Below are 57,671 nucleotides of genomic sequence, written 5' to 3' on the forward strand. Positions count from 1 at the left end.
CACCACGAAACCACCCTTCGCGCCGACCGGCACGATCACCGCGTTCTTCACCGCCTGCGCCTTCACCAGACCCAGAATCTCGGTCCGGAAATCCTCCAACCGATCCGACCACCGCAAACCACCACGCGCCACCGCGCCGAACCGCAGATGCACACCCTCCACCCGCGGCGAATACACGAAGATCTCGTACTTCGGCCGCGGCTGCGGCAGTTCGGCGATCGCCTGCGGTTCCACCTTCACCGAGATGAAATCCCGGGGAGCGCCGTCGGCATCGGTGACGTAGTAGTTGGTGCGCAGGGTGGCGCGGATCAGTCCGAGGATGGCCCGCAGGATACGGTCCGCGTCCAGGCTCACGACCTGATCGATCCGCTCGTGCAGGCGCTCTTCGAGCTCGGCGGCCTGTTCGGTGGAGTGGCTGTCCGGATCGAACCGGGCGGTGAACAACTGCGCGAACAGTTTCGCCGCATCCGGATAGGTGTGCAGAACCCGGGCGATATTGACCTGGCTGTACGGGAAACCGGCCTGCTGCAGGTACTTGGCGTAGGTCCGCAGCACAGCGACCGCCCGCCAGGACAGTCCGGCCCGCAGTACCAGCTCGTTCAGGCCGTCGGCTTCGGCCCGGCCGTACCAGAGCGCGTCGAAGGCGGCGGTGAACCGGTCGCGCACCCGGTCGGCGGCGCCCTTACCTTTGGGCGCCACGAGCGTATCGGGGGCCACCTCCAGCAATTCGGCGTCGAGATCCTGGTCGAGGGCGCCGTGCAGCAGTTCATGGCTCGCCAGCAGGCCGAAATCGTAGATCCAGCGTTCCTCGGCGTCATGGCCGTCGCGTTCCCGCCTGATCCGGTACGGGCGTTCGTCGAGCACCTCGACCCCGAGGCTCTGCAAGACGGGAAGTACCTGGCTCAGCGAGATGCCGGAGCCGCCGATGTACAGGGTGAAACGCCAGGACCCCGCCGGCGCGCCGGCCACCCGGTACAGGTGCTGATCGATACTTCCCGGCCGCAACCGCTCCAGGCGATCGATGTCGGCCAGCGCGCGCCGGGCGCTGAAATCCTGTTTGTACCCTTCGGGGAACGCCTCGCAGTAGCGGCGCACGATCCGCGGATCGAGCACCGTCGACGCGTTCACGGCGTCGTTGAGATGGTCGTCCCAGGTGCGGCTGGCTTCGGCGAGCAGGTTCTGGATCCGCCGCCGTTCGTCCTCGGCGATCTCCTCGGCCGCTCCCACCGGTTCGGTGGTGTCGGCACCCGGCATCCGGATGGTGAAGTAGACGCTGGCGAGTTCGCTTTCGCTCACCCGGGCGGAGTAGTCGATCGACGCGCCGCCGAGCTCCCGGACCAGGATGTCCTGCATTTCCAGGCGGACAGCGGTGGTGTAGCGGTCACGGGGCAGATACACCATGGCGGCGACGAACCGGCCGTAGGGATCGACCCGCAGGAACAAGCGCACCTGCCGCCGCAGACCGACATTGAGTACCGCGGTGGTCGTCCGGCGCAGGGTCGCGGCGTCGGAGGAGAACAGCTCGGTGCGCGGAAAGCCCTGCATCACTTCGAGCATGGCCTGACCGGAGAAAGAGTCGAGGTCGAATCCGCTGTCGGTGATGGCGGTGCGGACCCGTCGGCCCACCACCGGTATGTCCAAAACGTTCTCGTGTAGCGCGGTGACCGTGAAGACACCGACGAACAGGTGCTCGCCCCGGACCCGGCCCTCGCTGTCCAGATCGGCGACGCCGATGTAGTACGGGTACACCGCGCGCTGCATGGTGACCGGGATGAGACCCTGGGTCATCCGCAGCAGCGGCCGGGCACCCGCGGTAATGGGTACCTGGAAACCGGTCGCGGTACCCGGGTGCAGTACGCCCAGTTCGGAATCGGCCACCGGGATCGGCAGTTCCGCGCCCGGCTCGAGCCGGTAGCGCGCGTATCCCAGCATGGTGAAATTGTCGTCGGCCAGCCACCGCAGCAGGCGTGCGCAGTCGGCCGGTTCGATATCGGCCTCGGCCGCGGCCGCGGAATCGCCGGCCTGTTCCAGCCGGGACGCCAATTCGCCGACGATGGCGTGGATCGCCTCGGTATCGTTGCTCACCTGGCGCACGTCCTTGATGACGTCCGGTACGGCGGCGGCGATCTCGTCGAGCAGCTGCGCGCTCGTCGCCGGGTGCAGTTGCAGGTGGATCCAGGATTCACGACCGTCTCCGGTGCCGTTGCGCCGCAGATCGGCCTCGTGCAGGCGAGCCGCGGTGAGGGTGCCTCCGGTATCCCGTTCCACCGTGAAGATGGGATGGATGACCTCGCTGATCGTGGCGCCCATCCGGCCGAAGAGTGCGGTCACCGAATCGACCAGCATGGGCATATCGTCGGTCACGATCTGCACCGCGGCGCCCAGCCCGGACCCGTCGTCGGGGTGGTGGACCCGGACCAGGCCCTGACCCGGTTGCCGGGTCAGGGCCAGTGTCAGATGGGCACGGAAGGTCAGGGTGGGTGCGGTGATCTCACAATCGGCGTCATCGGTCTCGACATGCCGGAAATAGCCGGCCTCCAAGGCACCGAGACCGGCGCGTAGCGTGTCCGGCAGCTCGGCAGCCCATGCCTCACTGGACAATTCGGACGAGACCGTCATTTCCCACTCCCTTGAATCCGGTTTTTCTCGGACACACCGACACCGACCCCGAGGGTAGACCCGAAGCCGGGCAGCGGGAAAAGTCTCGCGGCGTTACCCGCGGGTCAGCTTGCGATGTGTTACTCGATGCGGCCGTGCGGCTTCCGGGCCGAGGCGCTCGATCTTGTTGGCCTCGTAGGCTTCGAAGTTGCCCTCGAACCAGAACCATGCGGCCTCGTTGTCGGCGTCACCTTCCCAAGCGAGGATATGCGTACAGGTGCGGTCCAGGAACCACCTGTCGTGGGAAATGACCACGGCACAGCCCGGGAACTGCTCCAATGCGTTCTCCAGCGACCCGAGCGTTTCGACGTCGAGGTCGTTGGTGGGCTCATCGAGCAGGATCAGGTTTCCGCCCTGCTTCAGGGTGAGCGCCAGGTTCAACCGGTTGCGTTCACCACCGGAGAGCACCCCGGCCGGCTTCTGCTGGTCCGGGCCTTTGAACCCGAAAGCACTCACATAGGCCCGCGACGGCATCTCCTGCTGGCCCACTTCGATGTAGTCGAGCCCGTCCGAAACCACCTGCCATACGGTCTTGCCGGGGTCGATACCGGCGCGGGACTGGTCGACATAGCTGAGCTTGACGGTCTCGCCGACCTTCACCGTGCCGCTGTCCGGCTGCTCGAGGCCCACAATGGTCTTGAACAGCGTGGTCTTACCGACACCGTTGGGCCCGATGACGCCCACGATGCCGTTGCGCGGCAGAGTGAACGACAGGTCCTTGATCAGCTGGCGGTCACCGAAGCCCTTGTCCAGGTGTTCGACCTCGACCACCACGCTGCCCAGGCGCGGGCCGGCCGGAATCTGGATCTCCTCGAAGTCCAGCTTCCGCATCTTCTCCGCCTCGGCGGCCATCTCCTCGTAGCGGCCCAGTCGCGCCTTGTTCTTCGCCTGACGTGCCTTGGCGCCCGAGCGGACCCAGGCGAGTTCGTCCTTGAGCCGCTTCTGCAGCTTCTGATCCTTCTTGCCCTGTACCGCGAGCCGCTCGGCCTTCTTCTCCAGATAGGTGGAGTAGTTGCCCTCGTAGCCGATGGCCCGGCCCCGGTCGAGTTCGAGAATCCAGCCGGCGACGTTGTCGAGGAAATACCGGTCGTGGGTGACCGCCAGGACGGCGCCCGGGTACTGCGCGAGGAACTGTTCGAGCCAGAGCACGCTCTCGGCGTCGAGATGGTTGGTAGGCTCGTCGAGCAGCAGCAGGTCGGGTTTGCTGAGCAGCAGTTTGCACAGAGCCACCCGGCGGCGTTCACCACCGGAGAGGTTGGTCACCGGCTCGTCCGGCGGCGGGCAGCGCAGCGCGTCCATCGCCTGCTCCAGCTGGGAGTCCAGATCCCAGGCGTCGGCGTGGTCGAGCTCCTCCTGCAATTTGCCCATTTCGTCCATGAGCTCGTCGGAATAATCGGTGGCCATGAGTTCGGCGATCTCGTTGAACCGGTCGAGCTTGACCTTTATCTCGCCGAGACCCTCCTCGACATTGCCGCGGACGGTCTTCTCCTCGTTCAGCGGCGGCTCCTGCTGCAGGATCCCGACCGTGGCGCCCGGCGCGAGAAAGGCCTCGCCGTTATTCGGCTGGTCCAATCCGGCCATGATCTTCAGGACGCTGGATTTACCGGCGCCGTTCGGACCGACAACGCCGATCTTGGCGCCGGGAAGGAAGTTCAAGGTGACATCGTCGAGCACGACCTTGTCGCCGTGCGCCTTACGAACCTTCTTCATTTGGTAGATGAACTCAGCCATAGCGATCACCCTATCCGTCAAACATCGGTGCGGTTTCACACGTCGGCGTTCACGGGCTCCTCGTCGCGCGCCGACTGCTCCACCATCGGATCGTTCTTCTCCCCCACCACCCCCGTCCGGGCAGTCGCAGCGCCGGAACCGGCGGATATATTCCCGGTCGTCGCCGGGTGCCCGGTCCGTCGGCGCTCCACCCGGGCGGTGCAGCGGGTGAGGTCCGGCCCCAGGGTATGCGCTCGCATCTCCAGATCGCGTCGCTGGGCACCCTCCCGGGTCTGGTACTCGTTCGACCGCAGTTGCCCGTGCACGATCACCGGATCGCCCCGGTGGATCGACGTGTCCACCCCGGCCACCAGCCGCCGCCAGCAGCTCACCGTGAGAAAGAGTGTCCCGTTGTCCACCCATTCACCGGTTTCACGATCGAACCGCCGCGCGGTGCTGGCCAGCCGGAAGCTCAGCATGTGCTCCCCGCCTGGCAGCTCTCTTTTCACCGGCTCGGTCACCACCGTACCGACCACGGTCGCCACTGCTTCGTACATTTCCACCCCTCCGTTCGCCCGGTGACTCCGGGGACGTACTCATCGTCGACGGTGCGGCGGGAGGTTGGTGAGCGCGAATCGAATCTGTGGACAATTCGCGCGCAACCCGGCGTTTGTGGAAAGAGCAGCAGCCGGATTCAGCGGCCGGCGGCCGCCATGGCGGCGGCGATATCCCGCCGCGAGCGCACGCCGAGTTTGGCCAGAATGCTGGACACATGTGATTGGACGGTCCGTCGCGACAGGAACATGTGCGCCGCGATATCAGCGTTCGAGCAACCACCGGCCACCTGGACCGCAACGGATCGTTCGGTATCGGTCAGCGACGCCCAGCCCGTTTTCGGGCGATTACGCGGGCCTCGCACGCCGCGGCGGATCCCGTAACGCCGGATCCTGGCCACTGCGCGAGCGGTATCCCACGTAGCACCCAGCCGGGTGTACAGCTGGACGGCGGATTCGAGCGCGTCCCGCGCGTCGGCGCCGCGACCGCCCGCGGCCAGCACGATCGCGGCGTTTTCGTAGGCCTGGGCTTCGTAGAGCGGCCAATCACAACCCGCGAACTCCCGCGCGGCGGCAAAAAGCGCGTCGGGGTCTCGGTCGGCCAGCCCACGGCACAACTGCGCGATACCCGAGCGGGACGAGGTCCGCTGCCTGGCCACCAGCTCGTCGGCCGCCGTTCGCGCGCCGTGCAGCGCCGCCGCCTCGCCTGTGTCGAAGGCCAGGCGGGCGATATCGGGCAGGATGTAATGCAGCGTCGAGGCGCTCATACCTGCGTCGAGCTTCGCGTGGGTGTCGACGAGCAGCCGCAGCGCCGGTTCCGGGTGGCCCCTGGCCTCATGGGCCAAAGCCGTGACCCATGGTTGCATGTACCCGTATCCGGCGGTGCCCAAGCGGTCGTCCGGGACGAGCGCGTCGCCGGGCGGGGGCGCGCCCCGGTGCATCCCGATCAAGGCCATCACGCTGTGGGCGACGGGGCTGTAACCGAGCACATCGGCGGCCTCCAGGCATGCCCGGCACTCCGCGATCGCCTCGTCCCAACGGCCATTGAGCAGGAACAGGCGCGCTTTGGCCAGGAGGTTGGGGGCCAGATAGACCCCGTGCATCCGGCGGTTGTGGCCGATGGCGGCCTGCAGGGCCTCCACGGCCGCGGCCGGGCGGTCGAGCTCGATCAGGCAGTGCGCGTACAGCACATACGGATCGATCTGGTCCGAGCCGGCACCGTCCTGCAATACCGTGAGCGACTCGGTACTGATCTCCAGCGCCTCGTCGAGATACCCCTGGGTGTAGCGCACGGCACCGAGCGCCATCAGCCCGTACCCGGCGGCCAGGGAATTGCCCGACTGCCGCCCCAGAGCGATTGCGCGCCGACCGGCCTGTTCGGCATCGGCGAACCGTTCCAGGAAGAAATTGTCCAGCGCGCACAGGCCCAGGAAACGCGCCGCGTCGGAATCGTCGAGGTCCAGAGTGTTCAGCGCGTTCTCGGCTACTCCGACGGCCTCGGCCAATCGTCCCTGGGCATGGCACACCTGGGCGAGCAACCAGCGCAGCCCCGGGTCGTCGGCGTGCTCAGGCCGGTGCCGCAACGCCACTCGCAGTGTCGCCTCGGCCTGCTCGGTCCGGCCGTTCCACAACAGCGCGCGAGTCCGCATCCGGATCAGGGCGGCACGAGTCGCCGTATCGAGCCCGACTGTATCGACTATGCGGGTCAGCAGGCGCATTGCCAGTTCCGGGGCGCGCACGATCAGCGCGTCGGATACCGAGAGCAGCCACTGCAGACTCCCCGGGTCGAGTTCCCGGCCCCCGATCGAGAGGTAATAGGCCACCCGTTCTATCGGTGCGCCCGTGGTCTGCAGCACCCGCCCGGCCCGGCGCAACAGGTCCGAGCGCAGGGAGGCGGGTAGTCGCTCCGCGAGCACATGCCTGATCAGATCATGGCGGAAGGCGAGCTCGGAATCGACCATGGTGAGAAGTCCGGCGTCCGTCGCCTCGGTCACCGCGCTCCACACTTCCATGATGTGGCCGTCGAGCACTGCGGCGAGTTCCACGACATCGACCTTCGGGCCCAATGCCGCGGCCATGGGCAACAGATCGCGAGTCGGCCGCGACAGCGACTCGACCCGGTGCCAGATCGCCTCGGCCAGAGAGCCCTGCTGCGGCGCGGAACCGGTCGCGGGTTTCCCGCCCCCGGCGTCCAGCAAAGACGCGGCCACCAGTTCCGTGATGTGCAGCGGATGCCCGTACGCTCCGGCGACCTGGCGTAACAGCGCCGGCGGCGGCGCCGCGCCGATCATTTCCCGGACCATGGTCGCCGTCGCGACATCGGGTAGCGCGCCCAGCCGGATCGTGGCAGCGGCGCAGGCGGTCAGCGTGGCGGTCAGCACCGCGAAGGCCGGATCGGAGGGGAGGGGGCGAGTCGCCAACACCAGCGCCAGCGGCAGCCGATCGGCGAGCGTGCACAAGCGGTGCAACACGGCAAGACTGGAACGGTCCGCCCAGTGGACGTCGTCGAGCAACAATGCGACAGGTTGCTCGGCGCACCAGGCGCGGATCTGTTCGAGCAGGAGTTCGGCGAGGGCGAACTCGTGGGTGGCCGCGGCGTCTCCGGCCTGTTCCGCGCCGTCGAGCAGGGTCCGGATCGGATCGGAATCGGCGGATGGGTCCCCGGTGCCGAGCCAGGTGTCCAATGCGGCGAACGGGACATCCTGCTGGTGTTCGCTCGCGCGACTCGTCCGCACCTGCAGTCCCAGTTCGGCGAACTGCCGGGCGGCGGCACCGAGCAGCGTGGTCTTGCCGATGCCGGCTTCGCCCTCCACCAGAACGACAGCCCCGCGCCCCGATACCGCGGTACGTCCACACGAAACCAGAGCCGCGACCTCGGTGTCGCGACCGACGAACACTGTCGCGAGAGATTGCTGCACTTGCGTCAGTTTAAGCATTCGGACCGGGGCATGCTTGAACGCACCACAGGTGAGCCCTGTGATCTCCCTCCACCCACCGGTGCGAAACGCCGCTCAGCGTGTCAGAGCACCGGTAGTTCGGTATTCGCGCCGCACAGGACCACCACCGGCCGCTCCCCCTCACGCGGTACATAGGCACCGCTGAGAATCGCTGCCAGGGCCACCGCACCGGACAGTTCGACGACGATCCTGAACTCCCGCCACAGAAAGTCCCGCGCGTCGGTGATCGCGTCATCGGACACCAGCGCCGACCGTATGCCGTAGCGCCGGGTCACATCGAGAGCGATCTCGCCGATCCGCGAGGCACCCAGAGCGTCAGCGGTGATACTGGACACCTCCACATCGACCGGCTTCCCGGCGGCCAGCGCGGAGTTCAGCGTCGGAATCCCCTCGGGCTCCACGCCCACTATCTCCCGGCGGCGCCCGCCGGCGGCGGCGATCCCGCCGATCAACCCCCCGCCGCCGACCGCGACGAGGATCGGCGGCCGGCCACGGACCTGCTCCTCGATCTCCAGTTCGATCACCCCGGCCCCCGCCACCACCGCGGGCAGATCGTAGGCGTGCAGCTGCAATGCCCCACGTTCGGCGGTGATCTCACAGGCATGCTCGTAGGCCTCGGCATAGGTGGTTCCGTGCCAGCGCACCTCGGCGCCGTGCGACCACATGGCGGCGACCTTGGTGTGCGGCGCCGATTCGGGGACCACCACCGTGCAGGTCTTGCCCAGCCCGGCCGCTGCCAGCGCCGCCGCGATCCCCGCATTGCCGCCCGAGGCGATGACCACATGTTCGGGACACACCCGTTCCGACAGCAGCGCGTTGTAGCTGCCGCGCACCTTGAAGGTCCCCCCGTGCTGGAGATACTCGAGCTTCAGGGTGACCGGGACGGGCCCGCCCGGCCCGGGTACGGCGGTGTGGAAGACGGGGGTCTTGCGAATACGTCCGGTCAGTCGCCGACGCGCCGCCCGCACATCCGACCGGTAGATACGTCGGAGCGGCGGCACGGCTGTCAGCGGGATTTTCTGCTCGGTCATCTACCTACTTGCCCGATCTCGCTTGGCCAATTCGGCGAACATGGCATTGTGCGCGGCCAATTCCGCGTCGTCGTCGCGTTCGGCGGCGCGGTCGGTGCGCCGGGCCAGCCGCGCATCGCTGCGCGACCACTGGATCAGCAGCGCCAGCATCACCACGACCAGCGGTACCTCACCGGTTGCCCACGCCAGACTGCCGCCCGTGCGCTGATCGCCCAGCAGATCGATATGCCAGCCCAGGTCCAGACTGCGATAGAACCAGCCGGCCAGCACCGTGCTCATGCCCATCAACACGACCCCGAAGAAGGCGTGGAAGGGCAGCGAGCCGAACACCATGGCCAGCCTGGTCAGCGGCTCCACCCGCCGCGGCTTGGGGTCGATCCCGATCACCACCCAGTAGAAGAGGTAGCCACTGAGCAGGAAGTGCAGGTTCATCAGCAGATGCGCGGTATGGGAATCGGCGAAGGTGTCGAAGATCCCGCCCAGGTACAGCGCGTAGAAACCGGCCACGAACAGGACCGAGGCCACGATCGGCTGGGTGAGGAATCGGGAGACCGGGTTGTGCACGGCCGCCAGGATCCATTCCCGGGGGCCCGGGGCGCTGTCGCGACCGGCCGGCGGCAGCGCGCGCAACGCCAGCGTGACCACGCCACCGAGGGCCAGCAGGATCGGGGTCAGCATCGACAGCGCCATATGCGCGCCCATATGCACGCTGAACATGGCGGGCGCGTACCTGCCGACGCCCGAGGAGGTCGTGAACAGCAACACAGCACAGCCGAGCAGCCACGCGACGGTCCGGCCGGCCGGCCAGACGTCACCGCGCGCCCGCAACCGCCGCACGCCCAGCAGATAGAGCACTGCCAGCACGACGGCGAGCGTGCCGAAGATCAGGTCGAAACGCCAGTCGAAGAGCAGCCGCGCCACTGTGGGGGGCCCGTCCAGGTTGTAGCCGAGTTCGACCTCCATCGGGGTGGGCACGCTCGTCGGCGCGGGCGGCGGGGTCCGGCCCAGTCCCACCGCCAAGCCCATGGTCGCGGCGAAGACGAGCAGCTCGACACTCGCGAAACGGATGAGCGCGCGCCGGTCGCCGGGATCGGCGGCCAGCGCCGGGAGCGCCGCGCGCCGCTGGAACCAGCCGAAGACGCCGAGGATTACCAGGGCGGCGGCCTTGGCCAGCACCAGCCGGCCGTAGGTACTGGTGAACAGCTCGCCCCAGGGCACCCGCACCCACGAGTTGGCCACGCCGCTGACCGCCAGCACCACGAAGGACACCAGGGCCACCCCGGAAAAACGTCGTGCCGCCAGCGCCGTATGAGTGCCGTCGCTCAGCACATGGGCCAGCAGCGCGCCGAGTCCACCGACCCAGACCGCCGCGGCGACGAGGTGCAGGATCAGACTGTTGGTGGCCACATCGTGGGCGCCGCCGGATGCGGAATGCCCGGTCAGCGCCAGCGGCATCATCACCGCGACCGACGCGCCGAACAGCACCGGCGTCCAGCCCCAGCGCAGGGCCAGCCGGCAGGCGATCGCCAGCAGTAGAGCTCCGATCGCGGTCAGCCGCCAGGTACCGGCGAGTTCGATCTCGCCGGCCACCCCCCACAAATCCTGAGGGGCCAGGATCTCGGTGACCGGCCGGCCGGTGCTGTCGGAAACGGTCAGTGGTACCAGGAGCGCGGCGCATACCGCCCAGGCCACCGCCGAGCTCGATGCCCGCCGCACCGCACGGTAACCCCCCGTGTCGAGCAGACCCCCACGCTGCGGCGGCACGAGAAAAGCCGCCAAGAGCAGCGACCCCACCGTGAATGCCGCGAAGAGATCCGCCAGGGCCCGGACCGCGGGCAGACCGTAGGTGGTCAGCGGACCGGGATCGGGAATACCCAGCAAGCTCAGCGCCTGGGCGGCAGACAGGCCCACCACCAGCATCGATACCAATGCGGCGAGCGCCGCGGCGAACACGGTCAGCACCGCCGGGACGACCGCCGAGCCACTGGGCCGACCGGCCTTTGTAGCGGGTTCGGCGGCGGGAGCCTGGGCTGACGACATAGGTTCGAGAGTAGTTCGACGGGCACCGTTCGGCCCGCCGGGGCTGTTTCCGGGCAGCCCGAATAAGACGATCAGGGCGATCGCTACACTTTTCAGCTGGACAGCGCGGCCGTTGTCCGCCATGGTGGAACCACTGCCTCCGTAGCTCAGTTGGATAGAGCAAGGGCCTTCTAATCCCTAGGTCGCAGGTTCGATTCCTGCCGGGGGCGCTCCACCCACCCGACTGAGCTGTTCGGTCCAGTCGGAGTGGGTGTACCCCCTCCGGCGAGCGCCAAACACGTAATCCTGGTAGGCGAAACCTCCGCCTCCGCTCCGGCCGTGCGCGACCACATGCACACCCACCGCCCCCACCACCCACCATCACCCACCTCGGCGAAACCTGTGCATTCGCCCGGTCCCTGCGCGGGCTGCGGGCGGGCTACGCGCGGTAGCGCCATCTAGGGTGTCGGGAATGGGTTTGCCTTCGCCTACCGCCGAGAGCCGCGCCGTCGTGACCGGCGCTTCGTCCGGAATCGGAACCGCACTGGCCACCGAACTGGCCCGCCGGGGTCATTCGCTCATCCTGGTCGCGCGCCGCGGCGAGATTCTCGATGAGCTGGCCGCCCGCCTGACTCGCGATCACGGGATCACCGCGGAAGTCCGCGCCGTCGATCTCGCCGACCGGGCGCAGCGGGCTCCACTCACCGAGGAACTCGCCGGCCGCGATATCTCGATCCTCTGCAACAACGCGGGGATCGCGACCTTCGGACCCCTGTCCGCTCTCGATCCCGCCTACGAACGCGATCAGCTGGAGTTGAACGCCGTCGCCGTCCACGACCTGACCCTTGCCGTGCTGCCCGCGATGCTGGCACGACGGGCCGGCGGGATTCTGGTCAGCGGTTCGGCGGCCGGGAATATGCCCATTCCCAACAACGCCACCTACGCGGCGAGCAAAGCCTTCGCCAACACCTTCGCCGAATCGCTGCGGGGGGAGCTGAAGGGTTCCGGCGTACACATCACCCTGCTCGCCCCGGGCCCGGTGCGTACCGAAACCCCGGATCCCGCCGACGCCTCCCTGGTCGACCGTATGGTCCCCGATTTCCTCTGGGTGTCCTCGGAATACACGGCCCGGATCTCGATCGACGCGCTGGCCCGCAACAAGATGCGGGTGGTGCCCGGGCTGATCGGGAAGGGTATGAGCGCCGCCGGCAACTACGGGCCCAGGGCGGTCACCGCGCCGATCGCGGGCGCGTTCTACAAGAAGCTCGGCGGTTGACCGGGCCCCGTCCGGAGACTTCCCACACGGAGCGGGTGGCGATTGCGCTCGGCGGGTGGCGGCGCTGATTAGGGTGGTGCGGGTGTCGGACAAATTAGTGGTGTGGATGGATTGTGAGATGACCGGGCTCGACCTGGTCACCGACAAGCTGATCGAGGTGGCCGCCCTGGTGACCGACAGCGATCTGAACGTTCTCGGTGACGGGGTGGATATCGTCATCCACGCCGACGACGAGGCGCTCGCCGCGATGCCCGAGGTGGTTGCGGAGATGCACGCACGGTCCGGCCTCACCGAAGAAGTGCGGCGCTCCACGGTCACCCTCGCCGAGGCCGAACAGCAGGTACTCGACTATGTGAAGCAGTACGCACCCACTGCCCGGATGGTTCCCCTGGCCGGTAATTCCATCGCCACCGATCGCGGTTTCATCGCCCGGGACATGCCGGCGCTGGACGCGCACCTGCACTATCGGATGATCGATGTCAGCTCGATCAAGGAACTGTGCCGGCGCTGGTACCCGCGGATCTATTTCGGCCAGCCCGAGAAGGGTCTGGCCCATCGCGCGCTCGCCGATATTCAGGAATCCATCCGGGAACTCGAGTACTACCGGCGCACTGCCTTCGTCCCCGCACCGGGGCCCTCGACGGCAGAGATCTCCGCGATCGCCGCCGAGGTCAGCGCCGGTCCCGCGGGAGGAGCCGACGGCGGTACGCCCGGACCGGGATAAGGCCCGGTGACCGGCACACCGGTAACCGATTGGCTTGTGAAGGGGTAGACGCGCTACTATCTAGGCCGCCGGTGCAAAACCGGAAATGGTGAGTGTAGTTCAGTTGGTAGAGCACCAGGTTGTGATCCTGGCTGTCGCGGGTTCGAGTCCCGTCACTCACCCTGGAAAGCCCGAGGGCCCTATTGGGTCCTCGGGCTTTTTCGTTCGGCCGGTAGTGGTCTCAGGCCTCGGTTTTACCCGTATCGACCGCGGGCGGGGGCGCCACCTCGTCGCGGGCGCCCTGATCCAGGCGGAAGGGCGGGTATTCGTCGCGGAGCAGCGAGCCGTAGGCCTGCACCCGCAGGATCCACCGGTTGATTCCCATCACGAAATCGAACAACCCCTGCGAATAACGTGCCGCGAACAGCAGCCCGACGAGGGCGACGAAGGTCAGCACACCGATCAGCGGGATACCCGCGGCACTGGCCGTGGTGTCGGCGTCGTCGAAGTCGACCAGCCAGGCGGCACCGGTCATACCGCCGATGATCAGATAGTGCGGAATGGCCAGCAGCCACCATTTCACCAGCACCAGCCCGCGATGCAGCGTGGGCGGGTAGTCGATGTCCAGATCCGCCGCGTAGTCGTCGTCGCGGGACAGGGAGAACGGCGGATATCTGTCGGTGCCGGCCGGCGACCAGGCATAGAAGCCGACACGCCACGACCACCGCATGACCCCGACGCTGTAGTCGAACAGGGCCCGAGGGTATCTGCCGGTGAACAGGATCGCGAAGAACGCGATCACCGTCACCACGGCATAACCGATGTGCAGGAAGAACAGAACTATGTAGTGCGGAACGGCGAGAAGCCATTTCACGATCCACATCCAGCGCGACAGCGCGGGGTCCAGATCGCCGCGAACTCGGACCGGGTAACCGGCGGGAGCAGGCATTGTGATCAACGCTCCTTCGAGGGTGCTGGCCCGGCCGACCCAACCGGCTCGGCCGCCCCTCAATTGTGAGCTATCACACACATTTTCGTGCTCTTCCCGCCGTACCGACACGGCATCGAGATCAACCGGCCGCTCGGCCGGCCACCGACCCCGCCGGGCGCGGCTTACCTGACCGGCGACTTCTCGAACGTGTCCAGCGCGGCCACGCGCGGCAGCGCGCCCGGATACTGATCGTTCAGCCAGCTGATCAGTTCCTCGCGCACGGCGCAGCGCAGCGACCACACCGCATCCGAATCGCGTCCGGTCATCGACGCCCGGACCTCGATACCGGTGGGGGTGCTGTCGGTGACCAGGAGGTTCCAGCTGCGGCCGTCCCAGTCGGGATGCTCGCTCAGGTATTCGTAGAGATGTTCACGCAGCTCGGCCACGGGGGCGCTGTGGTCCAGGTAGAGGAATACGGTGCCGGTCATCTGCGGGCCGCCGCGCGACCAGTTCTCGTACGGCTTGCTGTTGAAGTACGAGACCGGCATGGTGAGCCGGCGATCGTCCCAGATCCGGACGGTGAGGAAGGACAGGGTGATCTCCTCGACGGTGCCCATCTCGCCCTCGACGACGACCGTATCGCCGATCTTCACCGAATCACCGAACGCGATCTGCAGGCCTGCCATGAGGTTGCTGAGCGTGGACTGGGCCGCCACACCGGCGATGATGCCGATGATTCCGGCGGAGGCGAGTAGCGAGGTGCCCAGCACGCGCAGCCCCGGGAACATGACCAGCATGGCGATCGCCGCCGTCGCGACCGCGAGCAACGCGGTCGTGATCCGGCGGATCAGCGTGAACTGGGTGTTGAGCTGGCGTACCCGGCGAGGGTCGCGGGCCCGGCGGGAGTAGCTGTTCAGCAGCCCGTCGGCCACCGCGTCGGCTATCCGGACCACCAGCCAGACCGCCGACATGGTGACCATGGAGGCAAGCACACTGAGGATCACCGTGTCCTGGCGCAGATTCAGATCGGCCAGCGGGTAGGTGATCCGGAGTGCGGCGAAGCCCAGGAACAACTGCAGCGGTAATTGGATGCGCCGCAGCAGACCGGGAATGGTGGTCTTGGGGTGCCGGGCCGACCAGTATCGAAGGCCGCGGTCGATCGCCCAGCCGAGGGCGACGGTCACGGCCAGCGTGCCCCCGAATACGATCAGCAGCCGTATCACGTTCTCCACTGCGCCCACTCCTTGCTACCCATCGCTCGTTCAGATCCCCCGAACAAGGCTACAGTTCGATAACGGCGGATCACCACCAGTCACGGGGATCTCACGGAGCGCTCTGTGGCTACTGCGGCGCACTCCCCTGCGAGTACAGCCGGATCTCGCCCGTGTCGCCGAGGAACGCGTTGACCAGCATCACCTGGTCTGCCCTCAGTTCGGCCGGGTCGGGCGCGGTGGTGGTGATGGAGATCTGCGGGATGGCCGCCCAGTTCACGACATAGCGCTCCGGCGGCCCGTCGTCGTCGGACAGCCGGGCCAGCCGGAAGATGGAGACGGTTTTGCGTTCCATCAGGTCGCGCACCATCTCCGCGATCCGCTCGGGATCCTCCAGCGCGAACAGGAAACCGAAGGTCAGCTCCGGCGAGGAGACATAGGCGGGCACGAGCCGAGGTTAGCCCATGGATAACCGCTCGGTGTGAGTTGTCCCACCGAGCGGTTTGGCGGATCGGATCAGTGACGTGTGCCGGAGGGACCGGGATCGACGGTCTCGGCGTCGACGATCTCGGCGGCCGGCACGACACCGCCCTCCTGGACCGGCGGGGTGCCCGCCGAGTCCCGCCCCGCCTCTCTTGCGCGGATATCGCCGTCGCCCTTATTCGCCTCGGCCCCGGCGTCACGCTCGGCGGCGTCGCGCTTGGCCGCGGCGGCGGCCTCGTTCATCTCGATGGCGTCGGTGATCCATTCGCCGATCTCCCGGGTCACCTCCGAGACCGTGCCGGTGATGATGCTCGCGATATTGCCGACCCGGCGCGCCCCCGACGTGGTGAGTTCCTGGATGAGATCCTTGTTGGCCTCGAATTTGCCGATCATCACACGCCCGCTTCGGTAGGACTCTGCTGACGCATCACGATAACACCGGGGGCGGGCTGTTTCCGCAGCACAGCGGGCAGGAAACGGGCGATCCGGGACTCCGTCAACCGCGGCGGCAGCGCCAGTTGGAAGATCTTGGCCCATACCGAACCGATCTGCTTGCCCAGCGGTCCGGTGTTGTAGGGGAGCCCGAACTTCTCGCACAGCGCGCGCACCTCCGGCGCGATCTCCGGATACCGGTTGGCCGGCAGATCCGGGAACAGGTGGTGCTCGATCTGGTGCGAAAGGTTGCCGGACATGATGTGGAACAGCGGGCTGCCGGAGATATTGGCCGAGCCGAGCATCTGCCGGACATACCATTCGCCGCGGGTCTCCTCGGCAGTCTCCTCTTCGGTGAACGTCTGCACACCGGACGGGAAGTGCCCGCAGAAGATGATGGAGTAGGCCCACAGGTTGCGCACCAGATTCGCCGTCGCGTTCCCGGCGAGAGTGGACAGGAACAGGGGGCCGGTCAGCAGCGGGAAGGCCACGTAGTCCTTGAGGACCTGGCGTCCCGATTTACGGAGCTGCCCCTTGATCAGCGGTTTGAGGTCGGACCAGCTGCGCTTGCCCTTGACGATGTTGTCCGCCTCGAGGTCGTGCAGCATCACGCCCCATTCGAAGAAGACCATCAGCAGGAAGGCGTAGAGCGGGTTGCCCAGGTAGTACGGGTGCCAGTCCTGTTCGTCGTCCATCCGTAGCACGCCGTAGCCGATATCCCGGTCGCGACCGTGGATGTTGGTGTAGGTGTGGTGCATGTAATTGTGCGAATGCTTCCACTGGTCCGCCGGGCAGACGGTATCCCATTCGAAGACCCGTGAGTTCAGGCCCGGTTCACGCATCCAATCGTACTGGCCGTGCATGACGTTGTGGCCGATCTCCATATTGTCGAGGATCTTCGACACGCTCAGCGCGGCCACGCCGGCCAGCCAGAACGGGGGCAGGAATCCCAGGTACATCAAACCGCGCCCGGCGATCTCGAATCCGCGCTGCGCCTTGATGATGTCGTAGATGTACTGGCGGTCGCGTTCGCCCAGATCGGCGACGATCCGGTCGCGCAGCGCGTCGAGGGTGCGGCCGATCTCCTCGACCTGATCGGGCGAGAGGACCAGCGGTCCGTCCTTGGTCTCGGTGAGGATGGTCATCTGTTTCTCCCCTTCGTCTCAGATGTCAGATTTCGATGTCCACGTCGCCGACCGCGGCCTGGACGCAGAGTTGGATCGGCTGGTCGGGGTCGGATTCCAGCTCCCCGGTGCGCAGATTGCGGGTGCACCCGCTGCGCCGCACCGAGGTGCAGGAGAAGCAGATGCCCATCCGGCAGCCGAATTCCGGGCTGAGGCCGGCGCCCTCGGCCTGCTCCAGTAGGGACGACCCGGTGTTCTCCGCGGTGACGCCGCTGGCGGAGAAGGTCGTGGTCCCCTCCACGTCCGCGCTGTCCACCGGCGCCGCGGTGGCGACGAACTCTTCGGTGTGCAGACGTTCACCGAGGTTCTCCTCCGCGTAGACCGCACGCACCGAATCCATCAGCGGCGGCGGACCGCACAGATAGGTCTGCGCGTCGGCGAACCACGGCGCCACCCGCGCGAGTTCGTCGTGATCGAAACCCCGGCCGTCCCGTTCCGGGTAGCGCAGCTCGACCGCCATATTCGGGTGGGCGCCGGCGATTTCGGCGAGTTCGGCGCGGTGGGGCACCAGTTCCGGCGAGCGTGCGTAGTGCAGGAAGACCACCTCGCCGGAGTACTGCTCGTCGACGAGGGTGCGCAGCATGGACAGCACCGGCGTGATCCCGCTGCCACCGCTGATCAGCAGCACCCGCTCGGGTCGCCGGTCCGGGAGATGGAAGACCCCGGAGGCCGGCTCGAGGTCCACGATCATGCCGGGGCGCGCGTGTTCGTGCAGGTACCGCGACACCAGCCCGTGCGGATGCACCCGCAGGGTCAGGTCGAGGCGGCGGCGGCGATCGTGCTGGGAGTTCACCGGCGAATAGCAGCGCAGGTGGCGCACGCCGTCGATCACCACGCCCAGCTGCAGGAACTGTCCCGCGCGCAGCCCGTCCCACTGCCGGGTCGGGCGCAGACCCAGCGAGAGCGTTCCCGGAACCGAACGGTCCACGTCGACGATGCGGGCCCGCATATCGCGGACGGTCAGCATCGGCTGTACCAGTTCCAGGTACCGGTCCACCGGATGCGGAGTGGTCAGGGTCTGCACCAGATCGAGGAGGGCCACCATGGGAGTTCTCCGTCCCTATCTGTCGGTCATGTCACGAGGTGGAATCTATTTCGGTGTACGCCTGTACACTCAACTAGTGTGCCGGATACCCCGCCGGAACTGTCAACCAGTAATCGGTGTGACGCGGACGACAAGAGGGAGATGGGTGAATGGTGAACGGCTGTATGCTCACTGAAATGACCGATCAGGGAGCGAGCCGCGTCGAGCGCAAAGAGCGCACCCGGCAGGCCCTGCTCGCCGGCACGCTGGCCTTGGCCGCGGAACGCGGTTTCGGGGCGCTGAGCCTGCGCGAGATCGCCCGCTCGGCCGGTATCGTCCCCACCGCCTTCTATCGGCATTTCGACTCCCTGGACGACCTCGGCGCCACCCTGGTGGACGAGGGCGTCCAGGCACTACGACTGGCGCTGCGGCAGCTACGCCGCACTCCCGATGCCCGGCTCTCGGAAACGGTGCGGTTCGTCTTCGGTGAAGTCACCCAGAAGCGGGAGTTGTACGGGTTCCTGATCCGGGAACAGCGCGGCGGCAGCCCGGCACTGCGTTCGGCCATCGCGCTCGAACTACAACTGATCGTGCGCGAACTGGTAGCGGACCTGTCCCGCGTCCCGGCCCTGGACGACTGGTCGCCGGGTGATCTGGAAGTCGCCGCCGACCTGCTGGTGTCCACCGTGATCGAGGGGATCGCCGACTATGTGGGCGCCACCGCGCGCGCGGAACAACCGGTGATCGACCGCACGATCCAGCAGATCCGGCTCATCGCCCTCGGGATGGGCGCCTGGAAACCCTGAGCGCGCCGGACCCCGTCAGACGACAGGTGTCCGCGCCGGCTCTTTGCTGCTCGAAGCGTCCGGAGCCGGTACGAACAGCAGGGCGACGAGCCCTGCGCCCAGCACCACCAGCAGACCGCCGATACCGGCCCGGTCCGCCCCGAAACCCCAGACGAACAGACCGAACAGGGTGGGCGCGAGGAATGAGGCGGCGCGCCCGGTCGTGGTGTAGAGACCGAACAGCTGCCCCTCCCGCCCAGGTGGTGTCAGCCGGGTGAGGAAGGACCGCGCCGACGCCTGCGCCGGGCCGACGAACAGCGTCAGCGCCAGGCCGAAGATCCAGAACATCACGGCGCCCGACACCAGCAGCAGCACCGCACCGCACACCACCGCGGACAGCAGCGATACCGCGATCACCCGTTTCGGCCCGACCGTATCGTCGAACCGGCCGGCCACGACCGCCCCGACCGCCGCGACGACATTGGCCGCGATACCGAAGAGCAGCACATCGGATTCGCTGATCTCGTACACCTGTACTGCCAGCACCGCACCGAACGCGAAGACACCGGCCAGGCCGTCCCGGAAGATCGCGCTGGCCAGCAGGAACCAGATCACGGTGCGGTCGAGCGCCCACAGTTCTTTCAGGTCGCGCCACAACACCCGGTAGGAGCCGAGCAGTCCCGCGCTCGCCGCCCCGGGATCGGCCCGGGTGCGCGGCACCTCCGGCACCGCGAACAGCACCGGCAGCGCGAACACGCCGAACCAGACGGCGGCCAGCAGGACGACCAGCCGGATGTTCAGCCCGTCCTCGGTGCTCACCCCGAGCAGCCCGCGTTCCGGGCCGTCGCCGGCGATGAACCCGAAATAGCAGATCAGCAGCAGGAAGATACCGCCGAAGTAGCCCATGGCCCAGCCGAATCCGGACACCCGGCCCAGCGTCGCGGGGGTGGACACCTGACGCAGCATCGCGTTGTAGGGCACCGTCGAGAGCTCGAGGAACACCGACCCCAGCGCGAGCAGCACCAGCCCGAGCCACAGGTAGGAGTACTGGTCTCGGACGAAGAACATCGCCGCCGTCAGCACCACGACGACGGCGGTCATGATGGCGAGCGAACGTTTGCGATTCGCGGTCGCGTCGAACCGTTGACCGGTGACCGGCGCGGTCAGCGCGACGACCAGTCCGGCGAGTCCGAGGGCCCACCCCAGCCAGGCACTGGCGGAAATATCGCCCGGAAGATCCTCGCCGACGCTGTCGGTGAGGTACACCGCGAAGACGAACGTGGTGATCACGGCGTTGAACGCGGCCGACCCCCAGTCCCACAGCCCCCATGCGACCACCTGCCCGCGCCCCGCCCGCGCGTCCGCCTCGCTCATACCGCGCACCCTAATGGATTCACGACGCACCGGCCGGGCTACCGCCGACGAGCCGGTGACCGGGCCGCAGCCACGGTCGAAATACGGCGAGATAGCGGGTTGATCACGTCTGGGTCCGCAGAATGTACGGGCGCGGACCGCAACCCTATAGTCGGAGAATGTCTTTCGACTCGAAGTGCGCCATCAGGGACTCGAACCCCGAACCCGCTGATTAAGAGTCAGCTGCTCTGCCAATTGAGCTAATGGCGCGTGCTCCGCTGTGCGGTGCGGGACAGACATTAACAGGCTCGGGCCGCAGAAGTGAAATCGATATCCCGTCGGGCGGGTGTGAGCCGGCCGACACCGTAACGACCGGCGCCCGGAACCCTATGAGTAGGTTGCCGGTGGCGCCGGAAGTGATCGTGGCGGTTGGGATCACCTCGGTACGGCTGGCAGAATGATGAACGTGGTCTCGACCGATCCCGCTGCCGTGGGTCGAGGTGAGCAGGTGATCGGTCGGATCCGGAGCCGTCGGCGCGTAGCGGGTGCGCCGAGACTTGAAACGGGGTTGATATGCATATTGGTGATCGGCGCGGGCCGGTCCGCTGGCTGTTCGGACCGCTGGTGCTCGTCGTGCTGGTCGTACTGGCGCTGACCGGTTGTTCGAAGTCGGAGGCGTCGGACGGAACCGTCGCCATCGACCGCAATCCGCTCACCGAGCTCATCAAGCCCAAGCTCGTGGCCCCGGTCAAGGACGGCGATATCGGCGTCTCGCCGGCCGAGGGGATGAAGTTCGAGATCACCGACGGGCTGTTCACCGAGGTGGCGCTGCTCAACCCGGACGATCAGCCGGTGGCCGGGCAGCTCGCACCCGACGGCCGCAGCTGGTCCACCACCGAACCCCTCGGATACAGCAAGACCTATCGCCTGCAGGCCCGGGCCAACGGCCTGGGCGGCGCGTCGACCGCCGGTATGAGTTTCACCACAACCGCGCCCGGCAATGTCACCAAGCCGTATCTGGTGCCCGGCGAGGGCGAGGTGGTCGGCATCGGCCAGCCGGTGGCGGTCCAGTTCGACGAGAACATTCCCGACCGCAAGGCTGCGCAGGACGCCATCACCATCAAGACCGATCCGCCGGTGGAGGGTGCCTTCTACTGGGTGAACAATCGCGAGGTCCGGTGGCGGCCCGAGCATTTCTGGACGCCGGGCACCAAGGTGACGATCGATGTGAACGTCTACGGCAAGGACCTGGGCAACGGACTCTACGGCCAGGACGACATCAACTCGCACTTCGTTATCGGCGACGCGGTGGTCTTCAAGGCCGACGACAATACGAAGATGGTCACCGTCGAGAAGAACGGCCAGGTCATCCGCACCATGCCCACCTCGATGGGGAAGGACGACACACCCACCAACAACGGGGTGTACATCCTGGCGGACCGGCACGAACACATCGTCATGGACTCCTCCACCTACGGTGTCGCGGTGAACTCGCCCGACGGGTACCGCACCGACGTCGACTGGGCCACCCGGATGTCCTACAGCGGGATCTTCTTCCACTCGGCGCCGTGGTCGCTGGGCGCGCAAGGCAATACCAACACCAGCCACGGGTGCCTCAACCTCAGCCCCGAGGACGCCCAGTGGGTCTACAACAACGCCAAACGCGGTGATATCGCCATCGTGACGAACACCGTCGGCCCGGTCCTGCCCGGGACGGACGGGCTCGGCGACTGGAACATTCCGTGGTCGGAATGGAAAGCGGGCAACGCCGACATGTGACACCCGTCTCCATGGTGCCGGTGCCGGGTCCCCGCTGGGGCCCGGCACTTCGCTTTCAACGGGCGGTCTCGTAGAGCCGGCGCACGATGTCCTCGATATCTGGTTCCTCGATGGACAGATCGCGCACCTCGGCCCGCGCCGACACCTCGGTCAGCAGCCGCGCGGCGGTGGTCGCCTCGGGATCGAAGGCCAGCCGCTGCCGCATACCCTCGGCCTCCACGGAGATCAGTTCCGCCCCTGTGAGACCGTCGAGGCCCGGCGCGGGTGCGGTGAGGTCGACGACCAGCACCCGCTGCGCTCCCACCGTCGCTCCGAGGCCGGGCAGCGATCCGTCGTAGGCCAGTCGCCCGTGATCCACCACCAGCACCCGGTCACAGAGTCGCTCGATATCGCCCATATCGTGGGTGGTCAGCACGAGGGTGGTACCGCGTTCGGCGCGTTCGGCCCGCAGGAATTCGCGCAGGCGCTGTTTGGAGAGCACGTCCAACCCGATGGTGGGCTCATCGAGGATGATCAACTCCGGGCAGTGCAGCAGCGCCGCGGCCACCTCGGCGCGCATCCGCTGACCCAGCGACAACTGCCGGACCGGCGTATCGAGCGTATCGGCCATTTCCAGCTGTTCGACCAGTTCCGCGGTGCGTGCCCGCCCGGCTGCCGGTTCCAGCCTGTGGATCGCGGCCAGGATGGTGAACGATTCCCGCAGCGGCAGGTCCCACCACAGCTGGGAGCGCTGGCCGAATACGACGCCGATCCGGCTCGCCAACTCCCGGCGCCGCCGAATGGGTTCCAGGCCGCACGTGCGCACGGAGCCGGAGGTCGGCACCAGGATGCCGGTGAGCATTTTGATCGTGGTCGACTTCCCGGCGCCGTTGGCGCCGATATAGCCGACCGCCGCGCCCCGCTCGATCCGGAAGGTCATGGCGTCGACCGCGGTGACCACCTCGCGCCGCGAGCGCAGCCCCTTCCCGGTCCGGCGAGTGAAACATCTGGTCAGCCGGTCCACCTCAATAATCGTATTGCCCGTTGTACCGTCGTATCCCATCTCAGCCACCGCCGCTCTGATAGTGCCTCGTCCCGACCCGCCACATCGCCCACGCCAGAATCCACACCCACGCCGCCGCGAGCGGCGCCCACCAGGCGAGCCAGGACGGCAGGCCGGCGGGGCCGGGTAGCTCCAGTAGCGCCAGCGTCGGGAGGTAGGCGGTGAACGCCACCGGTATCGCGACACAGAAGAGCACCTTCAACGGTGTGGGAAAGACCGACGCGGGTTGCGTCGCCGCGAAGGATCCGCCGTAGGTGAAGCTGTTGGTCATCTCGGCCCCGTCGATGAGGAAGAACTGACAGCCCGCGGCCACCACGAACAAGCCCCCGAACAGGATGGTGCCGCTCACCACCGTCAATGCGATCAGTGCCACCGATCCGGCCGACCAATCGATCTCGTTGCGTACCAGCCCGACGCTCAGCACCACCAGCGCGACCGTGGCCCGGGCCAGACGGCGCAGGGAGAAATCGCTGGTGATCAATTGCAGCAGTACCGGCTGCGGGCGCAGATGGTAGACGTCGAGTTGGCCGAGGCGGATGAGATTCGGCAGTTTGTCCAGATGCCCGAATACCAGCTGGGCCAGGGCGAAGGCCAAGTTGCTCAGGCCGAACAGCAGCAGCGCGGCGTCCAGGTCCAGGCCGCCCAGCACCTTCGCCTGGTGGAAGATCACCCACACCTCGGCGAATTCGGCCAGCCCGACCAGGGTCGCTCCCACCAGATCGCCGGCGAAGGACAGCCGATAGGTACGCTGCGCCCGGATCCGGGACCGCAGTACCGCGGCATAGGGCGCGAATCGGTCACCGGCGAGAACACGCCGGCTCGCCGGCGGATGCACGGCGGTCTCAACCACCTTGCACCTCCAGCTTCCGCCGACCCGCAGCCAGTAGGACCCGGCCCACCGCCAGGACGGCCAGCAGCCAGCAGACCTGCGTGCCCACCAGCTGCGCCGCCTCCCAGCCCGTGACCCGGCCGGACAGCACATCCACCGGTACCTGCAGCATCGAAGGGAACGGCGTGCACTCGGCGAGACCGCGCAGCCAATCCGGGAAGACGTGCACCGGGACGAACAGTCCTGCCAGGAACGGCCCGCCGACCTGATAGAGCGTCCGCAACCCCCGGGTCTCCACAACCCAGAAACCCACGGTGGTGAGCACGAACAGGGACAGGAACGAGATGGCCGCGGCGAGAACGACGCTGAGGAGACCGAGCGGATAGGACTCGGGAGTGCTCGGGAACGCCAGTCCGAAGGTGAGCGCACCGACCAGCACGCTCGGTATCCCCCGGGGGATCAACGTGCACAGCGCCCGGCCGAGATCGGCGGCCAGATTACCCAGTTGCACATCGACCGGCCGCAGGAAATCGATGGCGATATCACCGTTGCGAACCCGTTCGGCCAGCTCCAGTTCCGCGCCCATGAATTGCAGCGCCCCGAGCATTCCCTGGGAGATCCAGACGTAGGCACCGATACTGCCGGCGTCGTATCCGCCGAACCCCCCGGTGGAACCGATCGCAGCGATCATCACCGACGCGCGGACGAATCCGAACACGCAGTTGGTGAACAGCCCGCCGAACATGGCCAGCTTGTAGCGCCACTGCCGACGGAACCCGGCGACCAGGAGCCGCCGGTAGACGCCGGCCGTGCCCCGGAGATCGACCGCAGTGGCCGGCACGGTCACCCCCCTGCTTCGCGCGGACACAAAGCCGCCAGCCTACCGTGCCACTCCGGGGCGGAGAAGCGATTATCGAGCGACCCCTACAATCGCGCGGCCAGCCGGGTGCCCTGCTCGATGGCCCGCTTCGCATCGAGTTCGGCGGCCAGTTCGGCACCACCGATCAAATGGGTCGGCACACCCGCGGCGGTGAGGTCCGATTCGAGTTCACGCACCGATTCCTGCCCGGCGCAGATGATCACATTGTCGACCGATATCACCCGGGGCCGCTCACGCTTGGGGCCGAAGCTGATGTGCAGCCCCTCGTCGTCGATCCGCTCGTAGTTCACCCCGCCGATCTGCTCGACCCCTCTGGTCTTCAGCGCCGCCCGGTGTACCCAGCCACTCGTTTTCCCGAGCCCTCTTCCAAAGGGTGTGTCCTTGCGCTGCAACAGCACGACCTCGCGGGCCGCGGGCGCCGGACGCGCGGCGCGTAATTGCCCGCGCAGTTGTTCGTCGTCGGTATCGACGCCCCACTCCGCGCGCCACTCGTCCGGTTTCAGCGTGGGATGTCCGTCCACGACGAGGTATTCGCTCACGTCGAAACCGATCCCGCCCGCACCGATCACCGCGACCCGCTCGCCCACCGGTCTGCCGTCCCGCACCAGTTCCGCGTACGAGAGCACCATCGGATGGTCGATACCCGGGATATCGGGGATACGCGGCCGGACCCCGGTGGCCAGTACGACCTCGTCGTAGCGCCGGTCGATCAGTTCGGCCGCGGTGACCCGGGTGTTCAGATGCACCTGCACACCGGTGAGATCCAGTTTGCGGGTGAAATAGCGGATGGACTCGTCGAACTCCTCTTTGCCCGGAATCCGGCGCGCGATATCGAACTGACCGCCGATCCGGTCGAGCGCCTCGAACAGGTCCACCCGGTGGCCGCGCTCGGCCAGGTTCACCGCCGCCGCGAGCCCGGCCGGACCGGCCCCGACCACGGCGATGGTCTTCGCGCGCCGGGTGGGCAGCAGGGTGAGCTCGGTTTCCCGGCCGGCCCGCGGGTTCAGCAGGCACGACACCGTACGGTGCTGGAAGGCGTGATCGAGGCATGCCTGGTTGCAGGCGATACAGGTATTGATCTCGTCGGTACGACCGGTCGCGGCCTTGTCGGCCCACTCCGGGTCGGCCAGCAGCGGTCTGGCGAGGGAGACGAGCTGGGCGTCGCCGCGGGTCAGGATCTCCTCGGCGATCTCGGGCATATTGATACGGTTCGACGCGCATACCGGGATCCCCACCGCCGCGGTGATCTTGGCGGTGAATTCGACGAAGGCCGCGCGTGGCACCGAGGTCACGATCGTGGGCACGCGCGCCTCGTGCCAGCCGATATCCGTGTTCAGGATATCGGCGCCCGCGCTCTCCAATTCCCGGGCGAGTGAGCAGATCTCTTCGAGAGTCTGGCCGTTCTCCACCAATTCCGCCATCGACAAACGGAATACGATCAGGAAATCGGCACCTACCGCGGCCCGGATGCGCCGGACGATCTCCACCGCGAGCCGCCGACGATTCTCGGCAGAACCTCCCCAGCGATCATTTCGTTTATTCGTACGCGGGGCGAGGAATTGATTGATGAAATAACCCTCCCCGCCCATGATTTCGACCCCGTCGTATCCCGCGAAACGGGCCAGCTCGGCACACCGGGCGTAATCGTCGATGGTCCGCCGAATTCCACGGTCGGAGAGAGCGCGGGGGCGGAACGGGTTGATCGGTGCCTTGATCGAGGAGGCGGACACACTGCCTGGGAGGTAGGCGTAGCGCCCGGCGTGCAGGATCTGCAGCGCGATCTTGCCTCCGGCCTCGTGCACCGCGCGCGTGATCGTCCGATGACGGTAGGCCTCGACGCGGTTGGTCAGTTTCGCGCCGAACGGCAGCAACCATCCGGTGCGATTGGGGGCATAGCCACCGGTGATGATCAGGCCGACACCCCCGCGGGCGCGTTCGGCGAAATAGGCGGCCAGCCGGTTCGTGTCCCAGGCCCGATCCTCCAGGCCGGTGTGCATGGATCCCATGACCACCCTGTTGCGCAGTGTGGTGTGCCCGACTTCGAGCGGGGTGAACAGCTGCGGATAACTCGGCGTCGAGTACATCGCGGGCCCTCTTTCCGATATCGGTCCGGTCCGGCGGCGACCCGGCCGCCGGACCTGCAGGCCCTCATCTCACCATTTCGTCGCGACACCGTTCCACCTCTGGAGCACACCGCTGAGGGAAAGCCGGTCGAGACGGGACCGGACCGTCCCGGTGGCACCCGCTCGACCACCCCGTTTTTCCCATCACAGAACCATCACGAGCACGGATCCACTGTTATCTCCCAGAAATTTTGTGGCGTGCACCACAAGAGGTTTAGAACCATTCCACCAGGTCATCGGGATGATATAGCGCGTTCATTTCTTGCTTCAAGATCGCACTTAAGATTTTCTCAGGCCCCGTTCACCTGTTGTTCACCTACTGTGACCATTCTGAGATCCGGTCGTAAACGACCTGAAGTTCGGCTAGTCCGCAGGGTTGTGGACACAGGGTTGGAAACAACCGCGAAAACTCGCCGGCGCGACAACCACAAAAGGTATCGCGATAGTCGAACTCGAGTCCACTCGACTTCACCACAGTGTGGAGTTCCTGCGGGCGCGGCGGACCGGGAAACCACCCGGTAACCGCGATATGCGTCATCCGGACCCGGACCAGCCTGCGTTCGGTGTCACACAAAAGAACCCGACAACAGCACAGTCATGTTTTCCGGTCGCGGGCCACCGGCCCGCACCGAAGATCCGTGCTGCCCGAACCGGGCCGGATCCCGAGACCGAACAAGGAACCGAATCCGATCATGCCTTCCCACAGTTTCACCAGCCTGCGCCGTCGTACCAAGCGTGAAGTATTCGGCTTCGCCCTCGCCACGGCCGGTATCGTCGCCGTCACCGCCTCCTCCGCGGTTTCCATGGCCGACGACAGCTCCGCCGGCCGGGTTGCCATGGTCGCCGAGCAGGCGCCCGCCCCCGCGACCACCGAAGCGACCGCCATCGCCGCGCCCGCCGCCGATGTCGAGATCATCCCCGCTCCGGCGCCCGCCCCCGAAGCGCTGGCCGCTCCGGTGCCGGTGCCCGCCCCCCAAGCGGCGCCCGTGCCGCCGCCCGCCCCGGTCTACCCCAACAACCTGGACGGCTGGATCCAGGAAGCCATGGACATCATGGCCGCCAACGGCATCCCCGGCAGCTTCGAGGGGATCAAGCGCAACATCCTGCGGGAATCCTCGGGCGACCCGAGCGCCATCAACCTGTGGGACTCCAACGCCGCCATGGGCATCCCCTCCAAGGGCCTGCTCCAGGTGATCGACCCCACCTTCGCTGCCTACCACGTGCCCGGCACCCCGTTCGACGTGTGGAACCCGGTCTCCAATATCGCGGCGGCCTGCAACTACGCCGCCCACCGGTACGGCTCCATGGACAACGTCAACAGCGCGTACTGAGTCGGCGCCGCGAGCCCGGGGCCCTGGTGACCCCGGTCTCCGCCCCGCCGTCGCTCCGGAACCGGGCCGCCACAGCAACTGGTGACCATTCGCAGAAGCGGTGAGGGCGGCCGGGTCCAGTACGGACCCGGAGAGAATTTCATGATCAGCGGGATGGCGCAACGGTGCGCCGGCCGCGGCGGATCCCCGGATGACGGGACCACGGTGAGGGTCCGGCCATCCGGCCCGGGACAACGTTGTCCCGCGCTACGGCTGCTGCCCCCGCAGATCGTCCGCGCCGCGCAACGACGCGCGGTCGCGGCGGCCCGCCGAATCGGCGGGAAACCACAACGAAGTGGGTGCGCGATGCCGTCCGATTCGGGCGGCATCGCGCATTTTCGTCTCACGCCCCCGGCCCCGGGTCGGCGGCGTGGACGAATACAGTTCTCTCGATACCGGATTCCGAGGACCTTCTACACTTGCTCATGGCCGATTACGCGCATTCTCCGGCCGCGGAGGCCGGTCGGGCCGCCAAGGCGCGGCAGCTGGCCGGTTATCTGTGGGATCGGGATATCTCGGGTTCCGAACTGCTCGGCATATCCGCCGCGGCGCGCCGCAAGCTCGCCCGGGCGGCGGAAGTCAATCCACCCGGCACCGAGGAGACCTGGCGTTCGGTGGCGCGTCTGCTGGACGAGAAGGCCGAGTGGGCCGCGCGACACCCCGGCCATCCGGCGGCCACCCGGCACCATACCGACGAGAAGCTGCTCTGGGTGAAGCCACCGGTCACCCCCTGGTGACCGTCGCCGCACTTCCCCACTCACGCCGCGGCCCACGTGACGGTGCAGGTCACGTGGGCCGCGTGCCGGAAGAACCAGTGGGAGCAGTACACCGGCGCCCGGGTCTCACCACCAGCCGGTGGCCGCCCCGATCTGCCGCTCCAGCTCGGGGGCCAGGGTCCGGGCATAACTCGCGCTGAGATGGTGCTCGTCGTGGTAGACCAGCACGTTCCCCTCGACCACCCGGCAGATCTCGGGGCCGCACACCGAATCGGTGAGATCCAGCAGCCGCATATTCGGGAACGCCGCGGCATGCACCAGTGCGGGGTTGACCGGCGCCAGCGCCGTCGTACGCTGCATACCGCACGTCGCGCTGTCACCACCGGCGGCCAAGCAGTCCACGGCGCTGTAGCGGACACCGGTCGGACTGCGCAGCCACGGGGTATCGCGGATGGCGAGTACGTTCAGGCCGCGTTCGGCCAGCGCCGCCCACACATCCAGGTACTCGGCCGGGACCACATCCCCGCCGCTGGGCCAGATGGGCGCGGTGGCGGTGGTGAACACCCAATCCGGCGGGTCGGACGCGAGCAGGTCGATCACCTGCCGGGACCAGTCGCGGCAATCGGAGATGTCCAGGCCGCGGTACTGGGCGTCGTCCCGGATGTTCAGTGAACATCCCATCTTCAGATAGACGACGACCTTGATGTCGTGTACCTGGGCCAACGCGTCCATGGCGGGCATCCAGTGCTCGGCATGGGAGTTACCCACCATGGCGATGGTGCGCGACCCGTTGGGGTCACCGTAGGTGCAGGTCACGACCTCTTTGTTGAACCAGTCGGAGATACAGCCGTCGCGGGTGGGGGCCGGTAGATCGTTGGATGCCTCCAAGATGGACGGACGCAGTTTGGCCACCGGGACCGCCGCCCCGGCGAAGAGCGCCTCCGCACCCGGGTACTCGTTCACCGGTAGCGCTTCCACTGGCTGGGAGGGGGTGCGGGCCATCACGACCTGCCATGAGATGCAGGAGCCGAGGACGAGCGCGCCCACCAGGCTCACCGCCACAGCCGGAACACGACGCTGCCAGACCGGGGCCACCGTGGTCCGCCCGGAACGCAACCGCAGCGGTTCCTCGACGAACTTGTTGGTCAGGACCGCCAGCACCAGTGATACCGCGAGGACCAGCAGTCCACCGCCGAGACCGGCATGGGGTTTCCCGGTCTGTACCAGGTAGTAGATGAGCAGCGGCCAGTGCCACAGGTACAGCGAATAGGCGATCGAACCCAGTTCGACCATCGGGCGCGAGGCGAGCAACCGCGAGACGACCGACCGCCAGCCGCTCTCGGTGCGGATTCCGGCGACGATCAGCGCCACCGCCGCGCCCACCGGGAACAGGGCCGCCGGTCCCGGGAACTGACGGGCGCCGTCGAAGAGCATCCCGCAGACGAGGACCGCCGTGAGTCCGGCGGCGGCGACGAGCGTCAGCGCGACGCGCGCGACCCGGCCCGCGGCGATCCGCGCCCAGGGCAGCACCGCGGCCAGGAATGCACCGGTCAGCAACTCCCAGGCGCGGGCGCCGCTGTCGTAATAGGTCCATTCCTGGGAGACGGTCATCCATACGGCGGCATAGACGAAGGAGCCGGTCCCCAGCACCAGCGCCAGCACCGCGATCGTCGGACGCAGCGCCGAGACCCGGCCCAGCCGCACGCACACCCAGCCGATGACCGCCAGCAGCACCGCGATGGCGAGATAGAACTGGCCCTGGACCGCCATCGACCACATGTGCTGCAGCGGGCTGACCGACGGGTCCGCGGCCAGATAGCTCTCGGAGGCCTGCGCCAGATACCAGTTCTGGTAGTAGAAGGCGGTGGCGATGGCCTGACCGGACATATTGCCCCAGGTCGAATACGGCCGGTACAGCACGGTGACGACCGCCACCACGGCCAGCACCACCATCAGGGCGGGTAACAGCCGGCGTGCGGTGCGCACCGCCGTCTGCCGCAGTCCCACCGCACCGGTCCGTTCCACCTGGCGCAGCAGCATGCCGGTATAGAAGAAGCCCGAGAGGACCAGGAAGATATCGACTCCGCCGGAGACCTTGCCGTACCACACGTGGAACGCCACGACCAGGGCGATCGCGATGCCGCGCAGGCCGTCCAGATCCAGCCGGTAATCGGCCGGGCGGGCCGCGGCCGCGGGAGGTGGCACGGAGGGGCCACCGGTGACGTCACTGTCCTTGATGCGCAACAACTGCTTTCTCCGACCTATCTCTTTCTCCGGCCGACCCGGGGCGAGTCGAGTAACAGCAGCGGAGTACGAGCCTCGGACATAGCAGAATCCCTATCACAATGTGTTGTCCACGGCGAAACGTCCCCGTACGGCGCGAGAACTTCGCCACTGCGGCGCGGTACGCCACAGCATCCGGGGAGTACCCAACCCGGAAGCCGATTTCCCCTGTCTTATCCAGGCCATACGAGTTGACAATCGACCCGCCCCTCACAACAGTGGAAGCCGCGCGTTCTCGTCGAACGCAGATCCACTCCCCAGCAGACATAGAGGAATTCATGAACGTACGCCAGCTCTATGTCAGCGCCGCCGCCGCGGGGCTGACTCTTCTGGCCGCTCCCGCCGCGAGCGCCGCCGGCCCGATCGGACTGCCCTCCCTGGCAGGCACCGGTTCCTCCGCGGCCGACGCCGTGCTGGGCGCGACCGGTTCGGCCCAGCTGACGCAGACCGGTTCGGCCGGCGGTGCCTTCAAGAACTGTGACGAAGCACGCGCCGCGGGCCGGGCGCCGATCTTCCGCGGTGAGCCCGGTTTCGCCCCCCACCTGGATCCGGACGGCGACGGGTTCGCTTGCCCCACCGTCTGATCCGCGGGTACTGCGCACGAACACCCGGTGACAGCGCTGCTGTCACCGGGTGTTCTGTATTCCGGGCCGATACCCGGATCAGCGCAGGATCTTGAACAGCAGCGCACCGGCCACCAATGCGCCGACACCGATCAGGGTGTATTTCACCTTCGGCTCGTTCACTTTCGCCAGCGCCAGCTGCTTGGTCCCCTCCGCGATCCGCTGCGGATCGGCCCGCACGGCGATCTCGTCGAGAGTGCTGGCCAACCGCTCCCGCGCGGCCTCGATCTCCTGCTCGATCCGCTCGGTATCCTTTGCCACCTTCACGCCTCCTGTAACTGGTCTGCCGCGCTCGTAGGCGGCCGATTTCCACCCCTGGGCCGCTGTCGTCCGCGGATCGGCCGGGGCCCGGGCTCGAGTGTATCCGCGCCTACCACACTCGCCGGTTGTTCATCCCCGCCCGCGATCCGCCCGGCGCCCGGTCTGTGGGCACGGCCGGGCGGCACATCGCCGGAGCGGCGGGACCCCCGGATCGCCGCGACGAGTACGCGGCCGGAACCCGGCGGGTCGATTACGGTAGCGAGGTGACCGACAACCAGCGACTCTCCCCCGGCGACCCGGCACCCGATTTCACCCTTCCCGACGCCGACGGCAACGAGGTATCGCTCGCCGACTACCGCGGCCGCAAGGTCGTGGTGTACTTCTATCCGGCCGCGAGCACCCCGGGCTGCACGAAGCAGGCCTGCGACTTCCGGGACAACCTCGCCGAACTGAACTCCGCCGGCCTCGAGGTGATCGGTATCTCCCCCGACAAACCGGCCAAGCTCGCCAAGTTCCGGGACGCCGAGAAGCTGAACTTTCCGCTGCTGTCCGACCCCGACCGCACGGTGCTCACCGAATGGGGCGCCTTCGGCGAGAAGACCATGTACGGCAAGAAGGTGACCGGCGTCATCCGCTCGACCTTCCTCGTCGACGCCGAGCAGAAAATCGAAGTGGCGCAGTACAACGTGCGCGCGACCGGACATGTCGCCAAACTCCGCCGCGATCTCTCGGTGTGATCCGCGACCACCCGGCCCGGGCCCGGGTGGTCATTCGTAGGAGGCGATCAGCCGCTCGTAGCCGTCGAGCAAGAGTCCCAGCCCGGTGTCGAAGAACAATGTCGCCCACTGCTGGTCGTCCTGTTCGAAGGCCTGGGCCCGCACGGCCGCGGTGAGAGCGGGGAACCGGCCGGGATCCAGCCGGTCGATGATCCCCCAATCGCCTTCGGCCCCCTCTTCTTCCGCCTTGATCTCCTCGGCCAGCCGGGCCCGGCCGATGATGTACAGCGACAGATTCATCACCAGCTGTAGTTTCAGCGCCTCGGGTATCCGGGTCCCGCCCAGCGCGGCCAGGCCCGTCTCCAGCCAGGCCATATTGTTGGGCCCCAGCGGCGGCGCGCTCATCCGCACGTGCAGCCAGGCGGTGTGCCGGCTGATCACCCGGTACTCCTCGCGCGCCCACAGCTCCAGCGCCTCGCGCCACGGGGTTCCCGGGGGAATCTCCGGCGGCCTGCCGAGCACCCGGTCCAATGCCACCTCGAGCAGTGTCGCCTTGCTGTCCACATAGCGGTACAGCGACATCGCGGTGAAGCCGAGCCGCTCGGCGACCTTGTTCATCGAAAGGGCTTCGAGCCCTTCTTCGTCGGCGAGTTCGATGGCGGTGTCGACGATCTGTTCCAGGCTCAGTCCACGCCGGGGCCCCCGCGTGCCGACCGGTGCCAGCCCCCACATCAGTTCGACGGCCTTGGACAGCGGCGGGCTGTCGGGGCCCGCGGCCCACGGACGGGTGTTCTTCTTACGTGATGCATCCGATTCCGGGTGCGGCCCGCCCTCGCCTGCGCCGGCTCTCGCCATCGACTTCCTTTCGCTGCGGTCCGCGGCAGCGGGCACCGTCACCCGCGCGCCGCCGCCGACCGGACCGGCCGGTGGCGTTGTGTTCGCGCACCTACTACATCACCCGGAGCACGCGTCTTGCGCTCCGCCCCGAACTGTGTACGCTTTAAACAGAATTTATAACATATACAGTTTAGCTGGCATACAGTTTTGGAATGGAGTTCACCATGATCGCCCCACCCGCCATCTCCCTCGCCGGCGTCACCAAAACCTTCGGCGACCATCACGTCCTCGCCGGGATCGACCTCGATATCGCCCCCGGATCGGTGTTCTCCCTGCTCGGCCCCAACGGTGCCGGGAAAACCACGATGGTCCGCATCCTCGCCACCCTGACCGCCCCGGATACCGGAACGATCCGCGTGGCCGGCCACGACGTGGTCCGCGAACCCGACCGCGTCCGCGCGGCCATCGGAGTCACCGGCCAGTACGCCGCGCTCGACAAAGTGCTCACCGGTGCCGAAAACCTGCACATGGTCGGGCAGCTACTGCATCTGGGCAGATCCGCCACCCGGCAGCGCACCGCCGAGCTGCTCGAGCGCTTCGACCTCACCGACGCCGCGAACCGTCCCGCCAACACCTATTCCGGCGGTATGGGCAGGCGCCTCGACCTGGCCATGAGCCTGATGGGGCACCCGGAGGTGGTCTTCCTGGACGAGCCCACCACCGGCCTCGACCCCCGCAGCCGCCGCGAGCTGTGGGCGGTGATCCGGGAGCTGGTCGATGACGGCGTCACCGTTTTCCTCACCACGCAGTACCTCGAAGAGGCCGACCGGCTCGCCGACCGGATCGCGGTCCTCCACGACGGCCGCATCGTCGCGGACGGCACCCCGGACGAACTCAAACGGCTCACCCCCGGCGGCCATATCCTTTTCCGTTTCGCCGATCTCACGGACCTGACGGCCGCCGCCCGGGCCATCGGCTACCCCGAAATCGACCCCGCCGAACTGACCCTGCAGATTCCCTCGGACGGCTCGGTCGCCCATCTCAAACACCTGCTCGACCGGTTCACCGAACTCGATCTCACCGTCGAAGAACTCGGTGTGCACACGCCCGACCTCGACGATGTGTTCTTCGCCCTCACCAGCCGGCCCACCGCACCGCTTCCGGCCGCCTCCTGACCTTCCCGTACCGCACAGAAAGCCGCACTCGTGACCACTCTCGCCCACTCCGTGCAGGACGCGGCCACCATGACCGCTCGCAATATGCGCCATACGCTGCGCAGCCCGGACTCGCTGATCAGCACACTCGCACTGCCGATCATGATCCTGCTGATGTTCGTCTACGTCTTCGGTGGCGCCATGAACGTCGGCAACAGCACCTTCGTCGACTACGTAGTCCCCGGAATCATCCTGCTCTGCGCCAGTTTCGGCGCTTCCACCACCGCGGTCGGTGTCTCGGTCGATATCACCGAGGGCATCGTGGACCGGTTCTCCACCATGGCGATCAGCCGGTCGGCGTTCCTCACCGGGCACATCACCGAAAGCCTGCTGCGCAATATGGCCGCCACCACGGTGGTCGTCGGCGTCGCACTCGCCATCGGTTTCCGGCCCACCACCGACCCACTGCGCTGGCTCGCCGCGGCCGGAATGCTCGCCCTGGTGGTGCTGGCACTGTCCTGGATGTCGGCCTGCTTCGGATTGATCGCCGGTAGCCCGGAGGCCGCCAACGGATTCACCATCTTCGCGATGTTCATTCCCTACATCAGCAGCGCGTTCGTGCCGCCGGAGACCATGCCGAGCTGGTTGCGCGGGTTCGCCGAGCACCAGCCTGTAACACCGGTCATCGAAACACTGCGCGGGCTCCTCGTCGGCACCCCCATCGGCAACAGCGCGGTACCGGCGCTCGTCTGGTGGGGCGCGATCGCGGCGGTGGCCTATCTCGCGGCCCTGGTCCTGTACCGCAGGCGCACCCGGAGCTGAGCCGATTCCCGCCGATCCGGGCGGCCGGAACACGTGTTGCGCCGCCCGGATCGGCAGAGTTGCGAGTGTGAGACATGACAGACTCACCGTCACAGTTCCATACTCCGCACCACGGCGTTCCCGCTACCGCTAGCCTGGGACAGGTGAACGTACGGACGGAGGCCAGGGCCAAACGGCGTCCGGACCCTGCGCTGGAGCTCCAGGACGACCCGCAAGAGCTTATGCCACGCCGGCGTCCGACCCAGGAACGCAGCAAGCGGAAATTCGACGCACTGCTCCAGGCATCACGCGAACTGCTGGTGGAAGTCGGTTTCGAATCGTTCACCTGCGAAGAAGTCGCGGCCCGAGCCGAAGTCCCCATCGGCACGCTCTATCAATTCTTCGCCAACAAATATGTGATCGTCTGCGAGCTGAACCGGCAGGATCTGGTGGCGGTATCGCAGGAGCTGGCCGATTTCCACGGCGAGATCCCGTCGCTGGACTGGCTGCGGCATATGAACCAGTTCGTCGACCATCTGGCCAACCTGTGGATGACCGACCCGTCCCGGCGCGAAGTGTGGCTGGCCATGCAGTCCACGCCCTCCACCCGGGCGACCGGCGCCATCCACGAGAAGGAATTCGCCGAGGTCGTCTCGCAGATGCTGCGCCCGCTCACCCCGCGCACGCCGCGGGCCCGGCGCACCATGATGGCCGAGGTGCTGGTGCATGTGGTCTATTCGATGATGAACTTCTCGGTGCAGGACGAGCAGAGCCACGCCGACGCCGTTGCCGAGCTCAAACGACTCATGGTCGCCTATCTCCTGGTCGCGGAGAAGGAATCCCGCACCGCCAGCCAGCGCTGAACCGCCGCGGCGACCGCTCCGCCCGAACACAGCGGCCGGCTCATTTCCCGTGGCAGAGCATGGCGCGGGCCTCATCGCGGTAGCGGCGGGAGAAACACTACGGGCGCCCGCGCTTTTCGCCGCCCAAGGGTGCCCTGGCCACTTCTTCGGCCAGGACACCGGACGGCACGAGGGGACCGACCCGACGGTTTCGGCGCTCGTGCTCGTCGAGTGACTTCCTGCGAGGTCAGGGCTCGAAGACGACTTCGGTGAGTCTTTCGCTGTCGGCCCACAGTCGCGCGCCCAGCCCGGTATCGTCCGCGCCTTTCGGAAGTTTCGCGAGTCCGGGGGTGCCGGAGGTCTGGTCGCGTCCGGCCGGACCGATGAACTCACCGCTGGTGACGTCGGGGCTGGTGGCGGCGTAGAGCGAGGGCCAGGCGGCGCCGGCGGCGGAGCCCATGAACAAGCGCGCTGCGAGCGGGGTCAACAGGCGCGTCAACGGGCCTGTGCCGTATCGCTGGAGGCCGGTCATCGCCGAACCGGGGTGGATGACCAAGGCCTCGACGGGAGTACCGGCGGTGCGACGGGCGAGTTCGAGGGTGTAGACGATGTTGGCGCGTTTGGACTTCGCGTACGCGGCCATGCCACGGTAGCTCTTCTCGCTCATCAGATCATCGATCTTGCCGATGGGCCAGCGCGCGGCGATCGCGCTGACGGTGACGACGCGAGCCGCGGGCGAGCGGCGTACGGCGGGCCAGACCTGGGCGTCGAAGGCGAAGTGGCCGAGGTGGTTGGTACCCACGGTCATCTCCAACCCATCGCGGGTGGTCCGGCGGGTGGGCAGGTTCATCACACCGGCGTTGTTGAACAGCAGATCGATGGTCTCGGTTTCGGCGATCCGCCGGGCCGCGCTGCGCACCGAGGCGAGTTCGGACAGATCCAGGACCAGGGTGTCCGTCTCGGCCTGCGGCGCCGCGGCGCGCACAGCGTCGACCGCCTCGTCGAGCACGGCCTGGTCGCGACCGGCGAGGATGACCCGCGCACCGTGGGCGGCCAGGACCCGGGCCGTCTCCAGGCCGATACCACCGCTACCACCGGTGATCAGGGCGGTGCGACCGGTCTGGTCGGGGATGTCGTCAGGTGTCCAATGCACCATGCAGATCCTGCCTCCATTATTGAATGAATGTTCATTAGCAGCTTGCGCCCTCCCGACCCCTTTGTCAAATGAACGTTCAATAACTACGGTGGCGGGTGTGCGCACCAGAAACCCCGAAGCGAAACGGCAGCTGCTGTTCGATGCCGCGCTGGCGGAGTTCGCCGAGTTCGGCCTGGCCGGGGCACGCATCGATCGGCTGGCCAGGCGCGCGGGAATCAGTCCGGGACTGGTGTATTCGTTCTACAAGGGCAAAGACGAACTGTTCGACGCCGTCTTCGACATGATCGTGGAGATGACGGTGGCGACCGTGCCCCTGGACGCGGATCGGCTGCCGGAGTACGCGGGGCAACTGTACGACGCCGGACTGGCCCATCCCGAGACGATGCGGTTCCTGATGTGGTACCACTTGCTGCGCGGCGAGTCCGCCCAGCGCGCGTCGGTCGCCGAGTCGATGCGCGCGAAGGTCGAGGCGATCGAACAGGCTCAGCAACGCGGGACAGTGACCACCGCGCAGCCTGCCGCGCACATCCTGGCCCTGGTGCTGACAATCGCGAACATGTGGACCCAACCCGCTGAAGACGTCGTGCGACTGGTACCCGAACCCCAACGCCGTAGCCTCGTCCTGGACGCGGTCAGCACCCTGATTTCACCCGCCGACGCCTGACACGACCGCGGGACCCCTCATACCGGATACCGGATCCGACGGATGTAATCCATCCGTCGACACAGCGAACGACCCGGAGCTGCGCGCTCCGGGTCGTTGCGTATCCGTATCAGTTCTCCGGTGACCGGCCCTCGATCAGGTCGGCCAGTTCGCCCGGGTCCTCCAGCACCACCATCGCGGCCGCCGTGTCACCGTCGTGGGTGAGCGACAGGTGCACCCGCACCCGCGGCAGGAATTCCGCGGCCAGGCCGTGCAGTTTGATGCTCGGCCGGCCCCAGGCGTCATTGACGACCTCTATCAACGGGTACGGGTTGTCCCCGATCTGCGGGCGGCGGGCGAAGCGCGACGATGCCCAGGCCTTGAGCACCGCCTCCTTCGCCGCCCACCGCGCCGCGTAACTACGGGCCGGATCGGTGGCCTTGCTCTGGCAGTAGCGCCGCTCACCGGCGGTGAAACTCTCCCTGAGCATGGTCGTTCCGGCACGGTCCAACTGTTCGGCGAACTCGGAGATGGTCACCAGGTCCAAGCCGATTCCGAGGATGGTCACAGTGGCGCAGCCTACGCAGTACCGGCGACGTCGGCACCGCCACCGACGAACCGCCCGGTCTCGCAACCGGCTCCGTCGACCTGGTAGACCCCGCCGGTACCGAGCCGGGCGTCCTCGGACAGCAGCACCTCGGCCTCGAGACCGCGGATCTTCGCCGCCGGGGTGCCGTCGCCGCCGAGGCGCCGATCGGCCGGACGCTCGTAGAGCGCCGCGCCACCGCACATCGCCTCGACGATCCGCTGCCGGCCCGCCAGCAGGCGTTCCTGCGCCCGCCGCTGGTACTCCGCTCGCCGGGCCGGTTCGATCGCCTGGACGAACGCCTCCGGATGGACGACCGCCAGCAGACCGGACACATGCCCAAAGCCGAGCGAGGTCACCAGACCCGCCTTGAGCGGGAACCGGTCACCGAAGCGCAGCGCCTCGCGCACCCAGACCAGATGCGGGTACTCCGCCATCTTGTCGTCGACGCAGTCCAGGCTCCGATTCGGCGGCACCACACCGTTTTCCAGCACCTGGCACAGGCCGATCAGCTGGAACGCGGCCGCGCCACCCTTGGCGTGCCCGGTGAGGCTCTTCTGCGAGACCACGAACAACGGCGCCCCGTCGGACCGGCCGATGGCCGCCGCCAGCCGCTCGTGCAGTTCGGACTCGTTCGGATCGTTGGCCGCGGTGGAGGTGTCGTGCTTGGACACCACCGCGATATCGTCCGGGCCCACACCGAGTTTGCGCAGTTCGGCGGCGAACCGGGATTCCCGGCCGCCCCGGCCCGCCCCGAGCGCGCCCAGGCCGGGCGCCGGGATCGAGGTGTGCACGCCGTCGGCGTAGGACTGGGCGTAGGCGACCACACCGAGGACCGGCAGGCCCATTTCCAGCGCCACGTCGCCGCGGGCCAGCAGCACGGTGCCACCACCCTGCGATTCCACGAACCCGCCGCGACGCCGGTCGTTGGCCCGGGAGAAGTAGCGGTCGCTGATGCCCTTGGCACTCATGGCCGCCGAATCCGCGGTGGCCGACATATCGCCGAAGCCGACGATGCCCTCGATACCCAGATCGTCGAAACCACCGGCCACGACCACCTCGGCCTTACCGAGCTTGATCTTGTCGACACCTTCCTCCACCGACACCGCGGCGGTGGCGCAGGCCGCGACCGGATGCACCATGGCGCCGTAGCTGCCGACGTAGGACTGCACGACATGCGCCAGCGCCACGTTGGGCAGCGCCTCCTGCAGGATGTCGTTGGGCCGGGGTTCGCCGAGCAGGTTGTCGACGTAGAGCGAACGCATCGACGACATACCGCCCATACCGGTGCCCTGGGTGTTGGCCACCAGGCTCGGGTGCACCCAGCTCATCAGCTCCGATGGGCTGAACCCGGAACCGACGAACGCGTCGACGGTGCAGGCGATATTCCACAGCGCCACCCGATCGATCGAGGACGCCATATCCGGGGAGATACCCCAGACGGTGGGATCCCAGCCGGTCGGGATCTGGCCGCCCACGGTCCGCGACAGGTTCGCCCGGCGGGGCACCCGGATCTCGGTGCCGGCCTTGCGGGTCACGGTCCAGTCGCCGGAATCGGCGACCGGGGTGATCACCGTGTGCTCGGGAGCGGCCGCGTAGAAGGCACGCGCCTCGGCTTCGCCGCCGACTGTGAACGACAGATCCTGGTCCAGGAATACCGAGGTCATCAGCGGACTGCTGTTGTCGACCATGGCACCGTCGTCGGCGTAGCGGCGGATACCGCACCGCTCGACGACCGCGTCGTGGTACCGCTCCGCCAGTTCGTGTTCCGGCACGTAGTCCCCGGATTCGGTGTCATACCAGCCCGGCTTCGGGTCGTTCTCCCAGGCCACCATGCCGGTGGTCCAGGCCAGCTCCAGCACACCGCCGGCCGACAGCTCGTCGGAGACCTCCATCTCGAACCGGGTCCGCGCCGAACCGTACGGGCCGAGCTCACCGGCACCGACGATGACGACCATATCGGTGAGATCGGCTGTCACCGTGCCCCATTCGGGGACGGGCAGCGCGGAGGTCAGCGCGGGCGGCGCGGGCAGCGCGGAGATCCGCGGCGCGTCCGAGGCCTGCACCTCGTCGGCCTCCTCGGCGTCCGCGGCTTCCTGCGCCTGCTTGGCCAGCGCCGCCAGGTCCAGATCGGCACCGGCCAGCCCGCCGGTCAGGTCGATCTGCTGCGGATCGGCCGCGGCGGCCGCACGGGCCTCCTCGGTCGCCCACTTCAGCAGTTCGTCGGCGATCTCGTCGGTCGACCAGGTCTGCACCCCGGCCTGTTCGACGGCGTCCACCATCGGATCGTTGTGGCCCATGAGCCCGGTGCCCCGGACCCAGCCGATCAGCGCGTGCACCAGGGTGACCCGGGCCGCCCACGTCTTCTCGGCCCGCCACCTGGCGACCACGGCGTCGAGCGCGGCCTTGGCCTCGCCGTAGGCGCCGTCACCACCGAAGAGGCCGCGGTTGGGCGAACCCGGCAGCACCACGTGCAGTTTCGCGTCGACATCGTGGTCGGCGCCCAGCGTGGACAGGCCACCGATGAGCCGCTCGACCGACCACAGCAGCACCCGCATCTCCATTTCGGCGCGGGCACCCGCGTCGGAGAGGTAGCCGGAGACCCGCGGCGCCGCGAACGGCAGCAGCAGGGTGGGGGTCAGCGCGTCCTTGGTCTTGATCTTGGCGCCACCGGCATTGTCGACCTGCTCGGTACCGACCCACTCGATGAGGGCGTCGATATCGGTGTAGGAGGCCATATTCGCCGGGACCACCCACAGCGCCGCACCGTGCCGGGCGTTGGCGCGGTAGAGGTCACGGTAGAAGCCGAGCCGCGTATCGTCCAGACGCGAGGTGGTGACCACCACGGTCGCCCCGCCACCGAGCAGCCGACCGGCGAGCGCGGCGGCGATGGAGCCCTTGCTCGCGCCTGTGACCACCGCGACCTCGTCGGACCACACCCCGATTTCGGTGGTGTTGCGCGCCGCCTCGGCGATCCGCTCGTAGTGACCGGCCAGCACCGAACGCGCCTCGCCCACGGCCCGCTGCCGCCACCAGTCGGCCTGCGCGGCCACCGCTTCGCCGGCACCGGTGAACCCGGCGACCGGCAGCTGCGCGGTCACGGAATCCTCGCCCAGCCACAGCCGGGCCAGATCCTCACGCGCGGTGGCCCACCGGTCGTCGATGAGTACCGCCTTGCGGGCGTCGAACGCCGGGGCGACCAGACGCGGCCAGTCCGAACCCAGTTCCGCCGACACCAGGTCGACGAGTCCGTCGTCGGTGGCCTCCGCCGCGGAGGTCTGCTCGGTGAGTCCGAGCTGCTCGAGCACCAGGCGGGCCGCCGAGGCCAGCACCCCGTCCTTACCGGTGATCTGCTCGGTGAACTCGCCGAGAGCCGCGGCGTCGACGGTACCGCCGCCGGAGCCGCCGGCCGCGGGCAGCGAGACCGCCACCCCGCGCCGTGCCGCCACCGCCTGGACGGCGGCATCGATCGCGGCGTCCACGGACGCGCCGTCGGACAGCGCCCCGGAGACCAGGCCGCCCAGATCGCCACCGCGCACGCTGGTGCCTTCGCGGGTGCCGAGGGAGACCTCGGCGGTGATGTGGCTGGCCCAGCCCTCACCGAGTTCCCAGACCTTCTTCACGCGTTCGGCAATCGCGGCCGGCCGCTTACCGGAGGGTCCGAACACCTTGCGCAGATGATCGTTGATCGCGTCGCTGAGCACCGAGCCGAACGGCTTGTAGGTCCGGGCGAGCCGCTCCACGGTCGCCGACAGCGCACCCATATCGGCGTCGGCCGCACCGTCGATCGCGCCGAGCGACAGTTCCGACCCGAGGTCGACCAGCAGCTGGTTACGGCGCGAGGACACCCCGTCGCAGAGGCCCTCGATGGTGTCGACCGGGCCGATCTGGTCGATCCGGAGCTTGGTCCACAGCGCGATCAGCACGCGGGTGGCGTCGGCGGCGGTGAAGGCGATGTCGTCGGGCCGCGGGCCACCGGTCGCGGCCGCGGGCGCGGCGGGCGCGGCAGCCGGAGCGGCCGCGGCGGCGGGCGCCTCGGCGACCTCCTCCACGGGCTCGTCCACCGGAGCGGGGTCGGTATCGGTGGAGTACACCACCGCCGCCTCGCGCTCGATGTTGAGTACCTCCACCGTGGTGGTGGCGAAATCGGGCAGCTTCAGGGTCTGGCTCGCCAGGTTCGCCACCGTCGGGGTGGCACCCAGACCGACCTCCACGAAACGCTCCACACCCAGCTCGCCGAACAGCAGGTCCTGGGTCTCGATCCAGCGCACCGGGCTGGCGAACTGCCAGGCCAGCAGTTCGATGAGCACTACGCGGCACAGTTCGCTGGGACGCTGCGACCAGGAATCGAAATCGGCGAGGACGGCGGCGAGCGGCTCCGAGGGCACCAGATCGGCGATCTCGGCGACGAACTCCCGCTCCAGCGAGAACGGCTTCGGCACCAGATTCGGGATATAGCGCCCGACCAGCACCTCCGGCTGCAGTTCCTCGGGCAGCAGCTGCTCGAGCTTGCCCCGGAACTCCGGCACACCCTTGCGCAGCACCGTGGAATGGAACGGCACATCGATACCGGGCACCAGGATGAAGGCGCGCTTACCGCCGAATTCCGCCCGGCGGCGCTCGATCTCGGCTTCCAGGGCGTCGAGACCGGCGACGGTACCCGCGATGGCGTACTGCGAACCGCGCAGGTTCAGGTTCACCACTTCGAGGAATTCCCCGACCTGCTCACCGACACCGGAGACGAAGCCGACGACCTCGTCGTCGGGCAGGCCGATCTGCGAGGGCCGGATGGCGGCCATCCGGTAGTCGCTGCGTCCCTGCGCATCCCGCGGCACCAACTCGTGCATGGCCGAACCACGCTGGAACACTACCTCGAGGACGGCCTCGAGCGGCAGCACACCGGCCACGGCGGCCAGGGCGTTGTACTCACCGACCGAATGCCCGGCCAGCAGCGCGCCCTCCACGAACGCACCGGCCTCGCGGAGTTCCGCGACCTGGGCGACACCGAGGGTCGCCATGGCGACCTGGGTGAACTGGGTCAGGTGCAGGACACCGTCCGGGTGCCGATGCTCGACCCCGCGCGCCTTCAGGTAGGTCGGGTTGTCCCGCACCACGGCCAGGATGGAGAAGCCCAGCGCCTCCCGCGTGTGCTTGTCGGCCCGGTCCCAGATGGCCTTGGCGGCCTTGGAGCGCGACCGCGCGTCCAGGCCCATCCCCTTGCGCTGGATGCCCTGGCCCGGGAACGCGTACACCGTCTTCGGCGCGGCGGTGCGACCGGTCGCGGTCATCACCAGATCGCCGGCGGCGCGGCAGGAGACCTCGAGGATCTCGTCGCCGCCGTCGACCGCGATCCGTTCCACCCGCACATCGATCTCGGCGCCCGGCCGGACCATGCCCAGGAACCGGGTGGTCCACGCGGTCAGGGTGCGCGCCGGCACCGAGGCCTGCGGGTCCACCGCCGACACCGCGTGCTGCGCGGCGGCCGACAGCCACATACCGTGCACGATCGGGCTGCCCAGGCCGGCGAGTTTCGCGGCGGCATCGCTGGTGTGGATGGGGTTGTGGTCACCGGAGACCGCGGCGAACGCGGCCATGCTCCGGGGCGCCACCATGGTGACGTCCCGGCGCCGGCGGCGCGGGGTCTCGGTGGCATCGGCGCTCACGGTGCCCGCGGCCCGCGGCGGATCGGTCAGTTCGCCCGCGCCGGTGCGGCCACGGATGGCGAAACGTTCGGTCAGGCGGGCCAGCGGCACCACGTCCAGGCCCTGGTCCCGCATCTCACCGACGGTGACATCCACCTCGACCACCCGGCCGAGGTCGGTGTCGACGACCGCACCGGATTCGGCCCGCACCACGAGAATGCTGGTCTCGCCGGGAAGCTCGCGCAGCAGCTCGATCCGGTGGTCCAGATGCACCAGATCCAGCATGCCTTCGATCACGCTGGTATCGGCCGAGGTCCGCGCCGCGCCCAGCACGCCGAACACCGCCGGCCAGCAGGCGCCCACCAGCACATCGGGCACCGTGCGGCCCAGCGTGCTCAGCTCCGCCGGCAGCCCGGCGCCGGTGACGCCGGCGTGATCAGCGACCAGATCCGGCGACCAGGCCAGATTCAGGTGCGCGACACTGCCCTTCACCTCCGGCAGTGCCTGGCCGGCGGCCACCCCCAGCAACGCGGACATGGCCGCGTCGGCATCGGCTTCGGTGACCACCGGCGCACCGCCGTTGTAGACCGTCACCGGCACCGTGATGCGGATACGCACCACATGTCCGGCGTACAGCGGGACGGTCAGCTCCACGTAATTGTGTTCGGGCTCAGGGCCCTCGGTCTCGACCAGAGTGGCTCCGGTCGGCGGGTGCACCGCGCCCTTCTCGTCCACGGTCCACTCGTGCAGGTCGCCGAGCCGGTGCACCGGGTTCACGGTCGCCCGGCCCGACCAGTGCACGTCCGGCGCGGCCAGCACCACATCGATGGGCCCGCTGGTCACCGCGGCGACCCGGCGGGCGTCCACTGCGATCGGCGCCAGACCATCACGGACCAGCTTGTAGGCGGTGTCCTGCTCGAACCGGTCCAGCAGTTCGCCCACGGGCTCGTCGACCCGGGTGATCCCGGCGACGGCGACAGTTCCCGGAATCACGCAGACTTGATCGGCGGAGTACCGCGGATCGTGGGCCTGCCACAGCGAATCCGAACGCCACCAGCGCCGCACATCCTGATCGACCACCGGGACGAAGTTGACCGGTTTACCCGGCGTCTTGCACAGGGTGATGAAGAACGGCACATCCGCCGGGTGCAGCAGGGTCTGCCCCGCCGCCGGGTAATGCTCCCGCAGGGCCGCGAGCGCGGCAGCGGGGTCTTCCAGATCCTCGTCGCGGAACAGCGAGTCGATCTCGCCGCGATCGGCCGGGGCGAGGCGGGCCTCGGCGCGGCGCAGCATCTCGGCGAACCGGTCGCGCCAGCTGATGTCCAGCCACACCGACCGGGTGGCCGCGGTGATCGCGTCACCGAGATCGGTGCCGCAGTCGAAGTCCTGGCGGCGCTCCTGACCGATCGCCAGATCCACGTAGCGCTCGAGCCAGGCGAGGTAGGTCATGGCCGCGATATCGCCGAAGTAGGGCTTGGCGGTCGCGTTCAGCGCCTCGATGATCTCGGCGCGGCGCTGCGCCACCGCCTCGGCGTCACCGGCGACCTCGTCGAGCAGGCGACCGGTGCGCGAGGCGGCATTGTCGATCTCGTGGATATCGGCGCCCAGCTGGCTGCGGCCCGAGGCCATGCCGCCGCTCGCGGTGCCCGCGCCCACCCAGTCCGGGGTGCCGGGGGTATCGACCAGCAGCTGTTTCACCTCGGGCGCGGTGGTGGCCTCCAGCGTGGCCATCGCCGCGGTACCCACCAGCACACCGTCCAGCGGCATGGCCGGGTAACCGTGCGGCGCCGACCAGGCGCCGGTCAGGTACTCGGTCGCCCGCTCCGGGGTCCCGATGCCACCGCCGACGCAGACCACGACGTTTCCGTGGGTACGCAGTTCGGCATAGGTTTCGAGGAGGAGATCGTCCAGGTCCTCCCAAGAGTGGTGCCCACCGGCCTTACCGCCCTCGATGTGCATGATCACCGGGTAGTCCGGCACGGCGTCGGCGATCCGCAGTACCGCGCGGATCTGCGCGACCGTGCCCGGTTTGAAGGCGACGTGGCTGATCCCGGCCTCGGTCAGTTCCTCGATCAGCGCGACGGCTTCCTCGAGCTCCGGGATACCGGCGGTCACGATCACACCGTCGAACGGAGCGCCCGCCGCGCGGGACCGCTGAACCAGTCGTTTACCGCCCAGCTGCAGCTTCCACAGGTACGGATCCAGGAACAGCGAGTTGAACTGCACCTGCCGTCCGGGGTGCAGCAATTCCTGCAGATCCGCCACTCGGTCGGCGAAGATCTGCTCGGTCACCTGGCCGCCACCGGCCAGTTCCGCCCAGTGCCCCGCGTTGGCCGCGGCCGCGACGATCTTCGCGTCCACCGTGGTCGGGGTCATACCCGCCAGCAGAATCGGCGAACGTCCGGTGAGCTTGGTGAACGCGGTCTCCACCACGATGCGCCCGTTCGGCAGCCGCACCGGGCGCGGCGCGAAGGCGGTCCACGGCTGCGCGACCTCCGGCGTGGCGCCCGGGGTCAGCAGACTGCGCTGACCGGCCCGGGTGGCCGCCGCGATCATGCCGACACCGGTGCCCTTGAGCGAACCACCGCTGACGCGGGAGAGCAGGTCGCCGGGGCCGAGGTCCAGGATCCATTCGGCGCCGGTGCCGACCACTTCGTCCACGGTCGCGACCCAGTCGACCGGCTCGACCAGGATGTCGCGGGCGAGCTGCCCGGCGAGTTCGGTATCGAGCCCGCACTGCCCGGCCCACCCGGCGACCAGTTCGACCGTGTCGGCGAGCGCCGGATGGTGGAACGCGACATCGACGTCGAGGTCCTCGAAGACCGGCGCGAACACCGCACCGCCGCGCTGCTTGGCCGACCGCTCACGGTCCTGTTCGGCATGCAGCTGCGCGCAACGCTGCTGCACCCGGCGCAGCTGATCGGGGGTACCTGACAGCACCACCCGGCGCCGCCCGTTACGGATCGACAGCACCGCGGCCGCCATCGGGTCCACACCCGCGCCGACCTCGGCGAGCACAGCCCGCAGTTCGTCCGGGTCGACGTTGGAGACCGCGACCATCGAAGACTGATCGCCCACCGGCATCAGGCCGCGCCGCCGCGCGACCAGTCCCGCCGCCGCGCCGACCAGCTGAGCGATGGCGAGGATCTCCGCGTCCCGCTCCCCGGCGGTCTGTACCGCAGCGGCCGCCAGCAGCCCCTGCGAATGGCCCACCACCGCGACCGGTACGGTCTCGGCCGGGTCCAGCCCCTGCAACCGCAGTGCCCGCAGCGCGGCGAGCTGGGTCAGCAGGACACCCGGCATCGATACGGCGGCCGAACGCAGCACCCGCTCCGGCGGCGCGTCCGAGGTGTCGGTGTCCTCGTCGGCGAGATCGTCCTCCAGCATCCAGGCGACGGGGTCGAATCCCACCGGGCGCACCACCAGCAGCTGGTCCGCGACGGGACCCAGCAGCGCGGCCGCCTCGTTGACCAATGCGGTGAGTTCGGGTTCCAGTGCGGCGTCGCGGCCGATCTCGGCCAGTTCGCCCAGCCAGCTGGCGCCCTGCCCACCGAAGGCGAGCGCGTAGGGGGTTCCTTCCCGCAACCGGTCCAGCAACGGCGTGCGATTCGTCTCGCTCACGGTCCTGCCTGCGGCGGCGTCCACCCGGTGTCCGGCCCCGGACGCAGTGCTCTCGTTGATCGTCAAGACGCTTCGACTTTCTCTCGTGGCGACATGTCTTCGGAGACTTCCCCGGCTCCCAGTCCGCGCGCGGGCAGTCCATGCCCGTCGGCCTGCTCTCAGCGAGAATGGCACAAAATCATGAGGGAACCCTCACGTTTGCCTGCCCGTGCGTCGCCTACCGATCGGTATTCATGCACCCCTGTACCAGAATCGACGCAAACATGAACCTCCCTCATGTTTGAACCCGCTGGTGAGGGCCGGTCCTTACCCCCGCGAAACGTGAGCACTCCTCATATTGCCGGTTACCGAATCGTTATAATCCCAGGTGGGGTTACCGGCGAGTACAAAACACCGGCCCGCGTCTTCGCGATCCGCCGAGGGACCGGTAGAGTTTGGACGGTCGTACCATCAAGCGCGAGTGGCGAAATTGGCAGACGCGCCAGATTTAGGTTCTGGTGTCCACGGACGTGGGGGTTCAAGTCCCCCCTCGCGCACTTCGCTTCGTGTCATTCGTGACGCGAAGCGTTGTGGGAGTACCCCGACGAGGGACCACCCGGTCCACGACCCATCAGGTGTAAGTCACCTCGGGGCCGGGCAGCCTCGGATCGGCCGCTTTCTCGAGCGCGCCGCGGAGCCCTGCACCTGGCCCGTCCACGCTGCCGACGCCGGCGCACCGATGACGCCCCTACTGCGGGTGGCATCGGTAGGTCGTGCGGCTGACGACCGACTCGTGCAGGACCGTCCATCGGCCGTATACCCGTCGACGACCCGCCTTCGGCGCCGATGACCGCACCGACAACCCGTCGCGTCCCGGATGCGGCGGGTGGCCGGCCAGATCTCGGTGGTCATCGTCGACGACGCCGATATGGACGTGCTCGGCGACGGACCGGTGATCCGCACACTCGCACGGCCACCCGGCCCCGAAAATGCAGCTCGGGTATGCCGAGGACGAACGGGGGCCGCCGAGACGCAACCGTCATCCAATGCGACCGAGACCGGTGCACTAGTTTCGTCGACTATCCATCCGGTCGATGAGTTCGATGTCGACGAATTCGCCCAGCCGCGCACTGGTCTTGCCCTCCGCAACGTCACGAACAATATCCTTGAATTGCCAGACGAAAGTGCGGGACTTCGGCGCGGTTTCTTCGATTGTGCTGGCGAAGACGGAGTCGCGCATATGAATCTCATGAATCTTCGGCAGATTCCAGTACGGAATCATGGGCGAGAGATGGTGGTCCAGGTGATACCCCTCGTTGTGCATACCCAGGAAATGATAGGAAAGCGGTCCCAGCGCACGGTGACGAGTGGTCCTCACATCGGTATCACCATTTCCGACGAGAGGAAAATGCTCCAGCAATGCCATGTACCAATTGATCATGGGGAATACGATCAGCAGAGGCACGATCCAATAGAGCAAGAATTGGCTTCCGTATCCGGTCGCCCAGCAGAGCAGACCGAGCGCACCCAGATAGCACAACACTCCCAGACCAGGAAGTGCCTTGTTCCAGGAACCGGAGAGCTGCAACTCTTTCACGATGGCTGTCGTCTTCGTACCCAGTAGCGGCAGCAGCATGTGACGCCGCACGAACCCTGCACCGGATTGCGGCTTGTACAAGCCGGCGGCGAGATGTGCCCGGAAGTCGGGATCTCTGCGCACATCTCCGAAACTGCCATGATGATCTCGCATATGGCTCCGCCGGAACGCGTCGTAGGGTTGGAGGATCACGTACCCCGAGAACCACGTTCCCAAGAACCGGTTCAGACGGGGGTGCCGGGCCAACGTCCCGTGCACGGATTCATGAACCAGGGTCCCGAGCGCACGCTGCCTGGTTGCGATCACAGTCAGCGCGACAGTGAGATAGAAGACCCACCACAGCCACCCCGAAAGCTGCTCACAGACGAGGACAACGATCGCGATGACCACCCAGTCGCCGATCAACGCCAACGGCCCATGCCAATTGTCGAGCTTTCGAAGTTTTCTGACCTCACCGTCGATCTCGGAATCGAACCTGTAGCGAGGTACGCGGCCTGGCAGCGGATTTATGTCATCGCTTTGTTCTGTCTCGATCACCATTGCCTCCTTACTGCGGCTCGCCGCCGCTGGCGAGTTCGTTGCGGGTGGGTCGTGTGACCGGCTCGGCGTGCGGTAACCGAGGGCAGGGCCACAGAGCCTGGCCGTTGCTCACAGAATCGATGGCCTCCGCCGTACCGGCTGCCAACTGGCGTTGTCACGGTAGGCAGGGTTGACGACTCTCGGGTCTTCTCCGGTTTCGAGAACATTCTTGATGGAGTCGGCGTTGGCCGCGAGTATCGCGCGGAAGGACTCCTCGGTCGCACCGGCCGCGTGCGGCGTGACCAGAAACCGCCTGCTGCCCAATGTCATCAACCCGAGGGGATCGGTGCGGTCCGACGGTGCCGGCACGATGTAGTAGCCATCCATTGCGGCGGCGGCGAGACGACCGTCGAGCAACGCGGAGCGCAACGACGCTGGATCCACGAGCTCCGCCTCGGAAGTGTTGATCAGTACCGCACCGGATTTCACGGCAGCGAGCTGCGTTTCGCCGATCATCCGCTCTGTCTGCGGACCGTATGTAACGTGCAGGCTGATGACGTCGGATTCGGCGAGCAGCTCGGCCAGATCGACCCGGCGAGCGGCGATATCGCGCTCCAGTTCCGGTTTGGCTGTTCGGCTCACATAGACCACCCGCATTCCGAAGCCGTTGGCCGCGATCCGGGCGACAGTAGCGCCGATGGTACCCATGCCGACGATGCCCAGCGTCCTCCCATACAGGTTGCGTCCTGTGGTCTTGTGCCATCGACCGGCCTGCGTTTCCATGGCAAGGTCGGTGATCCCACGCCAGGCGTCGACCATGAGACCGATCGCGAATTCCGCGACCGCACGCGCATTGGCGCCGGGCGCGTTGGTCACCGCGATCCCCGCCGCGGTGGCTGCGTCGGTGTCGATGTATGCGTGGTACCCGGCACCCGTGAAGGCTATTACCTTGAGGTCGTCGGCAGCGGACAACGCGGCGGCTGTCGCACGCTCCACACCACCGAGAATGTATGCGTCCTTGTCCACCAGAGCCCGCGCCAACTCCGATTCGGACAGGTCACCGCCATACACTTCGACCTCGAGATCCTGTCGGCGCAGCCATTCGACATCGGCCGGTAGCGGATCGGCCCCGGTGAGCAGGACACGATGAGGGCTCGATCGAGCCGTCATCGTCGCAGCCTTTCCTCGGCGAGCCGGATCTCGGTGTCTCGTAGCAACTGCGCACCCTCCAGCATCAGTTGTGAATCGCGCGCCAGGGCAACGCGTACGAGATTCCGGCCACGCTCCGGCTGATGCCAGAAGAAGTTCGTTCCGGGTAGAATATGAACACCCTCCTGGATCGCGGCGTGGACGAAGACCTCACAATCCATTCCTTCCGGAAGACGCAGCCAATCCACCGAAACAGGCGATCGCATCTCGGTGAGGAACTCGATATTTCCGTCGGACAGGATCGATCGGAGGATAGCCCGATTCTTCGTCACCGAAGGTAGGATACTCTCCTCGAAGCCGTTCTTCGAGCTGTCCTGAATAAACTCTGTCAGCACTCGTAGATGAAAAGGAGAAACGCTCTGCAATAGATCATCGTGCAGTCGGTACATGTCTGCGTACATGTCTTGACTACACACCGCCAGGCCGACCTTTATCTCACTGGTCGACCACGTCTTACCCGTATCCTCGAGCACAATATACGAAACTCCTGACTCCTCCAATATTTCATACTGCGACCAATCCGCCGGCGCAGGACAGAAAAATCTGAAGGACGTGTCCAGAACAAGAGTGCAACCGCGGTCGGCACAATACTGGACCAGCGTTCTGAACTCGGCCTCGGACAGCATCCATCCGGTGGGATTGTTGGGCGATACGAGCCACACGACCGCAGGCTCGAGCCGAGCCAGCGCCACAGGAATTCGTTCGACCGTACAATCCTGTTCCGTCAGCGGTACGATATCCACGTTTTCGCGGAGCAAAATGGACGAAATATTGTCGAAGACCGGCTCGATCAACGCGACGCGCTTGCCTGCACGAGCGCAATGGCTTACCACCATTGTTATCGCGGATGATGCGGAGTACGAGAGCATATACCTGGAAAAATCCTGGTGCATCGGCTCGCCGGCCAAGCCCATGAAGGCGCCGATAAAATCCTCTTCCAACTCGGTCTGGGTCCGATTCCGGGCTTCGTAGAAGAGCTCCGGAAAGCGTTCGACGATGTCGACCTGCGTAGCAGTCATAGGTTGCCGGCAATGGGCATCCGACAAATTTATGGCTTGATCGAGACTACGACGCTCATACGTGGTGCTGGTTGTTCGCGCAGGCGAATCGGGAGAATGTGAAATTCGCGGCCGGATGCTTGTCACCCTCGGTTGACCTTTCATATTTGTAGATGCATGTCGGTGTGTCGAGTTCGGTGTCGTCCAGGTATTTCGATCGGGACGGCCGGAAGCTCACAGCAACTATCGAAGTGCAGGATTCGGGTCGTGGGTCAATGCCATGGTGAGCCCTGTTTCTCTTTTGTTTTCGGAGCGTTGCTCCAAGGGGTTCGAAGAGTCTGCACCCCGGACGGACCGGCGGCGGCTGCTTCAGGAGCCGCCGATGATATTTCCCGGACCTCCGCCCGATCGCGATGTTCGAGAACCAGCAGATTCTCCTTCTCCCCGGATGCGCTATTTCCACCCAGCAATATGTCGAGCGAGCCGTCGTTATTTCTGGAAAAGACAACTTGCGCGATGTCGAGTATCCATCTCGCTGCGGTGACAATGCGTGTTCGACCCACTGCGCCGGATCGCCCACGGGCAGCGGCGGCACGGGCCGCAATTCGGCCCAGCAGGATTCCCGCACCGATGCCGAGCGCAGCCGTGAATAGCATCCCCCCCGACGAACCGGCAAGATGAACACCCTGGCTCGCCACCGTACTTCCCATGGCGATCCCGACCCACATCAAGCTGAAATGAAAGCCGAGGGCCTCACCAGGCGCGCCCTCGGAAAACGCTGCATTCATGTAATCGGTGCAGGCCGGAAAAACAGCCCCGGCCAACATGCCCACTACGAAAACAGCTATCGCCAGCATCACAGGCCCGGCCGCGAAGGCGCAGGGCACCATTCCGGCTCCGAGCCCTGCCAGCAGCACATACGGCGAGATGGTTCTGGAGATCGAACCGTACAGATACCCGCCTGCCACGGCACCGGCTGCGCCGACGGCGAGCACCAGTCCGATCGCTCCTTCGTCGCCGAAATCGTGCATCACCGCGATGACGAACATTTCCTCCGCACTGATCACCGCGGCGGCCGCGGCGTATGCGACACATGCCGCCACGAACCCGGGCTGTAACCAGGACCGCCGGAGCACAGGTCGATCCACCGGAGCCGTCTCGGTTTCCAGCGATGGGCTGGATCTGAGCAGCACCGCGCCGCAGCACAAGACCACCATTCGCGCCACCAGGAGCACCACATCTGTGTCGAGCATGCTCATCGCTGCGACACCCAGCGGCGGCCCGGCCAGCAGCGAAACATCGGCGGTCACTTCGTAGGCGGCCAGCGCCGGGCGCCGCTGCCGTTCGGTCGTGGCGACGGTGATGGCCTGTTTTGCCACGTTGATGACCGGTATCTCGAACCATGCCGCCAGCGCCGCGAGCAACAGCAGCACCGGAAACGGAGCGAATGGTGCAATCACCCAGCAGATCCCGTTGATCAGGATGGCCCGAGCGATGGTGAGTCGCGTACCCAAGCGGTCGAGCTGCGGGCCACGCCGTAGCTCGGTTCCGGCCAGACACAGGTAGACCACCGTACTCAATAGGCCCGCAGCAGCGTAGGACAGGTCCAACGTATGCCGCACATGCATGACCAGCATCAGGGATTGAGAGTTGAGAACCGTCCGGAACAGCAGGCTGAGTAGCACCATTTCGCATACTGTCCGGTTTGTCAGAAGCTCTAGATAAGCTTTCACTTCCGCTCACCCGGCGTGTAGTCGGCTTCTGCGGAAGCGATCGAGTCTTCTGTCAGGTAGGTGTTCTCAGTACGTTTACCACGGCGCCCCTGTCTCCAGGGTTCGGCACTTCTTTCCATTGCTATGCGAAAACCGAAGTAGTGAATATTTCGATAATCGACCCTGGACCGCTAGGCGATACCTGTCTTCTCGAGCAGATCGCACAGCTCCGGGATGACCTCGGACATAGCGCTCGCGAATCCGCGCATTTGCTGTTCTATGTCCTGGAATGCGCTGAGGTGGATATCGAGGCGTCCGGGTTGCAGGACATACCCGATCCCGATGCATCGGGCGGTTATCGGCCCGAATCCGAAGAATCGAACGTGGGCCGACGATACGGCACTGGTACTGAGGTGATCATCGCGCAGAATACTCCAGCCAGGGGATTCGTAGAGTGCGAGCGGCTCATCGCCGCGTTCCCGCTGGATGCGCTGAAGCTCCACCAGGTGCCGTTCCGGCGCGCGCCCCGCCTGGCAGTCCCTGGTGTTGGCGACATGCGTCTCCACCGCGGCGCGTAGCGCTTCGGCCCGGGCGGCGACCGTAGCGGTCGGGTCGTCCATCGACGCCACGAAGCGCACGACCTCGGGCGTCACCGCCCGGAGGGCCTCTGTGCGGCCGTTTCGGTAATGCCGTACCGCAACGGATTCATAGGTGGTGCCGAGGAATCCCCTCGATCGTTGGTGAGCCAGTTGGTACGCCATTTGGACCAACGCATCGGGGGATACCCCGAGACGCTTGGCCGTGTCCGACCCGAAATTCTCGAACGAGACGATCTCCGTGACCGTTTCATCCACCTGCCTACCGAAATCAGCAGAGGCGTTGTCGATTTCCTGCCGCAGATGATCGTCGAGACGGAACTCGATCGGCGATACCGCGGGAACTCGCCCGGTCTTCTCCGGGGAGATGGCCATCGTACTTCCCAGAACGGCGTCGCAGAAGCTGGCCACGGTGGTTCCGTCCAGACCGGACTCCTCGATATTGATGCCCGCGCGGCCATCGGCGAAGACGATGAATGTCAAGGCTTTGTCGTACCAGCGGTTACCACCATCACCGTGCATCAGGTGGTTACATGCCGCAAGTTCGCCTTCGGGTACGAAATCGTCGAGCGCTACACAGAACAGTGCCGTTTCGATCGTCTCGAGCGCGGCGAGATTGTCCGGATCTTCGATGAGTGCTCGGCGGGCAGTCGCCCATGCGGCACGTGACGTCGCCGTCAGCGCTCCCGGTGAGAGGTTGTCGACCTCCTCGGTGCCCCTGATCACCTCCAGTGCGGTGATCAGGTCCGCGACAGAATACGGGGTTCGGTCATCTGCGATGATCTCCAAGCGGAACGCCTGTCGACGGAAGAAGACGACGATATGGTCTGCCGCCGCGGGGCCGGGTTCGACGGCACTGTAGGCGGAGCGCACGGAATCGCGTTCGATACCGGGAATCCTGGTGGTACCGAACAGACACCTGTTCTGGTGCATGGACTGTGGCCGGCCGCGCAGCATCACGGGCGATACCAGCTCGGCGTCGAGTCCGAGTTTATAGGCGGCGGTACGCGCGATCAGTTCGGCGGCCCGTTCGAGTTGCCCGTGTTCGGAATCGGTGAACAAGAAGAACGAGTTCGCACTGAACGCGATACTGTCCCTATAGCCGAGATGGCGAGAAGCCCAGTAGGCATCGAGCCAACTGTGGACGCCGGGGGTCCGGTCGAATCGCTCGATTTCCTCTTGCCACTCCCGTGCCGGACTGTCCGGCGAGAGGAAATTCTCCACCGCTGCCTCGGTCGCCTCGAGTTGCTCGTCGGTCAGCAACGGCGCGCACCGCTCGAGCAATCGCTTGCACGATTCCTCCAGAGCCGGAATGGGCAGTCGCGGCAGTTGATCGTCGAAATCGAATGTGCCGACGGCGTTCTCGGCCCCAAACTTCTCGTTCACCGGGAGAGTGTCTCACCACCACCGCTACCGCGGCTGGCTCCACCGGTGGGAAGGCCCGGCAAGACCGCGCGGCCGAGAACTGTTTTCCCAGTTGAGGTCCGGTCTCGACCCGGTCGGTCACTGAGCGGATGCCACCGCCGAGGGGGCAGCCCCTCCCCGTGTGACGCCGGGCTGAAGTCCCCACGGCGCCGGCGCGTAGCCGCTCGGTGACAAGCTCGGGTTCACCGTGGTCACGGCCGCTGCCATGAACTGAGAATTTCCAATACGGGCCGGTCCGGCAACGGTTTCGAATGACCGGAGAGCTGTCGCATGACGAGGACGGCGTACCGGAAGTCCGTCTCGATGAAGTCGACGAGTTCCGGAGTAAGACGTCCAGACGATGGCAGAGGCGCAAATTTCACGGTATCGATCATCACGCGCTTGATCTTCTGCACCCTGCCGGCCGTCAGCAGATGCGGGCCGCCAAGTGTTTGGGGAACAAAACTTCCGGACATCAGATGGTCCATCCGGGCACAGTCGTAGACCGGCGGGCCCAAGACAGCCAATTCCCAATCGAGGAGAGTCAGGGAACGATTGTTCGCCAGCGGGAAGTTGCCCACATCGGGATCGGCGTGCGGAATATGGAAATCGCTTTCCCGGCATCGCAAGAAAGTCACTTCGCAGTGGGAAAAGGATCTCGGAGCAACCCGAACTCGTCGAACAATGCCCCGAATTCATCGTAGTGCCGTCGGTAGAATTCGGTGTACCAATCGGCCATATACAAGAAGTGGTACACCGGCAGTTGCCACAGCCATCGCTTCGGCACGGTCCATCGTCCGTCCGCGCTCACTGCCCAGAGGGGATAATTCCCGTGCCGGCGGTACTTCGGAAAGATCGATCGTCCGGTCCGTCCTACCCGGTCTCCGGGCGGCACGTGCGGTCGCGGTCCACCGCCATCGCGCCCAGTACGCGCTCGACATCGCTGACCGCGTGATCCTGCGGCAGCGACGCGCCGAGAGCCGCGGTGGTGGAATCGGCGAACGAGTCGGCGGATACGGTCGATCGCGGATCGGCGCAGGAGTGCAGCACATTCCGCACCCGCCCGAGCAGATTTCCTCTCATCGGATACAGCAGGGTGCAGTAGATCTCGCGCGCCGGCTCGTGCATCCATTGTGCGCGCTCGGTCGGTGGCAGTCAGCGTGCCGGGTGGCGCCGCGTGTGCGTGTTCTCGATCCGACCGAACACGAGCCTCGATATGACTATTCCGATGCGCCGGGACGCTCCGTCGACCGTGGCGTACTGCGGCGGTTGCTGCTCCATGGTGAGGGTTCGGGCTTCACGCCGACGTTGTCTCGCCCGCCGGTATCGGACAGTTCGGCTGGTGCCGTGGTGTCTTGCGCCGGGAGCCGTTGTCCGTCGGCGGAGGCAGGCCCGCCGATCATGGATTCTGCCGATTCGCCCGGTCCGTCCAGCAGGTCCGC

43 protein-coding genes and 4 tRNA genes (1 of these 47 running past the window's edge) are annotated in these 57,671 nt (G+C 67.0%); 15 read left to right on the plus strand and 32 right to left on the minus strand.

From position 1 onward, the window contains the following. The 6 genes from NS4_RS18165 to NS4_RS18190 form a co-directional block, all read right to left on the minus strand. The coding region (locus NS4_RS18165; RefSeq protein ID WP_174552108.1) for an NAD-glutamate dehydrogenase domain-containing protein at nt 1-2,619 on the minus strand (2,619 nt) is incomplete at its 3' end. A 93-nt stretch (nt 2,620-2,712) separates the two neighbouring features. Next, entirely contained in the window at nt 2,713-4,389 is a 1,677-nt protein-coding gene (ettA, locus tag NS4_RS18170; RefSeq protein WP_063060726.1) for an energy-dependent translational throttle protein EttA, read from the minus strand. A gap of 35 nt (nt 4,390-4,424) precedes the next feature. Continuing rightward, the gene (locus NS4_RS18175) at nt 4,425-4,925 is read right to left on the minus strand and encodes a single-stranded DNA-binding protein (RefSeq protein ID WP_084487475.1); all 501 of its coding nucleotides are present in this window, start codon (nt 4,923-4,925) and stop codon (nt 4,425-4,427) included. A gap of 137 nt (nt 4,926-5,062) precedes the next feature. After that, a complete protein-coding gene (locus tag NS4_RS18180; RefSeq protein ID WP_063060727.1) occupies nt 5,063-7,840 on the minus strand; it encodes a helix-turn-helix transcriptional regulator in 2,778 nt (925 codons plus the stop codon). A 101-nt stretch (nt 7,841-7,941) separates the two neighbouring features. After that, complete coding sequence (locus tag NS4_RS18185; RefSeq protein WP_063060728.1) at nt 7,942-8,910, minus strand: threonine/serine dehydratase; 969 nt, start codon at nt 8,908-8,910, stop codon at nt 7,942-7,944. Further along, nucleotides 8,911-10,950 (minus strand): bifunctional copper resistance protein CopD/cytochrome c oxidase assembly protein, encoded by a 2,040-nt coding sequence (locus NS4_RS18190; RefSeq protein ID WP_063060729.1) that lies wholly within the window; start codon nt 10,948-10,950, stop codon nt 8,911-8,913. It abuts the gene before it with no gap. Nucleotides 10,951-11,085: 135 nt separating this feature from the next. On the opposite strand from NS4_RS18190, the gene NS4_RS18195 reads away from it, so the two are divergent. The 4 genes from NS4_RS18195 (at nt 11,086) to NS4_RS18210 (ending at nt 13,090) form a co-directional block, all read left to right on the plus strand. Continuing rightward, a tRNA-Arg gene (locus NS4_RS18195) sits at nt 11,086-11,159 on the plus strand. Nucleotides 11,160-11,401: 242 nt separating this feature from the next. After that, nucleotides 11,402-12,205, plus strand: a complete 804-nt coding sequence (gene cmrA, locus NS4_RS18200) for a mycolate reductase (protein ID WP_063060730.1) — start codon at nt 11,402-11,404, stop codon at nt 12,203-12,205. 82 nt (nt 12,206-12,287) lie between these two features. Then, nucleotides 12,288-12,929 carry an oligoribonuclease gene (gene orn, locus NS4_RS18205; protein ID WP_063060840.1) on the plus strand — a complete coding sequence of 214 codons (642 nt, stop codon included), beginning with the start codon at nt 12,288-12,290 and terminating at the stop codon, nt 12,927-12,929. An 88-nt stretch (nt 12,930-13,017) separates the two neighbouring features. Next, nucleotides 13,018-13,090: transfer RNA gene (locus NS4_RS18210), tRNA-His, on the plus strand. Between the two features lie 59 nt (nt 13,091-13,149). On the opposite strand, the gene NS4_RS18215 is transcribed toward NS4_RS18210, so the two are convergent. The 6 genes from NS4_RS18215 to NS4_RS18240 form a co-directional block, all read right to left on the minus strand. After that, on the minus strand, nt 13,150-13,857 hold the full coding sequence (locus NS4_RS18215; RefSeq protein WP_063060731.1) for a DUF4389 domain-containing protein: 708 nt from the start codon (nt 13,855-13,857) through the stop codon (nt 13,150-13,152). A gap of 164 nt (nt 13,858-14,021) precedes the next feature. After that, nucleotides 14,022-15,071 (minus strand): mechanosensitive ion channel family protein, encoded by a 1,050-nt coding sequence (locus tag NS4_RS18220; protein WP_063060732.1) that lies wholly within the window; start codon nt 15,069-15,071, stop codon nt 14,022-14,024. 109 nt (nt 15,072-15,180) lie between these two features. Beyond that, entirely contained in the window at nt 15,181-15,498 is a 318-nt protein-coding gene (locus NS4_RS18225; protein WP_063060733.1) for a hypothetical protein, read from the minus strand. Between the two features lie 68 nt (nt 15,499-15,566). Next, nucleotides 15,567-15,926, minus strand: a complete 360-nt coding sequence (locus tag NS4_RS18230; protein WP_063060734.1) for a hypothetical protein — start codon at nt 15,924-15,926, stop codon at nt 15,567-15,569. Then, nucleotides 15,926-17,110, minus strand: coding sequence for a fatty acid desaturase family protein (locus NS4_RS18235; RefSeq protein WP_063060735.1), 1,185 nt, complete (start codon nt 17,108-17,110; stop codon nt 15,926-15,928). Before NS4_RS18235 ends, NS4_RS18230 begins: the two co-directional genes overlap by 1 nt. Nucleotides 17,111-17,135: 25 nt before the next feature. Next, entirely contained in the window at nt 17,136-18,194 is a 1,059-nt protein-coding gene (locus tag NS4_RS18240; protein WP_063060736.1) for a ferredoxin reductase, read from the minus strand. A gap of 176 nt (nt 18,195-18,370) precedes the next feature. Here NS4_RS18240 and NS4_RS18245 point away from each other — a divergent pair, with 176 nt between their 5' ends. Beyond that, nucleotides 18,371-18,979 (plus strand): TetR family transcriptional regulator, encoded by a 609-nt coding sequence (locus NS4_RS18245; RefSeq protein WP_245665509.1) that lies wholly within the window; start codon nt 18,371-18,373, stop codon nt 18,977-18,979. A 15-nt stretch (nt 18,980-18,994) separates the two neighbouring features. On the opposite strand, the gene NS4_RS18250 is transcribed toward NS4_RS18245, so the two are convergent. Together NS4_RS18250 and NS4_RS18255 are read right to left on the minus strand one after the other, a co-directional pair. Beyond that, on the minus strand, nt 18,995-20,332 hold the full coding sequence (locus NS4_RS18250) for an MFS transporter (protein WP_063060738.1): 1,338 nt from the start codon (nt 20,330-20,332) through the stop codon (nt 18,995-18,997). A 176-nt stretch (nt 20,333-20,508) separates the two neighbouring features. Next, nucleotides 20,509-20,581, minus strand: a tRNA-Lys gene (locus NS4_RS18255). 303 nt (nt 20,582-20,884) lie between these two features. Here NS4_RS18255 and NS4_RS18260 point away from each other — a divergent pair. Continuing rightward, the gene (locus tag NS4_RS18260; RefSeq protein WP_063060739.1) at nt 20,885-22,090 is read left to right on the plus strand and encodes a L,D-transpeptidase; all 1,206 of its coding nucleotides are present in this window, start codon (nt 20,885-20,887) and stop codon (nt 22,088-22,090) included. 55 nt (nt 22,091-22,145) lie between these two features. Here the strand turns inward: NS4_RS18260 and NS4_RS18265 are convergent, their stop codons facing one another. The 4 genes from NS4_RS18265 to NS4_RS18280 all read right to left on the minus strand — a co-directional run bounded on the left by NS4_RS18265 (nt 22,146) and on the right by NS4_RS18280 (nt 26,925). Further along, the gene (locus NS4_RS18265) at nt 22,146-23,132 is read right to left on the minus strand and encodes an ABC transporter ATP-binding protein (protein WP_063060740.1); all 987 of its coding nucleotides are present in this window, start codon (nt 23,130-23,132) and stop codon (nt 22,146-22,148) included. 1 nt (nt 23,133) lies between these two features. Next, a complete protein-coding gene (locus NS4_RS18270) occupies nt 23,134-23,982 on the minus strand; it encodes an ABC transporter permease (protein WP_245665511.1) in 849 nt (282 codons plus the stop codon). After that, a complete protein-coding gene (locus NS4_RS18275) occupies nt 23,975-24,808 on the minus strand; it encodes an ABC transporter permease (RefSeq protein WP_084487481.1) in 834 nt (277 codons plus the stop codon). Before NS4_RS18275 ends, NS4_RS18270 begins: the two co-directional genes overlap by 8 nt. Nucleotides 24,809-24,885: 77 nt before the next feature. Further along, nucleotides 24,886-26,925 (minus strand): NADPH-dependent 2,4-dienoyl-CoA reductase, encoded by a 2,040-nt coding sequence (locus NS4_RS18280; RefSeq protein ID WP_063060741.1) that lies wholly within the window; start codon nt 26,923-26,925, stop codon nt 24,886-24,888. A gap of 731 nt (nt 26,926-27,656) precedes the next feature. On the opposite strand from NS4_RS18280, the gene NS4_RS18285 reads away from it, so the two are divergent. Both NS4_RS18285 and NS4_RS18290 read left to right on the plus strand, forming a co-directional pair. Continuing rightward, nucleotides 27,657-28,295 carry a transglycosylase SLT domain-containing protein gene (locus NS4_RS18285; RefSeq protein WP_063060843.1) on the plus strand — a complete coding sequence of 213 codons (639 nt, stop codon included), beginning with the start codon at nt 27,657-27,659 and terminating at the stop codon, nt 28,293-28,295. A gap of 464 nt (nt 28,296-28,759) precedes the next feature. Further along, the gene (locus tag NS4_RS18290; protein WP_063060742.1) at nt 28,760-29,071 is read left to right on the plus strand and encodes a hypothetical protein; all 312 of its coding nucleotides are present in this window, start codon (nt 28,760-28,762) and stop codon (nt 29,069-29,071) included. Between the two features lie 105 nt (nt 29,072-29,176). Here NS4_RS18290 and NS4_RS18295 read toward each other — a convergent pair whose 3' ends face one another. Then, nucleotides 29,177-31,297 carry an acyltransferase family protein gene (locus NS4_RS18295; RefSeq protein ID WP_369690220.1) on the minus strand — a complete coding sequence of 707 codons (2,121 nt, stop codon included), beginning with the start codon at nt 31,295-31,297 and terminating at the stop codon, nt 29,177-29,179. A 314-nt stretch (nt 31,298-31,611) separates the two neighbouring features. Between NS4_RS18295 and NS4_RS18300 the strand changes: the two genes are divergently transcribed. Next, nucleotides 31,612-31,917 (plus strand): excalibur calcium-binding domain-containing protein, encoded by a 306-nt coding sequence (locus NS4_RS18300; RefSeq protein ID WP_039823171.1) that lies wholly within the window; start codon nt 31,612-31,614, stop codon nt 31,915-31,917. A gap of 78 nt (nt 31,918-31,995) precedes the next feature. On the opposite strand, the gene NS4_RS18305 is transcribed toward NS4_RS18300, so the two are convergent. Further along, entirely contained in the window at nt 31,996-32,217 is a 222-nt protein-coding gene (locus NS4_RS18305) for a DUF3618 domain-containing protein (protein WP_030525531.1), read from the minus strand. A 263-nt stretch (nt 32,218-32,480) separates the two neighbouring features. Between NS4_RS18305 and bcp the strand changes: the two genes are divergently transcribed. Further along, the gene (gene bcp / locus NS4_RS18310; RefSeq protein ID WP_063060845.1) at nt 32,481-32,954 is read left to right on the plus strand and encodes a thioredoxin-dependent thiol peroxidase; all 474 of its coding nucleotides are present in this window, start codon (nt 32,481-32,483) and stop codon (nt 32,952-32,954) included. Between the two features lie 30 nt (nt 32,955-32,984). Here the strand turns inward: bcp and NS4_RS18315 are convergent, their stop codons facing one another. Beyond that, nucleotides 32,985-33,788: a TetR/AcrR family transcriptional regulator gene (locus NS4_RS18315; protein ID WP_245665513.1), complete on the minus strand. Its 804-nt coding sequence runs from the start codon at nt 33,786-33,788 to the stop codon at nt 32,985-32,987. A gap of 194 nt (nt 33,789-33,982) precedes the next feature. Between NS4_RS18315 and NS4_RS18320 the strand changes: the two genes are divergently transcribed. The 3 genes from NS4_RS18320 (at nt 33,983) to NS4_RS18330 (ending at nt 36,588) form a co-directional block, all read left to right on the plus strand. Next, nucleotides 33,983-34,945 (plus strand): ATP-binding cassette domain-containing protein, encoded by a 963-nt coding sequence (locus NS4_RS18320; RefSeq protein WP_063060743.1) that lies wholly within the window; start codon nt 33,983-33,985, stop codon nt 34,943-34,945. Nucleotides 34,946-35,014: 69 nt separating this feature from the next. Next, the gene (locus NS4_RS18325; protein WP_063060847.1) at nt 35,015-35,746 is read left to right on the plus strand and encodes an ABC transporter permease; all 732 of its coding nucleotides are present in this window, start codon (nt 35,015-35,017) and stop codon (nt 35,744-35,746) included. A 221-nt stretch (nt 35,747-35,967) separates the two neighbouring features. Beyond that, the gene (locus tag NS4_RS18330; protein WP_051715520.1) at nt 35,968-36,588 is read left to right on the plus strand and encodes a TetR/AcrR family transcriptional regulator; all 621 of its coding nucleotides are present in this window, start codon (nt 35,968-35,970) and stop codon (nt 36,586-36,588) included. Between the two features lie 226 nt (nt 36,589-36,814). Here NS4_RS18330 and NS4_RS18335 read toward each other — a convergent pair whose 3' ends face one another. Continuing rightward, the gene (locus tag NS4_RS18335; RefSeq protein ID WP_063060744.1) at nt 36,815-37,723 is read right to left on the minus strand and encodes an oxidoreductase; all 909 of its coding nucleotides are present in this window, start codon (nt 37,721-37,723) and stop codon (nt 36,815-36,817) included. Nucleotides 37,724-37,820: 97 nt separating this feature from the next. Here NS4_RS18335 and NS4_RS18340 point away from each other — a divergent pair, with 97 nt between their 5' ends. Continuing rightward, on the plus strand, nt 37,821-38,387 hold the full coding sequence (locus tag NS4_RS18340) for a TetR/AcrR family transcriptional regulator (protein WP_063060848.1): 567 nt from the start codon (nt 37,821-37,823) through the stop codon (nt 38,385-38,387). 109 nt (nt 38,388-38,496) lie between these two features. Here NS4_RS18340 and acpS read toward each other — a convergent pair whose 3' ends face one another. Both acpS and NS4_RS18350 read right to left on the minus strand, forming a co-directional pair. After that, on the minus strand, nt 38,497-38,934 hold the full coding sequence (gene acpS, locus NS4_RS18345; RefSeq protein WP_030525523.1) for a holo-ACP synthase AcpS: 438 nt from the start codon (nt 38,932-38,934) through the stop codon (nt 38,497-38,499). Between the two features lie 11 nt (nt 38,935-38,945). Next, entirely contained in the window at nt 38,946-48,281 is a 9,336-nt protein-coding gene (locus NS4_RS18350) for a type I polyketide synthase (RefSeq protein ID WP_063060745.1), read from the minus strand. A gap of 388 nt (nt 48,282-48,669) precedes the next feature. On the opposite strand from NS4_RS18350, the gene NS4_RS18355 reads away from it, so the two are divergent. After that, a tRNA-Leu gene (locus NS4_RS18355) sits at nt 48,670-48,751 on the plus strand. Between the two features lie 509 nt (nt 48,752-49,260). Here the strand turns inward: NS4_RS18355 and NS4_RS18360 are convergent. From NS4_RS18360 to whiA, 8 genes are all read right to left on the minus strand, one after another. Continuing rightward, the gene (locus NS4_RS18360) at nt 49,261-50,328 is read right to left on the minus strand and encodes a fatty acid desaturase family protein (protein WP_218020365.1); all 1,068 of its coding nucleotides are present in this window, start codon (nt 50,326-50,328) and stop codon (nt 49,261-49,263) included. A gap of 111 nt (nt 50,329-50,439) precedes the next feature. Further along, nucleotides 50,440-51,480: a 2-hydroxyacid dehydrogenase gene (locus NS4_RS18365; protein ID WP_063060747.1), complete on the minus strand. Its 1,041-nt coding sequence runs from the start codon at nt 51,478-51,480 to the stop codon at nt 50,440-50,442. Further along, the gene (locus tag NS4_RS18370) at nt 51,477-52,538 is read right to left on the minus strand and encodes a pyridoxal phosphate-dependent aminotransferase (RefSeq protein WP_063060748.1); all 1,062 of its coding nucleotides are present in this window, start codon (nt 52,536-52,538) and stop codon (nt 51,477-51,479) included. The genes NS4_RS18365 and NS4_RS18370 overlap by 4 nt, the downstream gene beginning before the upstream one ends. Nucleotides 52,539-52,789: 251 nt before the next feature. Then, on the minus strand, nt 52,790-54,205 hold the full coding sequence (locus NS4_RS18375; RefSeq protein ID WP_063060749.1) for an MFS transporter: 1,416 nt from the start codon (nt 54,203-54,205) through the stop codon (nt 52,790-52,792). Nucleotides 54,206-54,420: 215 nt separating this feature from the next. Further along, nucleotides 54,421-56,211, minus strand: a complete 1,791-nt coding sequence (locus tag NS4_RS18380; protein WP_063060750.1) for a choline/carnitine O-acyltransferase — start codon at nt 56,209-56,211, stop codon at nt 54,421-54,423. A gap of 230 nt (nt 56,212-56,441) precedes the next feature. Continuing rightward, nucleotides 56,442-56,867 carry a phosphotransferase gene (locus tag NS4_RS18385; protein ID WP_063060751.1) on the minus strand — a complete coding sequence of 142 codons (426 nt, stop codon included), beginning with the start codon at nt 56,865-56,867 and terminating at the stop codon, nt 56,442-56,444. A gap of 235 nt (nt 56,868-57,102) precedes the next feature. Then, entirely contained in the window at nt 57,103-57,357 is a 255-nt protein-coding gene (locus NS4_RS18390; protein WP_063060752.1) for a hypothetical protein, read from the minus strand. 92 nt (nt 57,358-57,449) lie between these two features. Further along, nucleotides 57,450-57,671, minus strand: the 3' portion of a protein-coding gene (gene whiA / locus NS4_RS18395) for a DNA-binding protein WhiA (protein ID WP_157106108.1). Its footprint extends 14,400 nt past the window's final position; the window shows 222 of its 14,622 coding nt (coding positions 14,401-14,622); the start codon falls outside the window, past its right edge; its stop codon occupies nt 57,450-57,452.

The organism is Nocardia sienata NBRC 100364 (assembly GCF_001613205.1).
Classification (GTDB): domain Bacteria; phylum Actinomycetota; class Actinomycetes; order Mycobacteriales; family Mycobacteriaceae; genus Nocardia; species Nocardia sienata.

Coding starts and splice junctions, on each gene's coding strand:
- ettA (WP_063060726.1), bottom strand. CDS start 4,389: ATGGCTGAGTTCATCTACCAAATGAAGAAGGTTCGTAAGGCGCACGGC.
- NS4_RS18175 (WP_084487475.1), bottom strand. CDS start 4,925: ATGTACGAAGCAGTGGCGACCGTGGTCGGTACGGTGGTGACCGAGCCG.
- NS4_RS18185 (WP_063060728.1), bottom strand. CDS start 8,910: ATGACCGAGCAGAAAATCCCGCTGACAGCCGTGCCGCCGCTCCGACGT.
- NS4_RS18190 (WP_063060729.1), bottom strand. CDS start 10,950: ATGTCGTCAGCCCAGGCTCCCGCCGCCGAACCCGCTACAAAGGCCGGT.
- cmrA (WP_063060730.1), top strand. CDS start 11,402: ATGGGTTTGCCTTCGCCTACCGCCGAGAGCCGCGCCGTCGTGACCGGC.
- NS4_RS18215 (WP_063060731.1), bottom strand. CDS start 13,857: ATGCCTGCTCCCGCCGGTTACCCGGTCCGAGTTCGCGGCGATCTGGAC.
- NS4_RS18230 (WP_063060734.1), bottom strand. CDS start 15,926: ATGATCGGCAAATTCGAGGCCAACAAGGATCTCATCCAGGAACTCACC.
- NS4_RS18235 (WP_063060735.1), bottom strand. CDS start 17,110: ATGACCATCCTCACCGAGACCAAGGACGGACCGCTGGTCCTCTCGCCC.
- NS4_RS18240 (WP_063060736.1), bottom strand. CDS start 18,194: ATGGTGGCCCTCCTCGATCTGGTGCAGACCCTGACCACTCCGCATCCG.
- NS4_RS18245 (WP_245665509.1), top strand. CDS start 18,371: ATGACCGATCAGGGAGCGAGCCGCGTCGAGCGCAAAGAGCGCACCCGG.
- NS4_RS18250 (WP_063060738.1), bottom strand. CDS start 20,332: ATGAGCGAGGCGGACGCGCGGGCGGGGCGCGGGCAGGTGGTCGCATGG.
- NS4_RS18260 (WP_063060739.1), top strand. CDS start 20,885: ATGCATATTGGTGATCGGCGCGGGCCGGTCCGCTGGCTGTTCGGACCG.
- NS4_RS18265 (WP_063060740.1), bottom strand. CDS start 23,132: ATGGGATACGACGGTACAACGGGCAATACGATTATTGAGGTGGACCGG.
- NS4_RS18280 (WP_063060741.1), bottom strand. CDS start 26,925: ATGTACTCGACGCCGAGTTATCCGCAGCTGTTCACCCCGCTCGAAGTC.
- NS4_RS18285 (WP_063060843.1), top strand. CDS start 27,657: ATGCCTTCCCACAGTTTCACCAGCCTGCGCCGTCGTACCAAGCGTGAA.
- NS4_RS18290 (WP_063060742.1), top strand. CDS start 28,760: ATGGCCGATTACGCGCATTCTCCGGCCGCGGAGGCCGGTCGGGCCGCC.
- NS4_RS18300 (WP_039823171.1), top strand. CDS start 31,612: ATGAACGTACGCCAGCTCTATGTCAGCGCCGCCGCCGCGGGGCTGACT.
- NS4_RS18315 (WP_245665513.1), bottom strand. CDS start 33,788: ATGGCGAGAGCCGGCGCAGGCGAGGGCGGGCCGCACCCGGAATCGGAT.
- NS4_RS18320 (WP_063060743.1), top strand. CDS start 33,983: ATGGAGTTCACCATGATCGCCCCACCCGCCATCTCCCTCGCCGGCGTC.
- NS4_RS18325 (WP_063060847.1), top strand. CDS start 35,015: ATGACCGCTCGCAATATGCGCCATACGCTGCGCAGCCCGGACTCGCTG.
- NS4_RS18330 (WP_051715520.1), top strand. CDS start 35,968: ATGCCACGCCGGCGTCCGACCCAGGAACGCAGCAAGCGGAAATTCGAC.
- NS4_RS18335 (WP_063060744.1), bottom strand. CDS start 37,723: ATGGTGCATTGGACACCTGACGACATCCCCGACCAGACCGGTCGCACC.
- NS4_RS18365 (WP_063060747.1), bottom strand. CDS start 51,480: ATGACGGCTCGATCGAGCCCTCATCGTGTCCTGCTCACCGGGGCCGAT.
- NS4_RS18370 (WP_063060748.1), bottom strand. CDS start 52,538: ATGACTGCTACGCAGGTCGACATCGTCGAACGCTTTCCGGAGCTCTTC.
- NS4_RS18375 (WP_063060749.1), bottom strand. CDS start 54,205: ATGGTGCTACTCAGCCTGCTGTTCCGGACGGTTCTCAACTCTCAATCC.
- NS4_RS18390 (WP_063060752.1), bottom strand. CDS start 57,357: ATGCACGAGCCGGCGCGCGAGATCTACTGCACCCTGCTGTATCCGATG.